This is a genomic window from uncultured Aquimarina sp., assembly GCF_947500065.1.
Taxonomy (GTDB): domain Bacteria; phylum Bacteroidota; class Bacteroidia; order Flavobacteriales; family Flavobacteriaceae; genus Aquimarina.
Map to the genome: position 1 here is coordinate 1 of NZ_CANMQT010000021.1, position 42,253 is coordinate 42,253.

32 protein-coding genes and 5 tRNA genes are annotated in these 42,253 nt (G+C 34.0%); 32 read left to right on the forward strand and 5 right to left on the reverse strand.

The genetic code is table 11. From position 1 onward, the window contains the following. Both Q0975_RS27430 and Q0975_RS27435 read left to right on the forward strand, forming a co-directional pair. Positions 1-1,292: gliding motility-associated C-terminal domain-containing protein (locus Q0975_RS27430; RefSeq protein WP_299443873.1), on the forward strand; the 1,292-nt coding region annotated here is incomplete at its 5' end. A gap of 3 nt (positions 1,293-1,295) precedes the next feature. Continuing rightward, the gene (locus tag Q0975_RS27435) at positions 1,296-2,225 is read left to right on the forward strand and encodes a PorP/SprF family type IX secretion system membrane protein (RefSeq protein ID WP_299443876.1); all 930 of its coding nucleotides are present in this window, start codon (positions 1,296-1,298) and stop codon (positions 2,223-2,225) included. A gap of 55 nt (positions 2,226-2,280) precedes the next feature. On the opposite strand, the gene Q0975_RS27440 is transcribed toward Q0975_RS27435, so the two are convergent. The 3 genes from Q0975_RS27440 to Q0975_RS27450 form a co-directional block, all read right to left on the reverse strand. Continuing rightward, on the reverse strand, positions 2,281-2,925 hold the full coding sequence (locus Q0975_RS27440; RefSeq protein ID WP_299443879.1) for a response regulator transcription factor: 645 nt from the start codon (positions 2,923-2,925) through the stop codon (positions 2,281-2,283). Further along, positions 2,900-5,113, reverse strand: coding sequence for a tetratricopeptide repeat protein (locus Q0975_RS27445; RefSeq protein WP_299443882.1), 2,214 nt, complete (start codon positions 5,111-5,113; stop codon positions 2,900-2,902). The genes Q0975_RS27440 and Q0975_RS27445 overlap by 26 nt, the downstream gene beginning before the upstream one ends. 124 nt (positions 5,114-5,237) lie before the next feature. After that, positions 5,238-6,593: a DUF1343 domain-containing protein gene (locus Q0975_RS27450; protein ID WP_299443885.1), complete on the reverse strand. Its 1,356-nt coding sequence runs from the start codon at positions 6,591-6,593 to the stop codon at positions 5,238-5,240. An 8-nt stretch (positions 6,594-6,601) separates the two neighbouring features. Between Q0975_RS27450 and Q0975_RS27455 the strand changes: the two genes are divergently transcribed. From Q0975_RS27455 to Q0975_RS27465, 3 genes are all read left to right on the forward strand, one after another. Next, positions 6,602-7,843 (forward strand): FtsX-like permease family protein, encoded by a 1,242-nt coding sequence (locus Q0975_RS27455; protein ID WP_299443888.1) that lies wholly within the window; start codon positions 6,602-6,604, stop codon positions 7,841-7,843. 101 nt (positions 7,844-7,944) lie between these two features. Then, positions 7,945-9,306 (forward strand): pyridoxal-phosphate dependent enzyme, encoded by a 1,362-nt coding sequence (locus Q0975_RS27460; protein WP_299443891.1) that lies wholly within the window; start codon positions 7,945-7,947, stop codon positions 9,304-9,306. Positions 9,307-9,471: 165 nt separating this feature from the next. After that, positions 9,472-10,452: an AraC family transcriptional regulator gene (locus Q0975_RS27465; RefSeq protein ID WP_299443894.1), complete on the forward strand. Its 981-nt coding sequence runs from the start codon at positions 9,472-9,474 to the stop codon at positions 10,450-10,452. Positions 10,453-10,862: 410 nt separating this feature from the next. Here the strand turns inward: Q0975_RS27465 and Q0975_RS27470 are convergent, their stop codons facing one another. Beyond that, a complete protein-coding gene (locus Q0975_RS27470; RefSeq protein ID WP_299443897.1) occupies positions 10,863-11,702 on the reverse strand; it encodes a M57 family metalloprotease in 840 nt (279 codons plus the stop codon). Positions 11,703-11,931: 229 nt separating this feature from the next. On the opposite strand from Q0975_RS27470, the gene Q0975_RS27475 reads away from it, so the two are divergent. From Q0975_RS27475 to Q0975_RS27600, 26 genes are all read left to right on the forward strand, one after another. Then, positions 11,932-13,224, forward strand: coding sequence for a DUF2851 family protein (locus Q0975_RS27475; RefSeq protein WP_299443900.1), 1,293 nt, complete (start codon positions 11,932-11,934; stop codon positions 13,222-13,224). Between the two features lie 17 nt (positions 13,225-13,241). Next, positions 13,242-13,463, forward strand: coding sequence for a PspC domain-containing protein (locus tag Q0975_RS27480; protein WP_299443902.1), 222 nt, complete (start codon positions 13,242-13,244; stop codon positions 13,461-13,463). Between the two features lie 2 nt (positions 13,464-13,465). Then, on the forward strand, positions 13,466-14,473 hold the full coding sequence (locus Q0975_RS27485; RefSeq protein ID WP_299443905.1) for a TrkA family potassium uptake protein: 1,008 nt from the start codon (positions 13,466-13,468) through the stop codon (positions 14,471-14,473). 98 nt (positions 14,474-14,571) lie between these two features. Then, positions 14,572-16,173 (forward strand): alanine/glycine:cation symporter family protein, encoded by a 1,602-nt coding sequence (locus tag Q0975_RS27490; protein WP_299443908.1) that lies wholly within the window; start codon positions 14,572-14,574, stop codon positions 16,171-16,173. Positions 16,174-16,191: 18 nt separating this feature from the next. Continuing rightward, the gene (locus tag Q0975_RS27495) at positions 16,192-17,064 is read left to right on the forward strand and encodes a helix-hairpin-helix domain-containing protein (protein WP_299443911.1); all 873 of its coding nucleotides are present in this window, start codon (positions 16,192-16,194) and stop codon (positions 17,062-17,064) included. Positions 17,065-17,180: 116 nt separating this feature from the next. Then, complete coding sequence (locus Q0975_RS27500) at positions 17,181-18,338, forward strand: acyl-CoA dehydrogenase family protein (protein ID WP_299443914.1); 1,158 nt, start codon at positions 17,181-17,183, stop codon at positions 18,336-18,338. Positions 18,339-18,589: 251 nt separating this feature from the next. Beyond that, positions 18,590-19,972, forward strand: a complete 1,383-nt coding sequence (locus Q0975_RS27505) for an alpha-amylase (RefSeq protein ID WP_299443917.1) — start codon at positions 18,590-18,592, stop codon at positions 19,970-19,972. 230 nt (positions 19,973-20,202) lie between these two features. Then, a complete protein-coding gene (gene rpsU, locus Q0975_RS27510) occupies positions 20,203-20,397 on the forward strand; it encodes a 30S ribosomal protein S21 (protein WP_025743950.1) in 195 nt (64 codons plus the stop codon). 126 nt (positions 20,398-20,523) lie between these two features. Next, positions 20,524-21,414 carry a tyrosine-type recombinase/integrase gene (locus tag Q0975_RS27515; RefSeq protein WP_299443920.1) on the forward strand — a complete coding sequence of 297 codons (891 nt, stop codon included), beginning with the start codon at positions 20,524-20,526 and terminating at the stop codon, positions 21,412-21,414. A gap of 66 nt (positions 21,415-21,480) precedes the next feature. Then, entirely contained in the window at positions 21,481-21,783 is a 303-nt protein-coding gene (raiA, locus tag Q0975_RS27520; protein ID WP_299443923.1) for a ribosome-associated translation inhibitor RaiA, read from the forward strand. Between the two features lie 102 nt (positions 21,784-21,885). Then, a tRNA-Thr gene (locus tag Q0975_RS27525) sits at positions 21,886-21,959 on the forward strand. A 123-nt stretch (positions 21,960-22,082) separates the two neighbouring features. Beyond that, a tRNA-Tyr gene (locus tag Q0975_RS27530) sits at positions 22,083-22,164 on the forward strand. A gap of 32 nt (positions 22,165-22,196) precedes the next feature. After that, positions 22,197-22,269, forward strand: a tRNA-Gly gene (locus Q0975_RS27535). Positions 22,270-22,395: 126 nt separating this feature from the next. After that, positions 22,396-22,467 (forward strand) — tRNA-Thr (locus tag Q0975_RS27540). Between the two features lie 58 nt (positions 22,468-22,525). Further along, complete coding sequence (gene tuf, locus Q0975_RS27545) at positions 22,526-23,713, forward strand: elongation factor Tu (RefSeq protein ID WP_299443926.1); 1,188 nt, start codon at positions 22,526-22,528, stop codon at positions 23,711-23,713. A gap of 60 nt (positions 23,714-23,773) precedes the next feature. Continuing rightward, positions 23,774-23,846: transfer RNA gene (locus Q0975_RS27550), tRNA-Trp, on the forward strand. A gap of 98 nt (positions 23,847-23,944) precedes the next feature. After that, positions 23,945-24,142: a preprotein translocase subunit SecE gene (gene secE / locus Q0975_RS27555; protein WP_299443929.1), complete on the forward strand. Its 198-nt coding sequence runs from the start codon at positions 23,945-23,947 to the stop codon at positions 24,140-24,142. Positions 24,143-24,147: 5 nt separating this feature from the next. Next, the gene (gene nusG, locus Q0975_RS27560) at positions 24,148-24,702 is read left to right on the forward strand and encodes a transcription termination/antitermination protein NusG (RefSeq protein WP_299443932.1); all 555 of its coding nucleotides are present in this window, start codon (positions 24,148-24,150) and stop codon (positions 24,700-24,702) included. A gap of 77 nt (positions 24,703-24,779) precedes the next feature. Then, complete coding sequence (gene rplK / locus Q0975_RS27565) at positions 24,780-25,217, forward strand: 50S ribosomal protein L11 (protein ID WP_299443935.1); 438 nt, start codon at positions 24,780-24,782, stop codon at positions 25,215-25,217. A gap of 18 nt (positions 25,218-25,235) precedes the next feature. After that, entirely contained in the window at positions 25,236-25,934 is a 699-nt protein-coding gene (gene rplA, locus Q0975_RS27570) for a 50S ribosomal protein L1 (protein WP_299443938.1), read from the forward strand. Positions 25,935-25,945: 11 nt separating this feature from the next. Further along, entirely contained in the window at positions 25,946-26,467 is a 522-nt protein-coding gene (gene rplJ, locus Q0975_RS27575; protein WP_299443941.1) for a 50S ribosomal protein L10, read from the forward strand. Between the two features lie 67 nt (positions 26,468-26,534). Continuing rightward, on the forward strand, positions 26,535-26,909 hold the full coding sequence (rplL, locus tag Q0975_RS27580) for a 50S ribosomal protein L7/L12 (protein ID WP_027393800.1): 375 nt from the start codon (positions 26,535-26,537) through the stop codon (positions 26,907-26,909). 129 nt (positions 26,910-27,038) lie between these two features. After that, a complete protein-coding gene (rpoB, locus tag Q0975_RS27585; protein WP_299443945.1) occupies positions 27,039-30,848 on the forward strand; it encodes a DNA-directed RNA polymerase subunit beta in 3,810 nt (1,269 codons plus the stop codon). Positions 30,849-30,940: 92 nt separating this feature from the next. Continuing rightward, positions 30,941-35,239: a DNA-directed RNA polymerase subunit beta' gene (gene rpoC / locus Q0975_RS27590; protein ID WP_299443948.1), complete on the forward strand. Its 4,299-nt coding sequence runs from the start codon at positions 30,941-30,943 to the stop codon at positions 35,237-35,239. A 72-nt stretch (positions 35,240-35,311) separates the two neighbouring features. Beyond that, positions 35,312-35,626 (forward strand): DUF3467 domain-containing protein, encoded by a 315-nt coding sequence (locus Q0975_RS27595; RefSeq protein WP_299443951.1) that lies wholly within the window; start codon positions 35,312-35,314, stop codon positions 35,624-35,626. Between the two features lie 134 nt (positions 35,627-35,760). Next, positions 35,761-36,081: a DUF962 domain-containing protein gene (locus tag Q0975_RS27600; RefSeq protein ID WP_299443954.1), complete on the forward strand. Its 321-nt coding sequence runs from the start codon at positions 35,761-35,763 to the stop codon at positions 36,079-36,081. A gap of 158 nt (positions 36,082-36,239) precedes the next feature. Here the strand turns inward: Q0975_RS27600 and Q0975_RS27605 are convergent, their stop codons facing one another. Continuing rightward, positions 36,240-37,826 (reverse strand): peptide chain release factor 3, encoded by a 1,587-nt coding sequence (locus Q0975_RS27605; protein WP_299443957.1) that lies wholly within the window; start codon positions 37,824-37,826, stop codon positions 36,240-36,242. Positions 37,827-38,175: 349 nt separating this feature from the next. On the opposite strand from Q0975_RS27605, the gene Q0975_RS27610 reads away from it, so the two are divergent. Continuing rightward, positions 38,176-42,253, forward strand: a 4,078-nt coding sequence (locus Q0975_RS27610) for a thrombospondin type 3 repeat-containing protein (protein WP_299443960.1), incomplete at its 3' end; no start/stop codon positions are given.

Sequence of the window (42,253 nt, forward strand, 5' to 3'; positions counted from 1 at the left end):
TAACCGATGAAGCTGGTAATAGCATCAATGTTACTCAGATAATTACTATAGAGGATACAACTAATCCAACGGCTAGTAATCCGGCGTCAATTTCGGTGGAATGTGTGGGTGATGTACCCGCTGCGGATCCATCTGTTGTAATGAATGCATCGGATAACTGTACTGTAATACCTGTAGTTACTTTTGTAAATGATGATAGCTCTGTTTCCGGTATCATAACCAGAACGTACAGTGTTACTGATGAGGTTGGTAATAGTATTTTAGTTACTCAAACTATAACAATAAACGACACAGAAGCGCCAATTATAACATGTCCTGGGAATCAAATATTAACAGGAGGTTCTTTAATTCCTGATTATACTACTTTAATTACCATTACAGATAATTGCGATGCTTCTCCAAATATTACCCAGAGCCCTGCCGCAGGAACAGCTTTTGTGGATGGAATGATAATACAGTTTATTGCTTCGGATTCTAGTGGTAATTTAGATGATTGCTCATTCGTAATAACCGCTTCATCAGATACAGAATCTCCAGTAATTGTTTGTACATCCGATCAAATTGTTCCTTGTAATGAGCAAACAGTTTTTGATTATTCATCTATCGTTATTGTTACAGATGATATGGATCCGAACCCAATAATAACACAAGTTCCAACTCCTGGAACTGAACTTATAGATGGAATGGTTGTGACGTTAACAGCTACTGATGTTAGTGGTAATAGTTCTGAATGTAGTTTTAGATTAGCTATTGATACAGTATCATTAGAAGCAGGAGACGATGAAGAAATTACAGAAGGAGAAGAAGTACAATTAAATGCAGAAACTTCAGAATTGGGTAGTGTTATTTGGTCTCCTCAAACCGGTCTTACTGATACAACTATTTTCAATCCAATAGCAAGTCCGGCAGAGACTACAACATACACAGTTATATTTACCAGTGATGATGGCTGTATTGCGGAAGATATGGTTACCGTATTTGTGGAACAACTACCTGAAGATGAAACCAAATATGGCTTTTCTCCTGATGGAGATGGAATTAATGAGTTTTGGGAAATTGATGGTATCGAAAATTACCCTAACAATAAAGTCTCAATATTTAATCGTTGGGGGGATTTGGTTTTTGAGACTGAAGGTTATAATAATACTTCCCGAGTCTTTAATGGAATTGCTAACAGAAAGAGAAGTCTAGGGGCTGATAAACTTCCAGAAGGAACCTATTTCTTCGATATTAAAACTGAAGGCTCTAACGACTTAAAGAAATCAACCGGTTTCCTTGTTTTAAAACGCTAATTCATGAAAAACATCTATATACCATTGATGGCTATTTTACTGTCGAATGGATTTTTATTACACAAAACCTATGGTCAGCAAACACCAGTTTTTGCAAATTATGATTATAATGCGATATTAATTAATCCTGCTCATGCCGGTTTTTATCCAGATACGGATGTAACACTTACAAATAGAGGATATCTGAATCAAATTGATGGAAGCCCCAGAAATATAGGATTAACTTTTAATACACCATTGAATTCTCGAAAAGTTGGCTTAGGTGCTGGGTTTTCTAGTGATAAAATAGGAGTCACAACCGCTACAAGTTTATTTGCATCATATGCCTATAAAATTGTTTTCGATCGTTATTACAATCGTGCTAGGTGGTGGTCGCATAATCCTAATGTGTTGTCTTTTGGAATAACAGGAGGAGTTTTATTTTATAATGAAAATTTACAGGAATTAGGGATACAGAATGATCCTAATTTTGAGAATAATATTAATACTACTATCCCTACTATTGGAATTGGAATTTTATATAATAGAGAACGTATTTATGTTGGATTTTCTGCATCTAATATTTTAGGAAACTCTTTGGCTTCTGATGATAATGTAAACCTTGATAATCCATTGTATGCATATATGGGATATAGATTTTTCGCCACCCGTTTTCAGGAAGTAATGATTAAACCGAATGTTCTGATAAAATACGTTTCTGGAGCACCAATTCAGACAGATCTTAATCTTACGGTAAACTATAAAAATAGAATTGAGGGAGGTGTAGGATATAGAACAAGTTCGTCAATAAACTTTCTGGCTGGTTTTTATTTCTTTGATCACTGGAGGTTACTTTATAATTATAACCAAACATTACGGGGTACCCCTATTAATAATACACACGGAATTATTCTTAGTTACCGTTTTGGAGAAGGTTTTAATGATAAAGGATAGCTAAAAACAAAAACATTTTATAAGATGTTCTTTATTGTATGTTGGGAAAACGAAATCATTCTTGTATATAATTCATTTTCATCGCATACTTCGTTAGTCCGGCAAGATTTCTTACGCTAAGTTTGGCGATTAAATTCTTTCGGTAACTCTCAATTGTATGTTTGCTTAAGAATAGTTTGTCTGCAATTTCCTGAGTTGTGAATTCTTGTGCAATCAGTGTGATAACATCTATTTCTCTTTGAGTAAGTTTTACTTCTTCATTTTTCTTTTTAGAAAACTTATTTTCCATGTAGATATCCTTTATCTCACGAGAAAAGTATTTTTCTCCACCTAGTATGGTTTGTATTGCTTTAAGAAGTTCTTCTTTTTCAGCATTTTTTGGTACATAACCGTCTACATCATGTTCGATAAGGTTATCGATCATATCGGGATTATTATGCATGCTAACTACTAGTGTTTTAATATTTGATTTTCTTTCTTTAACAATCTTATTTAGAGCAATACCATCCATTTCTGGCATGGTAATGTCTGTAATAATTAGATCGATTTTTTCATCTGGATTGATTTCTAGGTACTTAGCAATGTGCTTCCCATTTTTGGCTGTTAATAGGATGTTATAATCATTCTCAGAATTGAGAATGCTTAGTAATCCATCCAAAAACATTTTGTGGTCATCAACTATAATTAGGTTGTATTTCATTTGTGGTTGTTGTTAAGTTGGTTATTTCTATATTGATAATAGTTCCTCTTTTTATTCTAGAATCAATATCTATAGTTCCTGAAATTTTGCTTAATCTACTTCTTATATTTCTAAATCCAATACCTTCTGCATTTTTATCTGCGTCAAAACCAATACCATCATCTTCGAATAAAATACCTAACTCATTGTCTACTAAATTAAGCTGAAGTTCGATAGAAGATGCTTTTGCGTGTTTAATGCTATTCGTAACAAGTTCCTGAATGATTTTAAAAGTTTCAATTTGTATGTTTTCTTCTAAAAGGTCGATTTCTTTTCTTGGAAAAGCGATAAAAGAAGTATTCAGGCTACTGACTCCACCAATATTGCTAAAATATTCTTCGAGCACATCACAAAAATTATTTTTGATGAATTTTTTAGGAATTAAGTTATGAGAGATATTACGAACTAATTCATACGTATCGTCTATTTGACTATTGATCCCTTTTAAAGCATCTTTATTTTTATTGTCAGAATCATTTAACTGAAGTTTTATAGCTGCTAAATTACCTCCAATACTGTCATGTAATTCCTGTGCAATACGTTTTCTTTCTTTGTCTTGCCCTTCTACAGAAGCTTTGATAACCTTTAATTCCTGGTCTTTTAGCAAAGATGAAATTTTCTCTTCGTTTATTTCTTCTTGTTTTATGGTTAGTTCGCTTTGCGCCTTGATTTTTTGGTAATAGGTGATTAGCAAACCAATTACTGGAACTAAAAGTATTAAAAAGGAATATAAAATTATATTCTTGAATCCCTTTTGTTTGGTTATTTCGTCTTGTCTAATTTTTAATTCTGCATCCTTTAGTTCTTGGTTTTTCTTTAAAATAATATTATCGTTTAATGTTTTTTCTGTTTGATTCTGAAAAGATAAAAGTTTATTTTCATTCTCCTTTTTTACAATTTCATTCTCCTTATGTTCAATTTCCTGTTCGAGCATTAGATTTCTGATGGCTTCTTCACGATTTGCTAATTCTAATCTTCTGTTGGTGTTTTCTACTTGTAAAAACTGTATTTCTTTCTCTTTTTGTAACGTTTTGTATTCAACTTCTAGTTTGTTAATTTCTTTGTCTTTATCTAATGACCTTGTTGAGTCGATGATTTTATGATACTTTTCATAGTAACTTAATGCTTTTTTAAAATTGTTTTGAGAAACCGCAATGTCTTTTAATCTATAGTGAATTTTTTCTTGTTCGTTTAGGAAACCTATCTTTTCGGCCTTATCTAAAGCTAAAAGCATTATATCTTCGGCTTCGCTATACTTTTTTAAGTCATTTAACACTCGTCCTTTTTCTACACTACCTATAATTTCCATTCGATGGTACTTATTGGTTTTAGCTATTTCTATTGCTTTATCAAAAGATAAAAGAGCTTTTTCTGGGTTGCCTAGTTTTTTATAAGTGATTGCTAAATTGATTGAAATAGTACCAATACAACTAGTTCTATTTGATTTTTTACATATTTCTTGGGCTTTTAGCAAATACTCAATTGTTTTATCGTAGTCCTCTCTATAGCCATATATATTGGCCATATTGACGTAGCACCCATAAACCATTTCTTGATTGTCTTTGTATTCCTGGCATTTTTCTAAAAGATCTAATGCTTGCTCATATTCTCCTGTGGCTATATAGATATTTGCCAGACTAAAAGAATTGACATAATAAATGCGTTTGTCATTGTACTTTAATGAAATATCAATTCCTTTTAAATGCCATTTTTTTGATTTCTCGTTGAGTCCAATTTTCCCATTGACTTGCCCTAAAGTATGATAGGCCAAACCATAAATGTTGTTTCTGATAGTATCATCTTCAAAATTACTCAGATCCAATATTTTTTTTGCATAATATTTCGCCGAGTCAATCTGAGAGGTGTTCTTAAAGTATGAGCTTAGAATTAAACTTAGGTCAGCCTTAAATCTATCACTTTTACGCCCCTTTTTCTTAAACTGTTCATGAACTTTTTTATAAGCTTCTTCCCGCTTGCTGGGAGTATTAACTAAAGTTTGGATGTTTTTTATAATTTTTCTTTCACCTGTAGGGAAATTTGAAGTCGATTTGTTATCTATTTGTGCGTTCATACCCAAAGAAGTAAATAACAATAAAAACACTACTGTGATTCTTAGAAGAGAAAGTGATATGTAATTACTTGCTTTCATTGATTTTGGGATTCTCCTTGAGAGGTCACTATTAGATATAATAATTTTTTGAATAGTCAAAGGTATTAATTTCAATAATCATCAATATCCCTGAAAACAGGGGTCTTTGTGTATCGATTTTGGGTTATTTATAGAGAAGGTATTGAGTTCTTATTTTTTTGAATTTTTGAAGATCTTTTATCCAAGTTTTTTTGATTTCACGAGCTGTGTATCCTTGTACTATCTGTTGTTGTAATTTTTTGGTTCCCGCATGTATTGTAAATGATTTAGTGTTAAAAAAACCTTCTTTGTTTGTAGAGTTATTATATGCATCAAGCAGCCATTGTAAGTTTATACTACTAAGCCTTTCACTTTTCCTTAGATCTTTTCCATAACACACCTCTCCTTTATGTTTAGGGTATTTAGATCCGAAATTGGGTTGCGGTGTATACGCAAAATCATATTGGTCGATTGGAAAATCTGGAGATCCAAAAATTTGAAATTGTTTTTCCGTACCACGACCAGCATTAATGGTTGTTCCTTCAAAAAAACCAAGACTTGGATAGAGATTTATGGATCTGTCATTTGGTAGATTGGGAGAAGGTCTTATGGATAAACTATAATACGTTTGATGAGTGTAATTTTGAATAGGTATGATCTTAATCTCACATTTTAGATCATTTCCTAACCAACCTTCGCCATTTACCATTTTAGCATATTCTCCAATAGTCATTCCATGAACTAGCGGAATCGGATGCATTCCTACAAAACTTGAATGTTCTGGTTCTAATGTTGGTCCGTCGATATAGTGACCATTAGGATTAGGACGATCTAATATTAGTAAAGGAATATCGTTTTCAGCACAAGCTTGCATTACATAATGAAGTGTAGAGATATAGGTGTAGAATCGTGCTCCGACATCTTGAATGTCAAAAACCATTATTTCTATATCGGCAAGAGCTTCTGCAGAAGGTTTTTTATTTTTACCATGTAAAGAAACTATAGGTAATCCTGTTTTAATATCTTTTCCATCAGCGATTAATTCTCCAGCATCAGCTTTGCCTCTAAAACCGTGTTCCGGTGCAAAAACTTTTTGAATCTTTATATTTCGGGATGATAGTGAATCTACTAGATGTGTATATTGTTCTAGATTAGTAGCAGAAATTCCTTCGGTTTGTAAAAGGGGTTTTATGTTAGGATACTTAAAAATGACGGAAGTCTGGTTTCCAACAATTCCAACTTTCTTATCTTTTAGAATAGGTAGGTATAGTTCTGTTTGATTGGCTCCTACAATAATGGGTGCTAAAACATCCAAAGAATCCTGTTTTTGATTTTCGGCGATGACACTTTTTTCGTTAATAATGGTGTTTTTATCATCAGAAACCGTCTGAGAAGATATTTCTGTTCCGCTTCCACAAGAAATACACAGTGTGAAAAAGAATAAAAACGTATTTTTGAACTTGCCTGCCAAATAGGTAGATGCATTTCTGATAAAAACCATAAATAACTTTGAATTTCGAATATTTTATTGCCAAACGCCTTATCAAAGGTAAGGAACATAAAAGTAGCATATCATCTGCAATTATAAAAATTGCCATTTTCGCCATTGCCATAGGAATGGTTATGATGCTGATAACGGTTGCTACCGGTATAGGACTACAACGTAAAATCAGAGAAAAAGTTGCCGCGTTTAATGGGCACGTTATAATTACCAGTTACGATAATAATAACAGTGTAGAATCTTTGATCCCTATTAAGAAGGAGCAGCATTTTTATCCAAATTTCACAGATGTAGAAGGAATTAAACATGTTCAAGGTTTTGCTACTAAAGGTGGTCTTATTAGGACAGAAAATGATTTTGAAGGGGTTGTAGTTAAGGGAATTGGGGATGACTATAATTGGTCTTATTTTGAAGAATATTTAGTAGAAGGTAGGTTGCCGGATTTTACAGATCCAAGGAATAATCAGATATTAATATCAGCATATACTTCATCCAGATTAGGCTTAGGGATAGGAGATAAAGCGAATACTGTTTTTTTAAAGAAAAACTCTAGCTCTAAAATTCCTGCTAATATTCGAGCATTCGAAATAGTCGGGATCTATGATTCCGGTTTTCTCGAATTTGATGAGAAGTTTATTTTTGCAGATATACGGCATATTCAGAAAATGAATAAATGGAAAGAAGGCGAAGTAGGAGGTTTTGAGGTGTTTATTGATGATTTTGATAAAATAGATAAAAAAGGACAAGAGATTTATGAAAGTATTCCTTCTGATTTGGAATCTGTTACGATTGCTTTAAAATACGGTAGTATTTTTGAGTGGTTAAAACTCTTTGATCTTAATATAATAGGGATTATTAGTATTATCATATTAGTAGCTGGAATTAATATGATTACAGCATTACTTGTTCTGATTTTAGAAAGAACACCAATGATTGGAATTCTGAAATCATTAGGAACCAATGATTGGAGTATCAGAAAAATATTTTTGTACAATGCAGGTTATTTAATTCTTATTGGTTTGTTTTGGGGGAATCTTATAGGTGTAGGTTTGTTATTTATTCAGAAACATTATGGTATTATTGGCCTCAACCCTGCTACTTATTATGTAAGTACAGCTCCAATTTATATAGACATAGGGTATATTATTCTGCTTAATATCGGAACCATGATTTTATGTGTGGTTATGTTGTTAATACCTTCTTATGTGATAGCCAAAATTTCACCTTCAAAAGCTATTAGATTTCAATAATATGAATTAGCGCATCTTCCTCTTACTTAATGAGTTTGTATTTGTATCTTTGCACCGCATAAAAAACAAATAATAAGAGACTGTAATAAATTAGTAAACTAGTGAAGTACGCAAACAATATATTAGAAACCATAGGGGATACACCTATGGTTAAAATGAATACTCTGGTAAAAGATGTTGATGCTCTTGTATTAGCAAAGTATGAGACATTTAATCCTGGAAACTCTGTAAAAGATCGAATGGCCCTAAAAATGGTTGAAGATGCTGAGGCAGATGGAAGATTAAAACCAGGAGGAACTATTATAGAAGGAACATCTGGAAATACCGGAATGGGACTTGCACTTGTTGCCATTGTAAAAGGATATAAGTTAATCTGTGTAATGGCTGACAAGCAATCCAAAGAAAAAATGGATATTCTACGCGCTGTTGGAGCCAAAGTAATGGTATGTCCAACTAATGTGGAGCCTGATGACCCTAGATCTTATTATTCAGTTTCTAAAAGACTATCAGAAGAAACACCTAATTCTTGGTATGTCAATCAATATGATAATCCATCTAATGCAAAGGCACATTATGAGAGCACTGGTCCGGAAATATGGGAGCAGACAGATGGAAAAGTTACTCATTTCATTGTAGGAGTAGGAACTGGAGGGACGATCTCTGGAGTAGGAAAATACCTAAAAGAAAAAAATCCTAATGTTAAGATATGGGGCATAGATACCTACGGTTCTGTATTTAAAAAATATCATGAAACCGGTGTGTTTGATGAAAATGAAGTGTATTCCTATATAACGGAAGGTATCGGAGAAGATATTTTACCAGAGAATGTGGATTTTTCTATTATTGATGGATTTACAAAAGTGACGGACAAAGATGCTGCAGTATATACTCAGAGACTTGCTAAAGAAGAAGGAATGTTTCTTGGGAATAGTGCAGGAGCTGCTCTTAAAGGGTTGTTGCAATTAAAAGAACATTTCAAGAAAGACGATGTAGTTGTAGTATTATTTCATGATCATGGAAGTCGTTATGTAGGTAAAATGTTTAATGATGATTGGATGCGAGAACGAGGTTTTCTGGAAGAAGAAGTATCTACCGCAGTAGATTTAGTTAAAAATCACATAGAAAAACCTTTGGTAACCGTAAAAACAGAAGAACTGGTTTCTCATGCAATAGAGCGTATGCGTAAGTTTCAGATTTCTCAAATACCTGTTTTAGATAGTGAAGGTTTTGTAGGATCAGTAGATGAGAGTGCTTTATTTACTGCATTTCTTGAAGATAAAAACACTGGTGATACTCCTATTAGAGAGATCATGAATGATCCTTTTCCTATTGTAAATGCCAATACATCTCTTGATGAAATATCAGGATTGATAAAAAATGGTAATCCAGCAGTTCTTGTGGCTTTAGAAAATGGAAAACATCATATTATCACAAAATACGATGTTATAAGCCATATAAAATAAATTATCTATATTTATAACATATAGGGTGCCCCCTTTATTGGTTTTATACGCCAATATAGGGGTTGTTTTTATACTCCAATCTGAATATATAGGTTGTTTTTACGCAACTTTATGATAAATTATCAATCTATATAAAGAGAAAGATTCATATAAAATCGTGGGGCTATGCAAAAATATTCATTTGACTTTTCTGATATAGATAAAATAAGGAGCTATTTTAGGTCCCAATTGGATCCAGAAGGGACTACCGATAGAATCTATTTTCCTCCTGAGATAGGAGAGGGGTATCTTAGTTATTATAAAATTTCTCCAGAGGTTTTTCTTTTTATAAATAACTATAAATCACATGTTGATATAGAATATGTAAGAGAACCAATAGAAGAAAAAGACATTATTCTACATTTTAGAAAGTATGCTTTAGATCATCAAATAAAGAAAAGTGAAATAGTTAGCTCATATTCTGATAGTTATACACCTGGAAACATGAGATGCATGGATGCGCGTCAGGGAGAGAGAGTATATATTACAAAAGGAGCTGAGGTAAAATCGATTATGATAGTACTTAAAAGTGAGTATATAAAACCCTATTTTCTTAAAAACAGTGATATGGCAGAGCGAGTAGATAGTTATATCAGATATTCTCATCAGCATATTAATAAATTTTATCTTTCCTATAAACAATCTGTACTTTTCGATCAGATTGTTTCTCCTCGTATTAATAAGGTGGAAAACTACTTGTTTTTTATAGCTAGAGGAATTCGTTTGTTAGAAACCTTTTGGAAGGATGTCTTGATGTGGGAAACGGAGAGTAATCCTTTTAATATTAATAGCTCACAAGTTGGTAATATATACAAGGTAAGTAATTATTTAAAACATAATTTGCACGAACCATTTGTTGGTGTAGATCAATTAGCATCTATGGCGCATATGAGTCGTACCAATTTCTTTAATATGTTTAAAGAAATTCACAACCAAACACCTTTAGAGTTTTTTAATAACAAAAAACTAGAAAGCTCTTATAATATGATATTTACGGAAGGATTGTCCATTAAAGAGGTGATGAATAATCTGAATTATTCAAATTCTTCAAAATTTAAAAAAGCCTTTTTTAATAAGTTTGATGTGTATCCAGATGTACATATTTAGGAATACAATAAAATAGCTATAAAATAAAGATGGTCGTCAAAAAATGACAACCATCTATAACCTAACACAAACTCAACTAAGCTTAGGATTTTGAAATCTTTATATATATTTTTTGAAATTATTTTCCCTATTTCATTAACAAAGTAAAGAAATGATATTATTGTAACAATTTCCATTAATACATAAAATCTTACCAATAGTACATTTTTGGCGTATTTAAGCATTTTTTAAGAATTATTAGCTGTAAATGATACTATTTAAGGTGTAATAGTATGATTCTTAAGGGAGATTACGCCTTTTAAGGACATAAGTTATGGGGCTGGTGACTGATTTATTCTGTATAATAATAAAGGGCTATTGTCTCAATAGCCCTTTAAGAATAAATAATTCAACATTTTTACCGAGTATTATTAATAAATTCTTCTAAGTCCAACTCTATCTTGTCTAAAGAAGTTTCCAGATTCATTGACTCTAAAACAAGCTCTCATTACGGAAGCTTGTGAATCGGTACTACCGTCGGTTCCTGGAATGAAAACAGCTCCAATACTTCCTGCACCTTCATTACCCTGTAAAAATGGAGGACAGGAACTGCGAGTTCCAAAATCTGAATGTCTAAGGCCAACGCAATGACCTAATTCATGAGTCATTAAATGCTCTATTGCACCTATAGGCAATGAAGAAGAACCGCCATCAATTTCTACTCGATTAAAAGGATTGCCGTTTCTAGGAAAACCAGCTACTCCTCCTTGACTATTAGATGAATTGCTGAATACAACAATATTTTTGCCTCCATTATTGTTTCCAAAAGATAATTCTAATCTAAATTTAAGATTAAGATTGTTGTAGTTAGCAACAGCTCTTCTAAGTCCTCTTCTTAAATTTCTATTAAGACTGCGCCCTCTAACAGTAATTACTCTTTGTCCATTATTAGGAACATTAACAAGATTGTTTGTTCGATATAACTTTTGTGTAATTTCATCTTCTGAAGAAGGAAGATCAGGCATGTTTTTTATATCATCATGAGATAAAAAAATGTCGTGAGATAGCCATCCAAGTTCTTTGGTTCCGTCAGGTAATTCTTGAGTATAAGAGATAACACCGGTTGTATTAACACCTAATTTTTGAAGTTTAAGTAAAACTTCTGTTGGAACTTCCTGTGTGTTTTCTGATTCGATATCCTCGTTAGTTTGACAAGAATATAAGAATGTGGTTAATATCACTACGAGAGTGAAGGTTTTAAATGTTTTCATAAAAAATGATTTTGAATAAATAAATTGAGTTATAAGTTGAGTTGAATTATCTTTCTAAAATACGATTAATATTTTGATTATCAATATGTTGTGGCAGTAGTGTTTTTACGGTTTAAAAAGGATAATAGTTCCCAGTATTTTAATAATATGCAAAAGAGGGTAACATTTTAATTATTGATAACACATAACTATGGCGATCAAGAAGGGTTTCCTAAAATTAATAATTAATATGAGTGAAGAGTTTTTGCATTACTTGTGGAAATATAAAAAAATCAATTTTTCAAACTTAAAAACGACAAGCCAACAATCCGTAGTTCTCCAGCGTATTGGAGATCATAATGAAATGAATTCTGGGCCAGATTTTTTTAATGCGCACCTAATGATTGATAATCAGAAATGGGCAGGAAACGTTGAGATACATATAAAATCAAGTGATTGGTATGCGCATCACCACGAGAGTGATCCTGCTTATGATAATGTTATATTACATGTAGTATGGGAGGATGATATGGATGTTTTTAGAAAAGATAATTCCCAGATTCCTTCTTTACAACTTAAAGATTACATTGATAATACGTTACTTTTTCGGTATCAAAAGATTTTTGAGAATAAAGAGGCTAGTTGGATTCAGTGTGAAAAACAACTTTCAGAAGTATCGGATTTTACAATTTCTAATTGGCAAGAAAGATTATATGTAGAAAGGTTAGAGGATAAATCTAAATTGATTGATGAATTATTAATAAATTCTTCTAATGACTGGGAAGCGGTATTGTTTAAGTTGTTATCAAAGAGTTTTGGTCTAAAAGTGAACAGCGATGCTTTTTTGAGCATGGCTAATTCTTTTGATTTCTCAATCCTTAGGAAAAGCAATACAAGTTTAGAGCAACTTGAAGCTTTGTTATATGGGCAAGCGGGTTTATTGTACTCTGATTCTAATATTGTATATGTTGAACAGCTTTTGAAGAAGTATGATTTTTTAAAAAATAAGTTTAAACTAGAAAATGACGGAGTATTCCCTTTTCAGTTTTTTAGATTACGTCCTCCTAATTTTCCAACAATTCGGATATCTCAGTTGGCAAACCTTTATTTTAAAAACAAACAACTCTTTAATAAAATAATTCAGTATAATGATCTCTTGAAATTTTATGAACTATTTAATGTAAGTGCTAGTAATTTTTGGAAGACTCATTATACATTCAATAAAGGATCTTCTTTTGGAAAGAAAAATCTAACTAAGCCATTTATTCATTTGATTTTGATTAATGCTGTTATTCCTTTAAAATTTTTATATGCTAAAAGTCAAGGGAAAAATATTGAAGAAGAAATTTTTGGGTTAATATCACAATTACCAGCAGAAAAGAATACTATTATAGATCGATTTACCAGTTTAGGGGTACATATAGAAGATGCGTTACACTCTCAATCTATGATCCAGCTTAAGAATAATTATTGTGATCAAAAAGGATGTCTAAAATGTTCGATTGGCAATTATTTATTGAATCAAGAGTGTAGTTTGGGATAATATAATTATTTTGCATTATGCTTTATAATCTAAGACAATTTTTAGAACGAAACGGATTTTATGTTTCCAGTAGGCTTGCAGATAGATTAGGAATGCGTGCTAAAAACGTGCGTTTGTTCTTTATTTATTTGACTTTTGCCACGGCAGGATTAGGTTTTGTTATGTATCTTAATCTGGCATTTTGGTTAAAACTAAAAGACTTAGTGTACACTAAAAGAACTTCAGTATTTGATTTGTAAGTATGTTAAAATGGTTTAGATCTAAAATATATATAGCATTAACCTTACTGATGACTGTGGTTGCGGTAGGAGTATTGGGTTTTCGTTTTTTTTCGGATTATTCTTGGATTGACGCCTTGTATATGACCGTTATCACCATGTCTACAGTAGGTTTTGGAGAAGTGGAACCGTTAGATGATACTGCTAAATTGTTTACAGTTTTTTTGATTACAACTAGTGCGGTAATATTAGCATATTCCTTATCCGTAATTACTGAATATATTGTTGGGAAAAGTGATCCTCACCGAGTACAATATCGAAAATTGCAAAAAATGATACATAAATTAGAAAATCATATAATCATTGTAGGCTACGGCCGTAATGGTAAACAGGCGGCAGATAAATTGTTGGCATATAATAAACCTTTTGTAATCGTAGAGAAAGACAAGAGTGTAATCGAAAAATATCAAAGCGATGAACTGTTCTTTTTAGAAGGCAATGCTACAGAAGATGAAGTGTTGATTCAAGCCGAAATCAGAAATGCATCTTGTTTGATTTGTACATTACCAGAAGATGCCGATAATCTGTTTATAGTGTTATCTGCCAGACAGATTAATAGAGATCTTAAGATTATTAGTAGAGCATCACAAGATACATCCTACAAGAAAATAAGACTTGCAGGTGCTGATAATGTAATTATGCCGGATAGAATAGGAGGTGATCATATGGCCTCCTTAGTAGTAGTACCTGATTTAATTGAATTTTTGGATAACCTTTCTATTGTTGGAAAAAAATCCATTAATATAGAAGAAGTATCTTTTGAAGATATGTTTGAGGATCAAAAGGAAAGAACTATACGGACTATAGATATGAGATCAAGAACAGGATGTACAATAATCGGCTATAAATCTTCAGATGGTGAATATATTGTAAACCCAGAAGCCGATACAGTTTTAAAACCTGGTTCTAAAGTGGTTGTTTTAGGTCGTCCAGAACAAGTCAACCAACTTAATAGAGAATTTAATATTTAAGCTATTAAAAAAGATTTAATCGTTAAATTATTGTAAACAACTGTTTTTTTTAGCATCTTGCTCACTTCTAAAAACTAAATTCAATTAACTCACACATTATGAAGAGAATTCTTCTTTCAGTTTTAGCTCTCACAATTCCATTTATAACATTCGCACAAGAGACCACAGAAAAAGGTCTGGATCAAAAAATAGATGAAGCTTTTCAACCGGTTTCCGATTTTTTCTCGAATGTTATCTTTTTTGAGGTTTTCAGTGGGGCGCCATTTGTAATTATTTTATTGGTGCTAAGTGCCCTTTTCTTTACCATATATTTTGGTTTTCCTAATATTCGATATTTTGCAAAAGCTATCAATGTGGTGCGAGGTAAGTATGATGATGTAGAAGAGCATAGTTTAGGAGATCCAGCTGCAGCTGTGGATGGAGATATACCTGATACTATAAGAGATGAAAGTAAAGATGGTGAGGTTTCTCACTTTCAGGCATTAGCAACAGCGGTTTCTGGAACTGTAGGTAATGGAAATATAGCAGGTGTTGCCTTAGCAATAGCATTAGGTGGTCCAGGAGCAACTTTTTGGATGATTATCTGTGGATTATTAGGAATGTCTACAAAGTTTGTTGAGTGTACCCTAGGTGTTCAATATAGAGATGTTGGAGAAGATGGGACTGTATATGGAGGTCCAATGTATTATCTAAGTAAAGGACTTAAAGAAAAAGGGTTTGCAGTATTAGGTAAAATTGCTGCAGTCATATTTGCTATATTCTGTATTGGTGGATCTTTTGGTGGTGGTAATGCAGCACAGTCTAATCAAGCAACCATTGTATTAAAAGAAATGCTTGGTTTGGAAAGCGCAGGAGCTGGAACAATCATAGGTGTTGTATTGGCAATTCTTGTAGGAATCATAATTATTGGAGGGATTAAGCGTATTGCTTCGGTTACTGAAAAAGTAGTCCCATTAATGGCAGTAATGTATATTATTGCTTGTTTGTATATTATTTTTAGTAATTTTTCATTTATAGATGATGCTATAGGTATGATTGTTACAGAAGCTTTTAATCCTAAAGCAATAGGTGTTGGAGGTCTTATAGGAGTGCTCTTAGTAGGTTTTAAAAGAGCAGCTTTTTCTAATGAAGCAGGAGCAGGATCTGCATCCATTGCGCATTCAGCTGTAAAAACAAAATATTCAGCTTCTGAAGGTTTGGTGGCATTGTTAGAACCATTTATAGACACCGTGGTAATTTGTACAATGACCGCTTTGGTAATTATTATTTTTAATTCTGGAGGTGCTTTTCAGTATGGAGGAGATGGTAGTGGAGCTGTTTTAATAGATGGAGTTTCTTATGAAGGAGCAGGTATTACTGCTCAAGCTTTCGGGAAGTTTATTCCTTATTCTGATATTTTCTTGACAATCGCAGTAGTATTATTTGCGGTATCTACTATGATATCTTGGTCGTATTATGGCTTGCAATCATGGAAATTCTTGTTCGGTAGAGGTAAAGCAGCTGATTTAACATACAAATTTTTATTTTTAACTTTTGTTGTGATTGGTGCAGCCGCAAGTATGAACTCTATTTGGGCATTCTCTGATGCGATGATATTTGCAATGGTTTTTCCGAATATGGTTGGATTGTTCTTTTTGTTTCCTGTAGTTAAAAAACAACTTGAAAGATATTTTGATGCAATAAAAGCTTCTAAAAATTAAGATTATTTGTTACCTTATATGAAAATTATAAAATCCCATTTCGAGATTCATAGTCGTTTCCGAAATGGGATTATTTTTTTGGTAATATTAATCTTTCTGTTGCTTATAACTTTATATTTCTATCCTAGTTCTGTAAATAGTTCGAATAACTTTGAAGAACTGGCAACATTTCAAACTCAGATTGATTCTCTTAAAAAGGAAGCAATCAAGAAAAAAAAATCATATAAACTAAAGCCCTTTAATCCTAATTTTATAACTGATTATAAAGGATATGTTATAGGAATGTCTACAGAGGAGTTAGATAGGCTTTATGCATATAGAAAAGAGAATAAATGGATAAATTCTATTTCAGATTTTAAGAAAGTAACTGGAGTTTCTGATTCATTATTAACAGTGATTTCACCTTTGTTTAAATTCCCGGATTGGGTTAACAACTCTAAAAAATCAAAATCATATAAAGAACAAAAATATCCAGTAAAATCATTTGCTCAGAAAGAAGATCTTAATCATGTGACATCCGTGACTCTTCAGAAGGAAATAGGAGTTCCTGATTTTATAGCAGAAAGAATTATAAAACATAGAAAAAATATAAATGGATTCATAAGTGACCTACAGCTTAAGGATATAGTTGGGCTCTATGATAATCAACGTAAAAAAATTCTATCTCTATATACAGTTAAAACAAATAAGGAATTTGAGAAGATTAATATTAATAAGGCTTCGGTAAAAGAATTAATGGAAGTTCCTTATTTTGATTTTGAAACTGCTTTGGAAATAAAGGATTTCATAGACGAGAACAAAGGGATATTAGATTTTGAAGAATTAGGAAAAATTGAAGGTTTTTCCATAGAAAATATAGATAGAATAGCATTATATTTGACTATAAATTAAGAATCGGAAAAAATCGCTGTAATTATTGATAATATGTAAATTCTGATTAGGATTTGCAACATCTTTTTTTACGGTGATATGTTAGCTATATAAATCAAAGTTATCATTTAAACAGCATGTATTTTACAGAAGAGCACGAATTATTTAGGGAAAGTCTGAAAGATTTTTTACAGAAAGAAGTAGTCCCACATATAGAAAAGTGGGAAAAAACGGGAGATATAGAACGTTTCATTTGGGAGAAATTCGGTGAGATGGGTTATTTCGGAATTGCGTACCCAGAAGAATATGGTGGGTTAGGATTAGATCTTTTTTATACTGTGATATTTTTAGAAGAATTACAAAAAATTAATTCTGGAGGTTTTGCAGCTGCTATGTGGGCACACGTCTATCTAGCAATGACCCATGTAAATAAAGAAGGAGATCATAGGGTCAAAGAAAAATATTTAAAAACAAGTATTACAGGTGAAAAGATTGGATGTCTGTGTATTTCTGAACCTTTTGGTGGTTCGGATGTCGCAGGTATGAGAACCACAGCTGTGAAAGATGGAGATTCTTATGTTCTTAATGGTTCTAAAACATTTATAACCAATGGAGTTTATAGCGATTATTTAGTGGTTGCTGCTAAGACTTCTCCAGAGCTTGGTAATAAAGGGATTAGTATTTTTATTATGGATAGAGATACACCGGGTATTTCTGCTACTAAATTAGATAAGCTGGGCTGGAAAGCTTCTGATACCGGTGAAATAGCTTTTGATAATGTGAAAATTCCTTTGGAGAATTTAATGGGAGAAGAGGATAAAGGGTTTTCGTATATCATGCAACATTTCGCACTGGAAAGATTAATAATGGGTATTAATGCTCATGCCAGAACGGAATATGCTCTTGAGTATGTTATAAAATATATGGGTGAGCGTGAGGCTTTTGGAAGAACTATAGATAAGTTTCAGGCGCTTAGACATACTGTAGCAGATATGGCTAGTGAGTTAGAAATGTGTAAAGAGTTTAATTACTCAATAGCAAAAAGACTAAATGATGGACAATATGTAGTGAAAGAAGCTAGTATGTCTAAATTACTTTCTACCAAAATTGCCGATGAAGCAATATATAAATGCCTTCAGTTGTTAGGAGGGTATGGTTATATGGAAGAATATCCTTTAGCACGATTATTCAGAGATAGTAGGCTAGGACCTATAGGAGGAGGGACTTCTGAGATCTTGAGAGAGGTTATAGCAAAAATGATTATTGATAAAAAAGAATACAAGCCAGCAACTTAGGATTTCTTAATCTTATTAGTTTTTTCTTATTTACTTTATAAAATCCGCAGCTTATAGTTGAGAAACTAATAAGACTTGCGGATTTCTTTTATTCTGTCATAAAAAAGTAAGGATTCAATAGATTTCAATCAGCGTTTTTGAATAAATGCTAAAATTTTATCAACACGAAAACGTTTGAGTAACCTTTCAAACGTTTTCGTTGTATGTAAAAATATTACATTGTAAGAAGTTTAACACACAAACACTTTTTTATGAAAACCTTTAAGTTTATTTATTTTTTGTTTGCGGTATCCTTTATAATGATATCGTGTGGTAAAGATGAAGTTTTGGATTCTGTAGAGCCAGAGTCAGTCAAGCCCGAAGAATTAATTTCTACTAGAGCAGGTCTTAAGTCTATTGGATCAGGAGTAATGATGCAAGCATTTTATTGGGATGTTCCCGCCGGTGGTACGTGGTGGAATGTTGTAAAAGGTAAGGTTAATTCCTGGAGCAATGCAGGTGTTGATGCAATCTGGTTACCGCCAGTAAGTAAAGCACAAAATGGTGAGTTTTCAATGGGGTATGATCCTTTTGATTATTATGATTTTGGACAGTATAATCAAATGGGTAGTACAGAGACCAGATTTGGATCTAAATCAGAACTGGAATCATTAATCTCTAGTGCTCATAACAAAGGACTGAATGTAATAGCGGATATAGTTATTAATCATAACAGTGGAGGGGATTTAGAGCCAAATGAATTTGCTGGAAAAAGTACATATACTAAGTTTAATCCTTTATCAGGGAAGTTTAATAGGACAAAATATGATTTCCACCCTAATGAATCATATAATTCTGATAGTGGTTTCTTTGGAGGATTCCCTGATTTAAGCCATAACAAAACGTATGTTCAGGATTGGTTATGGAATAGAAGTAATTCTGTTGCTAAGTACTATAAAAATACTATGGGATTCGATGGATATAGATTTGATTATGTGAAAGGCTTTGCTCCATGGGTAGCAAAAGAATTTCGTAATTCTACAGGTGCATTTGGTGTTGGGGAATACTGGGATGGAAATGTGAATACGTTAAAATGGTGGACAGATCAAGCGCAGATGTCAGCGTTTGATTTTGCTTGTTATTATAAAATGAGAGACGCATTTGTGGGTAATAATCTTAATGCGCTTAGCGGAGATATGTTATGGAAAAGAAATGCAAGCAGAGCGGTTACTTTTGTGGCAAATCACGACACTGATGAGATATACACAAATAAACTATTGGCATATGCCTATATTTTAACTCATGAAGGATATCCTGCACTCTTTTATAGAGATTATGAAGATTGGTTGGATAAAGGTAAATTGAATAACCTGATTTGGATCCATAATAATCTTGCTGGAGGAAATACTTCAAATCTTTGGACGGACAATGATGAGTATATTGCCAGAAGAAATGGTGGCGGAGGGAAGAATGGTTTGATTGTGTATATCAATAATTCTAATTCCTGGAAAGAAAGATGGATTCAGACGAACTGGTCTAATAGGAAAATAAAAGATTATACAGGTAGCTCAAGTTGGGAGCCTACTACGCAAGGAGGGAAGTGGGTTAAGATCCAAGCACCGCCAAAAGGATATAGTGTATGGTCTTTAAAATAAGTAAAGAATAAGTTTTTTAATTTTTCTACAAAGAATTAAATTTAAATTTAAACGGTTTTTTATTTGCTATATGTCCTCTTATAGTATATAGAAAGCCGTTTGCTTATTGATATTTATTGGTGTTTAGAATAAAAAACAAATAAATAATTAACTTCATGTAGAAAAAGCTTTGTAGATAATACTATTGTGTTATCTTTGCACCCTAATTTTTAAAGAAAGGAGGTAACACTATGTTAATTATACCAGTTAAAGACGGAGAAAATATAGATAGAGCGTTAAAACGTTTTAAGCGTAAATTCGATAGAACAGGAACAATGCGTCAGCTGCGTAAGCGTCAGGCGTTCACAAAGCCTTCTGTTGAGCGTAGAGCTCAGGTTCAAAAAGCGCAATATATTCAGCACTTAAGAGACCAAGAGGAAATTTAAAACAACATGTTGAGACGTTATATGTGTTGATTCTTTTTTAGGATCAGACTTCGTTTTTCAGTATATATAAATTATAGCCATTGGATGTCAAAAGTTTTATACTTTTGTCTTCTAATGGCTTTTTTTATGTTTATTAATGAATTTTTAGATTATTTACTTTTAGAAAGAAAGTATTCTGTTCATACAGTTACTGCTTATAATTCGGATTTATCGTCTTTTTCTGAGTTTTATGAAAAAGAATATGGAGAACAAGATATATCTAAATCAAATTATGCTCAGATCCGTTCTTGGATAATAAATTTGGTAGATAATGGGGTTTCTAATAGAACAATAAATAGAAAAATATCTTCACTTAAGGCTTACTATAAGTTTTTGCTTAAAACGGAGCAGATAGATAAAACTCCATTAGCCAAGCATCAGGCTTTAAAGATCTCGAAAAAATTGCAAATTCCGTTCTCAAGCGTTGAGGTGGACGATGTATTGAGTGGGTTGGTAGATGGTGCAGATTTTAAAAGTGTTAGGGATAGGTTAATTGTAGAGCTTTTTTATGCAACTGGGATGCGTAGAATAGAATTGGTTAATCTTAAAATAACCAGCATAGATGTTGTTGGCAAGCAAATTAAGGTGTTAGGTAAGCGCAATAAAGAAAGATATATTCCTTTAATACCTTCTGTTCTTGTAACTCTAGGGCGGTATTTAGAATTGCGATCAGGAGTTTTGGAGGATCCTGAGGATCCTTTTTTATTGCTAACAGAAAAAGGAGTTAAAATCTACGAAACACTTGTGTATCGAATCATAAATGGTTATTTTAGTAAGGCGTCTTCTAAAGTTAAAAAAAGTCCGCATATATTGAGACATTCTTTTGCGACACATCTGCTTAATGAAGGAGCGAACCTAAATGCTGTAAAAGAATTGCTTGGTCATTCTAGTTTAGCAGCTACTCAGGTGTATACGCATCAAAGTGTGGCTCAGTTAGCAAAAGTGTATAAACAATCTCATCCGAGGAATAAAAAGTAAGATGTAAATTATTGTACACATTTCTTTTAGGCTTTAAATATTGTTCAACCAATTAAAATAACACCTATGAAAGTGAACTTGCAATCCGTAAATTTTAATGTAGATCAGAAGTTGATAGATTTTACACAAGCGAAATTGGATAAGTTAGAAAATCATTTTAGTCGTATTATTCATGCTGATGTTTTTTTGAAAGTTATGAATACAAGTGGTAAAGAAAATAAAATAACGGAAATTTTATTAAGTGTTCCTGGAGATGAGTTTATAATTAAAAAGATAAACAAGAGCTTTGAAGGAGGTGTGGATGAGTGTGTTAGTTCATTGGAGAGGCAATTGCGAAAACGAAAAGAGAAATTAAATACACATGTTTGATAATTTTTTTTTAAAAATTGTTTTGTGTAAGAAATAAATTCTATACATTTGCAGTCCGTTAGAAATAGCGGACTTTTTTATGCTTAAAAAAGTAACCAAAAAGCCGATGTAGCTCAGCTGGCTAGAGCAGCTGATTTGTAATCAGCAGGTCGTGGGTTCGAGTCCCTCCATCGGCTCTTAAAAGGAGAGAATTTCAAAAAAATTTGAACCTTTTTTTATAAAATTTTGAATTGTAAAATATTTGATTACTTTTGCGCTTTCAAAATTTAGAAGTTCATTCTGAAATAATGATTTCAATTGGGGAGATACTCAAGCGGCCAACGAGGGCAGACTGTAAATCTGCTGACTACGTCTTCGCAGGTTCGAATCCTGCTCTCCCCACAACCTTCAATTTTGATTTCAAAATTGTAAAAGCGGGAGTAGCTCAGTTGGTAGAGCGTCAGCCTTCCAAGCTGAATGTCGCCAGTTCGAACCTGGTCTCCCGCTCTTAAAAAATACAGAGCTAATCTTGATGCATTTTAGCATTGGATTTTTAAAACAAAAATAGTGATGAATCGGTTTTCTTTCGATATATAATGAAGGACTCTGGTTTATCATTGTGTACTTTAAAAAGCCGGTGTAGCTCAGGGGTAGAGCGTTTCCTTGGTAAGGAAGAGGTCACGAGTTCAAATCTCGTCATTGGCTCTTGGTTCAGAAGCATTAATTGAACACTAATATATAACTAAGATTAAATAAATTCATTATGGCAAAGGAAACTTTTGATCGTTCCAAACCGCACTTAAATATTGGTACTATTGGACACGTTGATCACGGTAAAACAACTTTAACGGCTGCGATTACTAAGGTATTGTCGGATGCTGGTCTTTCTGAGGCTAGAGATTTCGATACTATCGATAACGCTCCAGAAGAAAAAGAAAGAGGTATTACTATTAATACGTCTCACGTAGAATACCAGACTGAGAATCGTCACTACGCACACGTTGACTGTCCAGGTCACGCCGATTATGTAAAGAACATGGTTACTGGTGCTGCTCAAATGGATGGTGCAATTTTAGTAGTTGCTGCTACAGATGGTCCAATGCCACAAACTCGTGAGCATATCTTATTAGGACGTCAGGTAGGTATTCCAAGAATCGTTGTATTCCTTAACAAAGTGGATATGGTTGATGATGAGGAATTACTAGAATTAGTAGAGATGGAAGTTAGAGATCTTCTTTCTTTCTATGAGTATGATGGTGATAATGGACCTGTAGTTTCTGGTTCTGCTCTTGGAGCTCTAAATGGAGAGCAGAAATGGGTGGATACTGTTATGGAATTAATGAAAGAAGTTGATGCTTGGATTGAAGAGCCATTACGTGAGATCGATAAAGATTTCTTGATGCCTATCGAAGATGTATTCTCTATTACTGGTCGTGGTACTGTTGCTACAGGACGTATCGAAACAGGTATTGCTAACACTGGAGATCCTGTAGAGATCATCGGTATGGGTGCAGAGAAATTAACTTCAACTATTACTGGTATCGAGATGTTCCGTCAGATATTAGATAGAGGAGAAGCTGGTGATAATGCTGGTATCTTATTAAGAGGAATTGAGAAAACTCAAATCTCTAGAGGTATGGTTATTACTAAGCCAGGATCTGTAACTCCACACGCTAAATTCAAAGCTGAGGTTTATATCCTTAAGAAAGAAGAAGGTGGACGTCACACTCCATTCCATAATAATTACCGTCCACAGTTTTACGTTCGTACAACTGACGTTACTGGAAACATTGCGCTTCCTGACGGAGTTGAAATGGTAATGCCTGGAGATAACTTAACTATTACTGTTGAGCTTATTCAGACAATTGCAATGAATGTAGGTCTTCGTTTTGCTATCCGTGAAGGTGGTAGAACAGTAGGTGCTGGTCAGGTTACTGAAATTTTAGACTAATACAATATATTAATATATGAGGTGAGGTATTCGTTAAGGCGAATACCTTGACTTATGTATACGGGTTTAGCTCAGTTGGTAGAGCACTGGTCTCCAAAACCAGGTGTCGGGAGTTCGAGTCTCTCAACCCGTGCATAGAAGATTTAAGTGGCATATGTTGATTTGCATATAGCTTGTAGAATGAATTTCAAGTGACAAGAAATTATCTTTGTCATTAAAAAGAATAACGAGATGGCTGGACTAATAAATTACATTACTGAATCATATAGCGAGTTAAAGAATCATGTAACTTGGACTCCTTGGGCAGAAGCACAAAGACTTACGTTGGTTACTATAGTTTTTTCTGTTATTTTTTCTTTGGCTATCTGGGGAGTAGATACTGTATTTAGTAATTTGATAGAGTATTATTTCACTTTAGTTAAATCATAATTATAATGGCTGAGGTTAGTAATACAAAAAAATGGTACGTTGTTCGTGCTGTAAGTGGTCAAGAGAATAAGATCAAGGACTATATTGAGCGAGAGATTGCTCATTTAGGTATGGAAGATTATGTTTCTCAAATTTTGGTTCCTACTGAAAAAGTGGTTCAAATCAGAAACGGTAAAAAAATAAATAAAGAAAGAGTTTATTTTCCAGGGTATGTTATGATAGAAGCAAACCTTTCTGGAGAAATTCCTCATATTATAAAATCTATTAATGGCGTAATTGGTTTTCTTGGAGAAGTAAAAGGAGGAGATCCTGTTCCTTTAAGAAAGGCAGAAATTAATAGAATGCTAGGTAAGGTAGATGAGCTTGCTGTAAAAACTGATAATGTTGCTATTCCTTATACTGTTGGAGAAACTGTAAAAGTAATAGATGGTCCATTTAATGGTTTTAATGGTACAGTTGAAAAGGTAAATGAAGAGAAGCGTAAGCTAGAAGTAATGGTTAAGATTTTTGGAAGAAAAACACCGTTAGAGTTAAGCTATATGCAAGTAGAAAAAGTATAATAATTGTTACATTATATATCCTGAATTGTTCTTATTGCTTCCACTTTGTAGAACAATTCTAATTTAAAATTAGAAAAATGGCTAAAGAGATAAGTAAGGTTGTAAAACTTCAAGTACGTGGAGGAGCGGCTAACCCATCCCCACCAGTTGGACCTGCTTTAGGTGCTGCCGGAGTGAATATCATGGAATTCTGTAAGCAATTCAATGGTAGAACACAAGATAAGGCTGGTAAAGTATTGCCAGTTGTAATTAATGTTTACAAAGACAAATCTTTTGATTTTGTAATCAAAACTCCACCTGCAGCAGTTCAAATACTGGAAGCAGCAAAAACGAAAAAAGGTTCTGGAGAGCCAAATCGTAAAAAAGTGGCTAGTGTTACTTGGGATCAAGTTCGTGCAATAGCAGAAGATAAAATGCAAGATTTAAACGCATTTACTATAGAATCTGCTATGAAAATGATTGCCGGTACCGCTCGTTCAATGGGTGTAACTGTAAAAGGACAAGCTCCTTTTTAATCCAAAAACGTGTAGAAAATGGCAAAAGTAACTAAAAAGCAAAAAGAAGTTAGAGCTAAAGTTGAAAAGAATAGAGCATATTCGGTAGACGAAGCTTCTGCTTTAGTAAAAGAAATAACAAACGTAAATTTTGATGCCTCTGTAGATCTTGCTGTTCGTTTGAACGTAGATCCTCGTAAAGCAAATCAAATGGTACGTGGTGTGGTAACATTACCGCATGGAACAGGAAAGGATGTTAAAGTTCTTGCATTAGTAACACCGGATAAAGAAGCTGAAGCTAAAGAAGCTGGAGCTGATTTTGTTGGTCTTGATGAATATTTAGACAAGATTAAAGGCGGATGGACTGATGTAGATGTGATCATTACAATGCCTAGTGTTATGGGTAAATTAGGTCCATTAGGTCGAGTATTAGGACCACGTGGTTTAATGCCTAACCCAAAGACAGGTACAGTAACAATGGATATAGCAAAGGCTGTTTCTGATGTTAAAGCTGGTAAAATCGATTTTAAAGTTGATAAAACTGGTATTGTTCACGCTGCAATTGGAAAGTCATCTTTTTCTGCTGATAAAATAGCAGGAAATGCAAAAGAATTATTAACAACGTTGGTGAAGTTAAAACCTGTGGCAGCTAAAGGTATTTATATCAAGTCGATATATATGTCTTCTACAATGAGCCCTAGTTTGGAGATTGATTTAAAGAACTACGCTGGTAATTAAGATAAACGATTATGACAAGAGAAGAAAAATCACAAGTAATTGAAGACTTAACTGCTCAGTTAGCTGAAAACTCTAACATCTATTTAGCTGATATTTCAGGTTTAGATGCAGGAACAACTTCAAATTTACGTAGAGCTTGTTTTAAAGCTAACGTATCATTAAAAGTAATTAAGAATACGCTCCTTGCAAAAGCAATGGAGAAATCAGATAAGGAGTTTGGAGAATTGCCTGACGTATTAAAAGGTAATACTTCTATTATGTTTTCCGAAATAGGAAATGCACCAGCAAAAGTTATTAAAGAATTTCGTAAGAAATCTGAGAAGCCTTTATTAAAAGGAGCTTTTGTAGAGACAGCAATTTATGTAGGTGATGAAAACTTAGATGCACTTGTAAATATCAAGTCTAAGGAAGAAGTTATCGGAGATATTATTGGCTTATTACAGTCACCTGCTAAGAATGTTATTTCAGCATTAAAATCTGGTGGTGGTACTATAGCTGGTATCCTTAAAACGTTATCCGAAAAAGAAGGATAACCTAAACGTGTACGCACTTTTTAACAAATTATATTTCAATTAAAAAAAATTATTAAAACGATAGAAAATGGCAGATTTAAAAGATTTCGCAGAACAATTAGTTAACTTAACAGTAAAAGAAGTTAATGAATTAGCAGATATATTAAAAGAAGAGTATGGTATTGAGCCTGCTGCTGCTGCAGTAGCTGTTGCTGCTGGTGGTGCTGGTGGTGGTGAAGCTGCAGAAGAAAAATCAGAATTTGATGTAATTCTTAAAGCTCCAGGAGGTGCTAAACTTGCAGTTGTAAAACTAGTAAAAGAATTAACTGGTCTAGGTCTTAAGGATGCTAAAGGATTAGTTGATGGTGCTCCAAGTGCAATCAAAGAAGGAGTAGCAAAAGATGAAGCAGAAGCTCTTAAAGCTCAATTAGAAGAGGCTGGAGCTGAGGTTGAGCTTAAGTAAGCTTACCAAATATTGACATAGAGGTTTAGACCTGGAGAATTTTCTCTAAGGTCTAAACCATTTTGCGTATATAAATATGATGTATTAAAATACGCTGTTTTTTAAATTTTAATTTAATTCCGTCCATTGATGTTAGCAACGCAAACTGAAAGATTGAATTTTTCTTCCGTAAAGAATAGACCTGATTATCCTGATTTCTTGGATATCCAGATCAAATCCTTTCAAGACTTCTTTCAATTAGAAACAAAGTCTGAAGAAAGAGGAAATGAAGGTCTTTATAATACCTTCATGGAAAATTTCCCGATTACGGATACACGTAATCAATTTGTACTAGAATTTTTAGACTACTTTGTAGACCCACCAAGATATGATTTACAAGAGTGTATTGAGAGAGGTCTTACATATAGTGTTCCTCTTAAGGCACGTCTGAAACTTTTCTGTACCGATCCTGAGCACGAAGATTTTGAGACGATCGTACAGGACGTATATTTAGGTACGATTCCTTATATGACTCCAAGTGGTACATTCTGTATTAATGGAGCAGAACGTGTTGTTGTGTCTCAATTACACCGTTCACCAGGTGTTTTCTTTGGACAATCATTCCATGCAAATGGAACTAAGCTATATTCTGCCAGAGTAATTCCTTTTAAAGGTTCTTGGATAGAATTTGCAACAGATATCAATAGCGTTATGTACGCTTATATTGATAGAAAGAAAAAATTACCAGTTACAACTCTTTTCCGTGCAATCGGATTTGAAAGAGATAAAGATATATTAGAAATTTTTGACCTTGCAGAAGAAGTTAAAGTTTCTAAATCTGGATTAAAGAAAGTATTAGGACGTAAGTTAGCTGCACGTGTATTAAATACATGGCATGAGGATTTCGTAGATGAAGATACAGGAGAAGTAGTTTCTATCGAGCGTAACGAGATTGTTTTAGATCGTGATACTGTTTTAGATAAAGATCACTTAGATGAGATCGTTGATTCTGGAGCTAAAACCATTTTACTTCATAAAGAAGATAATGATAAGGGTGACTACGCTATTATCCACAATACATTACAAAAAGATCCTACAAACTCTGAAAAAGAAGCTGTAGAACATATATACCGTCAATTACGTAATGCAGAACCGCCTGATGAGGAAACTGCAAGAGGTATTATTGATAAATTATTCTTTTCTGATCAACGTTACAATCTTGGTGAAGTAGGTCGTTATAGAATGAATAAAAAATTAGGTCTTAATATCGAAATGGATAAGCAAGTGCTTACCAAAGAAGATATTATTACCATTATAAAATATTTAATTGAGTTAATTAACTCTAAAGCTGAAATTGATGATATTGATCACCTTTCTAACCGTCGTGTAAGAACTGTAGGTGAACAATTGTCACAACAGTTTGGAGTTGGTCTAGCGCGTATGGCTCGTACGATTCGTGAGCGTATGAATGTTAGAGATAATGAGGTGTTTACACCGATTGATTTGATTAATGCAAAGACTTTGTCTTCTGTAATTAATTCATTCTTTGGAACGAATCAGTTATCTCAATTTATGGATCAAACAAATCCATTAGCCGAGATTACTCATAAGCGTAGACTTTCTGCTCTAGGACCAGGTGGTCTTTCAAGAGAAAGAGCTGGTTTTGAGGTTCGAGATGTACATTATACACATTACGGTCGTTTATGTCCTATTGAAACTCCAGAGGGTCCGAATATTGGATTAATTTCTTCACTTGCAGTATTTGCTAAAGTGAATTCAATGGGATTCCTTGAAACTCCTTATCGTAAAGTTGAGGATGGTAAAGTAGATTTAAGTGAGTTTAGATATCTAAGTGCAGAAGAAGAAGAAGAGAAGCTTATCATGCAAGCTAACTTACCGTTAAAAGAAGATGGTACTATAGAAAGTGAAAAGGTGATTGCACGTATGGAAGGTGATTTCCCTGTGATTGATCCATCAGCGGTTAATTATGCGGATGTTGCACCTAATCAAATAGCTTCTATTTCGGCATCTTTGATTCCTTTCTTAGAACATGATGATGCTAACCGTGCCTTGATGGGATCGAATATGATGCGTCAGGCAGTTCCATTATTAAGAGTAGATGCTCCAATAGTAGGTACAGGATTAGAACGTCAGGTAGCTTCGGATTCTAGAGTATTGATTAATGCAGAAGGAGCAGGAGTTGTTGAATATGTAGATGCTCAAAAGATAACTATCAAATATGATAGAACGGAAGAGCAAAGAATGGTAAGTTTTGATAGTGATTCTAAAACTTATAATCTGATCAAATTCCGTAAAACAAATCAAGGTACTTCTATAAACCTTAAACCAATTGTAAGAGTTGGAGATAGAGTTAATAGAGGACAAGTTTTATGCCAGGGTTATGCAACCGAAAACGGAGAGCTTGCTCTAGGTAGAAATATGAAGGTTGCCTTCATGCCTTGGAAAGGATATAACTTTGAGGATGCGATTGTAATTTCTGAGAAGGTAGTTAGAGATGATATCTTTACTTCTATTCATATAGATGAGTATTCTTTAGAAGTAAGAGACACAAAATTAGGTAATGAAGAATTAACTAATGATATCCCTAATGTTTCTGAAGAAGCTACAAAAGATCTTGATGAAAACGGAATGATCCGTGTAGGTGCTGAAATCAAACCAGGAGATATTCTTATTGGTAAGATTACACCAAAAGGAGAAAGTGATCCTACTCCGGAAGAAAAGCTGTTAAGAGCTATCTTTGGAGATAAAGCAGGAGATGTTAAAGATGCTTCTTTAAAAGCTTCACCATCGTTACACGGTGTGGTTATAGATAAGAAATTGTTTGCTCGTGCTATTAAGGATAAGCGAAAACGTTCTCAAGATAAAGAAGATATTTCTATATTAGAAAGATCATATGATGCAAAATTTGCATTGTTAAAGGCGGAATTAGTAGATAAATTATTTATAATAGTAGGAGGTAAAACTTCTCAGGGTGTTATTAATGATTTAGGTGAAGAAGTACTTCCAAAAGGTAAGAAGTTTACTCAGAAAATGCTTAATAGTGTTGATGATTATGCACACCTTACTAAAGGTACTTGGACTACTGATGATAACCTTAATAAGATGGTTGCGGATCTAATCCACAACTTTAAGATTAAAGAAAATGATTTACAAGGTAACTTACGTAGAGAGAAATTTACAATCTCTGTAGGAGATGAATTACCTTCTGGAATTATAAAGCTTGCTAAAGTTTATATTGCTAAAAAACGTAAACTAAAAGTAGGTGATAAGATGGCAGGTCGTCACGGTAACAAAGGTATTGTTGCACGTATCGTAAGAGAAGAAGATATGCCATTCTTAGAAGACGGAACACCAGTAGATATCGTGTTGAATCCATTAGGGGTACCTTCTCGTATGAATATTGGTCAAATCTATGAAACTGTATTAGGTTGGGCAGGTCAGAAATTAGGTAGAAAATATGCTACTCCAATTTTTGATGGTGCTTCTTTAGATCAGATCAATGAATTTACAGATGAAGCTGGTATTCCAAGATTTGGGCATACATATTTATATGATGGTGGTACAGGAGATCGTTTTGATCAACCAGCAACTGTAGGTGTAATCTATATGCTTAAGTTAGGTCATATGGTTGATGATAAAATGCACGCACGTTCTATTGGTCCATATTCATTGATTACACAGCAACCACTTGGTGGTAAGGCACAGTTTGGTGGTCAGCGTTTTGGAGAGATGGAAGTTTGGGCGCTAGAAGCATATGGTGCTTCAGCTACCCTTCGTGAGATATTGACTGTTAAATCTGATGATGTAATAGGAAGAGCTAAAACGTACGAAAGTATCGTAAAAGGTGAGCCTATGCCAGAACCGGGATTACCTGAATCATTCAATGTATTGATGCATGAATTGAAAGGTCTAGGTCTGGATATCAGATTAGAAGAATAATATGTAGAAATTCGTACCCTGAGCGAAATCGAAGGGTACGAACATATATTATTCAAATTTAAATTACAATAATTCTTAAGTAACCATATATTATGGCAAGAAATAATGATAAGAATGCAGTAAAGAGATTTAATAAAATCTCGATAGGTTTGGCATCTCCTGAGTCTGTTTTGGCAGCATCAAAAGGAGAGGTTCTTAAGCCTGAAACTATAAATTATCGTACTCACAAACCAGAACGTGATGGTTTGTTCTGTGAGCGTATTTTTGGTCCTGTTAAGGACTTTGAATGTGCTTGTGGTAAATATAAAAGAATTCGTTACAAAGGGATCGTATGTGATCGATGTGGAGTAGAAGTAACGGAGAAGAAAGTTCGAAGAGATCGTGTAGGACACATTAATCTTGTAGTTCCAGTAGCACATATTTGGTACTTCCGTTCTTTACCAAACAAAATTGGATATTTATTAGGTCTTCCTTCTAAGAAGTTAGATATGATCATTTACTACGAACGTTACGTAGTAATCCAACCAGGTATTGCTAAGAATGAAGAAGGGGAACCAGTTCAGAAAATGGATTTCCTTACGGAAGAAGAGTATTTAAATATTCTAGATAGTCTTCCTCAGGAGAATTTATATTTAGATGATACTGATCCTAATAAATTCATTGCTAAGATGGGTGCTGAGTGTCTTATCGAAATCTTAAAAAGAATCGATCTTGACGAGCTATCATACCAATTAAGGCATAAAGCAAATAACGAAACTTCTAAGCAACGTAAAACTGAGGCATTAAAACGTCTTCAAGTTGTAGAGTCATTACGTGATGCTAATAAGAATAGAGAAAATCGTCCAGAATGGATGATTCTTAAGGTGGTTCCTGTAATTCCACCAGAGTTAAGACCATTAGTACCGTTAGATGGAGGTCGTTTTGCAACCTCTGATTTAAATGATTTATACCGCCGTGTAATTATTCGTAATAATCGTTTGAAGCGTTTGATGGAAATCAAAGCTCCAGAAGTAATTTTACGTAATGAAAAACGTATGTTGCAGGAATCTGTAGATTCTTTATTTGATAATACTCGTAAAGCTTCTGCAGTTAAAACAGATTCTAATAGACCATTAAAATCATTATCTGATTCATTAAAAGGTAAGCAAGGACGTTTCCGTCAGAACTTACTTGGTAAACGTGTGGATTATTCAGCTCGTTCCGTAATTGTTGTAGGGCCAGAATTGAAATTATTCGAATGCGGTCTTCCAAAGAATATGGCAGCTGAATTGTACAAGCCATTCGTAATCAGAAAATTGATAGAACGTGGTATTGTTAAAACTGTAAAATCTGCAAAGAAAATTATAGATAGAAAAGAGCCTGTAGTTTGGGATATCTTAGAGAATGTTCTAAAAGGACATCCGGTATTACTAAACCGTGCTCCAACGCTTCACCGTTTAGGTATTCAGGCTTTCCAGCCGAAACTTATTGAAGGTAAGGCAATACAATTACACCCATTAGTGTGTACAGCATTTAATGCCGATTTTGATGGAGATCAGATGGCAGTGCATTTACCATTAGGGCCAGAAGCGATATTAGAAGCTCAATTATTGATGTTAGCTTCTCATAACATTTTGAACCCTGCTAATGGTTCACCAGTAACAGTACCTTCTCAGGATATGGTATTAGGTCTATATTATATGACCAAATCTCGTAGATCAACTGCTGATTTAGTTGTTAAAGGTGAAAATCTTACTTTTTATTCTCCAGAAGAGGTGGTTATTGCCTACAATGAGAAAAGATTAGATATTAATGCTAATATAAAGGTTAGAACGAAAGATATCGAAGAAGGTGAATTAGTAACTAAAATAATAGAAACTACAACTGGTAGAGTATTATTTAATGAGAAAGTTCCTGAAAAAGCTGGTTATATTAATGAAGTATTGACTAAAAAATCTCTTAGAGATATTATTGGTGATATTTTAAAAGTTACCAGTGTTCCTGAAACTGCAGTTTTCTTAGATGAAATCAAAACGTTAGGGTATAACTTTGCATTTAGAGGTGGATTGTCATTTAGTTTAGGAGATATTATTATTCCTAAAGAGAAGCATACTATGATTGCTGATGCTAATGGCCAAGTAGATAATATTGTAGCAAACTATAATATGGGTCTTATCACTAATAATGAACGTTATAATCAGGTAATTGATATATGGACGTCTACCAATGCTGCATTGACTGAATTGTCTATGAAGCGTATTAGAGAAGATCAACAAGGGTTTAACTCGGTATATATGATGCTTGATTCTGGAGCAAGGGGATCTAAAGAACAGATTCGTCAGCTTACAGGAATGCGTGGATTGATGGCAAAACCGAAGAAATCGAATTCTGCAGGTGGAGAAATTATTGAGAATCCGATTCTTTCTAACTTTAAGGAAGGACTTTCGATTCTAGAATACTTTATCTCTACTCACGGAGCTCGTAAAGGTCTTGCAGATACAGCACTTAAAACTGCAGATGCAGGATACCTTACTCGTCGTTTAGTAGATGTTGCACAAGATGTAATTGTTAATGTTGAGGATTGTGAAACATTAAGAGGAGTAGAAGTTAGTCCATTAAAGAAAAATGAAGAGATTATAGAAGGTCTTGCAGCTAGAATTCAAGGTAGAACTTCATTAGTTGATGTTATAAACCCTTTAACTCAAGAAGTATTAGTTGGGGCAGGAGTGGAAATTGACGATGTAACTGCTAAGATTATAGAGAATTCTCCAGTAGAATCTGTAGAAGTTCGTTCTGCACTTACCTGTGAAGCTAAGAAAGGTATCTGTGTTAAATGTTATGGACGTAACCTAGCTACCGGTAAAACGGTACAACGAGGTGAAGCTGTTGGTGTCGTAGCTGCTCAATCAATTGGGGAGCCAGGAACACAGCTTACTTTACGTACGTTCCACGTGGGAGGTATTGCAAGTAACATTTCAGAAGAAAATCAATTAAAATCTAAATTTGCTGGTAAAGCTGAGATAGATGAATTGAAAACGGTAAAAGGAGAAGATGCAGATGGAAAAGAAATAGATGTAGTTATCTCTCGTACTTCAGAAGTTAAAATTACAGATCCAAAGACTAAGATTGTGCTTAGTACAAACTTAATACCTTATGGTTCTCAATTATTTATTAAGAGTGGTGATACACTGAAAAAGGATCAAAGTATCTGTCAGTGGGATCCATATAATGGTGTGATTATTTCAGAATTTGCTGGTAAAGTAAGCTATGAAAATGTAGAGCAAGGTATAACTTATCAGGTAGAGATAGATGAGCAAACTGGATTCCAAGAAAAGGTAATCTCAGAATCTCGTGATAAGAAAAAAATACCTACTTTATTGATTATGGGTAATGGAGACGAAGTACTTCGTTCTTATAACCTACCTGTTGGAGCTCACTTAATGGTGGATGATAACGAAAAGATCAAAGTTGGTAAGGTATTAGTTAAGATTCCACGTAAATCGGCAAAAGCCGGTGATATTACGGGAGGTCTTCCTCGTGTTACCGAATTATTCGAAGCACGTAACCCATCCAATCCTGCTGTTGTAAGTGAGATAGATGGTGTAGTGTCATTTGGTAAAATCAAGCGTGGTAATCGTGAGATTATCGTAGAGTCTAGAATTGGTGAGATCAAGAAATATCTTGTTAAATTATCGAATCAGATTCTTGTTCAGGAGAATGATTTTGTACGTGCAGGTATGCCGTTATCAGATGGTTCTGTTACTCCAGAAGATATTCTTAAAATTAAAGGACCTTCTGCAGTTCAGCAGTATTTGGTTAATGAAGTACAAGAAGTATATCGACTACAAGGTGTGAAGATTAATGATAAACATTTTGAAGTAGTAGTACGTCAAATGATGCGTAAAGTAAGAATCCAAGATCCAGGAGATACGATATTCTTAGAGAATCAATTAGTGCATAAAGCTGATTTCATTCAGGAAAACGATGCTATATTCGGAATGAAGGTAGTAGAGGAAGCTGGAGATAGTGAAAACCTTAAAGCTGGTCAGATTATATCACCACGCGATTTAAGAGATGAAAACTCTATCTTAAGAAGAGAAGATAAAAATTTAGTCGAGGCAAGAGATGTTACTCCTGCTACAGCAACTCCAATACTTCAAGGTATTACAAGAGCTTCGCTACAAACTAAATCATTCATCTCTGCAGCATCATTCCAGGAAACAACAAAAGTATTAAACGAAGCTGCGGTAAGCGGTAAAGTTGATGATCTGGAAGGGTTGAAAGAGAATGTAATCGTTGGACATAGAATTCCTGCCGGAACTGGTATGAGAGATTATGAAAGTATCATAGTTGGTTCTAAGGAAGAATTCGAAGACCGAATGGAACAACGACAAGAAGTAAATTATAATTAATCAGTTAAGCCTGCCAATTGGCAGGCTTTCTGTTTTATGAACGGAGTGTGTGTTCATATAAAATATTTTAAAATGGCAGAAGATAAGAAACAAAAACAAAATCAAATAAATATAGAGTTAGATGATGCTATTGCCGATGGGATATATAGTAACCTAGCAATTATTAATCATTCTGTATCCGAATTTGTGGTTGACTTTGTAAATATTATGCCTGGAAGACCTAAAAGCAAAGTGAAAAGTAGAATTATTTTAACTCCTCAACATGCTAAAAGATTATTAAAGGCATTAGGAGATAATGTATCAAGATTCGAAGCTGCTCACGGTGAAATAAAGGATTATGAACAACCACCAATTCCTTTGAATTTTGGTCCTACTGGACAAGCATAATAAGGCATTGTCATAAAAAAAATATAGATCCGCTTGTTTTCAAAACCAAGCGGATTTTTTTGTCAAAAATTTGAACTTGATCAGGAAGCATATTTTTATTATCTTAAACATTCTTATAATAAGTGTATTAAATTATGTCTGATCGAATTAAAACCTATCCTGAATTCTATAAGTTCTATTTAACGGAACATCAAAACAGAACTAGCAGGACTTTACATTTTATAGGTACTTTTTTAGTTTTTATTATTATAGCAATTGCTATATATTATGGTTGGAGTTGGAAATGGTTTTTGGTTCCTGTAGTTGGGTATGGTTTCGCATGGGTTGGTCATGCTTTTTTTGAGAAAAATAAACCAGCAACATTTAAATATCCTTTTTGGAGTCTGATTTCTGATTTCAAGCTGTTTTTCGAAATTCTTTTGGGAAAACGTTCTTTTGACAGTACGAAGGATTGATATAGTTTTTTGTTATAAATGTTAAATTATTGATAGATTTTTATAATAAAAAATACAGAGACCGATTAAATAGATGTTGTTTAATGAGTTTTTGTATTTAGGACAAATAGTTTTACCGCATTCTTTTTTAAAAATGCTTAAAACGCTTTAAATCGTGTTTAGAATTCAGAAGTAAAGTGAAAAACTATAGATGGATATTTTTGTTGCGTCATTTGCAAACTAAAAGAGGAGTCAGCTAAAAACACTAATTGACCTTGTTTATCTTTTGCTAAAAATTTACTTTTTACACGTTTAAAATCTTTATACTCATCACTGTCTATATCTTTCGTTTCAATCCAACAAGCTTTATGAACATTTAGATTTTCATAGGTGCATTTCGCTCCGTATTCATGTTCTAATCGATATTGTATTACTTCATATTGTAACGCACCAACAGTCCCAATTACTTTTCTTCCATTCAGTTCTAATGTAAATAATTGCGCAACTCCTTCATCCATTAATTGGTCAATTCCTTTAGCCAATTGTTTGGATTTCATGGGATCTGCATTATTGATGTATCTAAAATGCTCAGGAGAGAAACTAGGGATTCCTTTATAATTTAATTGTTCTCCCGTGGTTAATGTATCTCCAATTTTGAAATTACCAGTATCGTGTAAGCCAACAATATCTCCTGGATATGAAATGTCTACAATTTGTTTTTTTTCTGCAAAAAATGCATTAGGGCTAGAGAATTTAAGTTTTTTATTATGTCTTGTATGTAGGTAAGGAACATTCCTTTCGAAAGTACCAGAAACTATCTTGATAAAGGCTAATCGATCTCGATGTTTAGGATCCATGTTTGCATGAATCTTAAATACGAAGCCGGTGAAATCTTTTTCATCTGGTTTTACTATCCTAATGTCACTTTCTTTTGGTCTGGGCGTTGGAGCAATAGAAACGAAACAATCTAATAATTCTCGTACTCCAAAATTGTTTAAAGCCGATCCAAAAAATACTGGTTGTAAGTTTCCATTTTGATAAGCTTCTTTATTAAATGAAGGATAAATACCATCTACTAATTCTATTTCTTCACGTAACGTTTCAGCTTCGGTTTCACCAATTAAAGTTTTAAGCTTTGGAGAAGATAAATCAGATATTTCAATCGTTTCTTCTATATTTTTTCTGCTGTCTCCACTAAATAAATTGATATTTTTTTCCCATATATTATAAATACCCTTAAAATCATAACCCATTCCAATAGGGAAACTTAAAGGAGTCACCTTTAATCCAAGTTTTTGCTCTACTTCGTCCAGAAGTTCAAAAGCATCTTTTCCTTCACGATCCAGTTTGTTTATAAAAACAATCATAGGGATATTACGCATTCTACATACCGAAACTAATTTTTCGGTTTGTTCCTCCACACCTTTTGCAACATCTATTACTACAATAACACTATCAACTGCAGTTAAGGTTCTAAAAGTGTCTTCTGCAAAATCTTTATGCCCAGGAGTGTCTAATATGTTAATTTTAATACCTTGATATTCAAAAGCTAATACAGACGTTGCCACAGAAATACCTCTTTGACGTTCAATTTCCATAAAATCACTGGTAGCACCTTTTTTTATTTTATTAGATTTAACTGCACCAGCTTCTTGAATAGCACCTCCAAATAATAGTAGTTTTTCTGTCAAAGTAGTTTTACCAGCATCTGGATGAGAAATGATTCCAAAAGTTCTTCGCCTATTTATTTCGTCTGAAAATTTCATGTAATTTTTGATAATAAAGCGCAAATATAATGCTAATAAGCTCAAAAAAGCCTACTTATTAGCCAATAATAGAGTAAAGAATAGCGTAGGATTACTTCTTATTGTATGAGGGAGTGTCTTTTTATCGCTACAAAAGTGTATTTCGTCGAATATAAATTGCCTTTTAAAGTGAAATATTGTTAAAACGTAAAAATTCCCTCATATTTGTGTTAAAATAAAAAATTACGGTATTGCCGTAATTTTATCATGTTTTAACAATGTTAATTATTGTTGTTTTTATAGTATATTTATAATAATTATAAAGAAGAACGCCCAATTTTTCTTTTAATTATTTGTAAACCATCGTCATATGAAAAAAATTACCCAAATCTTGTTGGGTCATAGTAGGCTGTTGTCTAATATGATTCTATTACTTCTTTGTTTTTTATTTTCTCATAGTTTGTCTTATGGGCAAACTTTTGACGCCCATTGGTGGAACGGAAACGGATATTTGTTAGATTTTAGAACGGATCCACCTACAGTTACATGTGGGTTAACGTCAGATGGAGCTTTTGAGGCTACTGGTACTTGGAGTGATCAAAGTACGGGTGATCTCATTTTTTATGTCGATGATGGAACGGTAAGAGATGATGCGGGTGTTTTATATACAAATGGTTCTGGTTTAAATTCTAATGGAACAAGAACACAGATGGCTACTGTTTTACCAGTCCCGGGTACAAATGCTCAACGGATGTATGTATTGCATAGTGATGGGCGAGATGAAGATAGAGATGGAACGGTTTATTATTCTATTGTTGATATTCCTTCAAAAACTGTTCTTAGTAAAAATAATTTATTAAAGAGTGATAATTCTGAAGCGATATTTGGTACAAATAACTCAGGCTTGTGTGGAGCATGGATAGGTTCTATTGCAAAGAATAGTGCAGGTTGTGTAACAGATTGCCCTGGATCTCTTAATATTTGGAAAATTGATGGAGATAATCCTCTTTCAGCATTGAGAGCAGATACCCCAGACTTAGTTGTTCCTTTGCCAGCTAATTTGGCTAGGTCAGGAGAAAGAGGTAGTATAAGATTTTCTCAACAAAATGATAGAATTGCACTTGCATTAGAAGGTGGAAGTAGTACAATAGATGGAGGAGTATGGTATGCGGATTTTGATGATAGTGATGCCAGTATAGGAGCATGGACTAAAGTTCCAATTTCATCAACTTTAGATACTCAGACAGGATATAGCGTAGAGTTTTCTCCAGATGGTTCTAGATTGTTTTTTGGACATCAAATAAATACTGTTTTTGATGGTCAATTTACTGGTTGGAATGGGGATCTTTATGTTCATGATATTGGAGATAATTTTTCTACCAGTTTGGTAGGAGCTGATATTATTTCTGGCGTACAATTGGGTCCAGATGGTAATTTATATGTATCAGTTGTGGGTAATACTACATTGTTTTACATGACGAACCCTGATTTGGTTAGTTCGACTGTTGCAGCTACTTTTCTTTCGGTTGCCATTCCTGGTGGTTGTTCTCAAGGATTTAATTTTTCACAACAAATAGTGTTCTTTGATGTTTGTCTTGGTGATACTGATGGAGATGGTATAATAGATGAATCAGATAATTGCCCTTTTATAGCTAACGCAGGTCAAGAAGATGATGATTTAGACGGAATAGGTAATGTGTGTGATGATGATGATGATAATGATGGGGTGCCAGATACAACAGATGTATGTCCTGGTTTTGATGATACTGTAGATAATGATGGAGATAATGTTCCAGATGAATGCGATCAAGATGACGATAATGATGGTATTTCGGATGCTGTTGAATGTGCCGGAACTGGTGGTCTTAATGGCGCTTTTGGGCCCAATTTGGTCCTCAATGCGGATTTCGAAGATGGGTATGCTTATTGGACTTCTGATTTTAACAGAGGAAGTAATAATAATACTGGGGGTGGCGGTGTTCCAGACACTAGTGGAGGTTGTGGTTCTCAGGGTTGGGTAGCTGTATCGCCTTTCGCATCGGTTAATGGTATATGTGATAACAATTATGATTATAACGGAGCAACTGCTGATGGTCGTATTTTAATTATCGATGCTAATCAAACAGGAAGTAATATTTATAACAATACAATTACATCTAGTGCTCAAAGTTGTTTGCCAAGATTAGAGCCTGACCATACTACAGGAACTGGTAATTCGTTGTATGTAGATCCAAGTGATATTGTTGGGGAAAGCTATTGGAAACAAGTTATACCGAATATAACTCCTAACACAGATTATCTATTCTCATGTTGGATAATGGTTATTGAAGAAGATCCTAGACTTGTTTTTAAAATAGATGGAGTAGATGTTTTTGGACCAGTTGATTTAGATAGATTAACTGGAGGAGTTAATGGATCTGATGAGTGGCAAGAGGTGTTTTTTCTTTGGAATTCTGGAACTGTTAGTGGTGCTACATCAATAGAAATAGCAAATACTCAAGCTGGATGTGGAGGAAATGACATAAGAATTGATGATATTACTTTTGCATTATCCTTACCAGATTCAGATGGAGATGGAATTGCAGATTGTTACGACTTGGATAGTGATGATGATGGTTGTAGTGATGCTAATGAGGCATATGATAATATTAATGCTGATGGGGGTGATGGACAGGCGTATGGAACAGGAACACCACCTACGACTGATCCTGCAACAGGGTTGGTTATTTTAGAAACGGGAATTGATTATAGCACGGGAACTAATGCTTCGGTTACAGACTCAGGAATAAATGTTTGTATAGAACCTATGGTTGATAGTGTGAGCAGTCCAACGGTTACTGAAGGTACGGACTTAGTGCATACAGTTACTTTAAGTGGCGCTACAGTAAATCCAACAGATTATCCATTTACCCTAGCAGATGGTACGGCTACAGCAGGAGCAGATTATACAAATAGCCCTACATTTAGTAATAGTGTTACTTTGTCTGGAAGTATTTTAACGGTACCGGCAGGAGTTACAGACTTTACGGTTACGTATCCAACCAGTACAGATGCTTTGTCAGATAGTGGAGAAACGACTACATTAACAGTAGGAGGCGTTAGTGGTACAGGAACAATCAATGACCCTGCTCCTACAACTGTGGTAGGAAGAATTCATTATGACCCTAACGGCAATGGAATTTGGGATAATATAGAAAATGGTATTAATGGTATTGATGTTATAGTTACTGATTCTGGTGGATTAATACAAACAGTAACTACCAATTCCAACGGAATATGGAGTGCTACGCTTGTTAACGCTGGTACAGTAACTGTGGATATTGTCGATGCTGATATTATTGCTATTGATCCAGGATTTATTCAAACGGGAGGTACAGATAGTAGTACTCATAATGCTGTGGCAGCAACAAATACATTTACAGAAAGTGATAGCTTTTTATTTCCAGTGCCACCAGCACTTCACTCTTCTCCAGATTGTACAGGTACTGTGTATAACTTAAGTTGGGACACGGCTCCTAATGCAGCGAATGATAATGAATTTGATTGGACACCAGACGGAAGTCTTTCAAGAACATTTAATGATGTGAATGGATCAGGTGTTAACATTACATCTGCTTTTGCTGGGGCAGGAACCGGGACTCTTGATATTTGGAGTTCTGGATTTACCGGAACTGGTTCGGGAACTACTCCAAGTGTAGGATCGGAATCTGCTTCTGGATTTCAGGAAGTACTTCAAGTATTTACTTCTGGCTTTACAGCTGGTAATAGTATTACTCAGACGATTACATTTTCTGGATCTGCAACAACAATTTTTTCGGCAGGGTTTGACTTATTTGATATTGATACAGATATTCCTACAAGTGTAGGAGATAAATTAACCATTACAGCTATTGATGGTTTAGGGAATACAATTTTTCCGACATTTACTAATGCTGCTACTCCAGCTTATACTTCTGATAATTCTACTGGAGTTATTAATGCAAATAGTAGAATGACTAGCTTTTTGAACAGGATGATAGGAGTCAATTTCTCGGATTCTGACGGTATCGCTAGTATTACAGTTGTATGGGAAGATTGTGATACCTGTAATCCTTTGGAAAACCATGGATATGGTTTTGGTAATTTTGATTTTTGTACAGAGATACCTCCAACGGTCAGCATTGCAGATGTTACGGTTGCAGAAGGAGATGATGCTGTATTTGCAGTAAGTCTAAGCAATCCAAGCAGTGAAGCGATCACAGTTACCTTTACGATCGATGATGCTACGGCAGTAGAGACGGGAGATTATACAGAACCCGCTACCTTAACAGTTACGATTCCAGCAGGAAGCACTACGGTAAATGTTACAGTTCCTACTGTTGAAGATACGACCAACGAACCTACGGAGACTTTTGAAGTTAATATCACAGGCGCAGAAACAGATACGACCAATACGACACTAACAGTTA

What these genes read in the sequence shown, in the direction of transcription:
- secE (WP_299443929.1), top strand. Translation starts at nt 23,945, where the DNA reads ATGGCTGGACTAATAAATTACATTACTGAATCATATAGCGAGTTAAAG.
- rpsU (WP_025743950.1), top strand. Translation starts at nt 20,203, where the DNA reads ATGTTAATTATACCAGTTAAAGACGGAGAAAATATAGATAGAGCGTTA.
- Q0975_RS27515 (WP_299443920.1), top strand. Translation starts at nt 20,524, where the DNA reads ATGTTTATTAATGAATTTTTAGATTATTTACTTTTAGAAAGAAAGTAT.
- Q0975_RS27505 (WP_299443917.1), top strand. Translation starts at nt 18,590, where the DNA reads ATGAAAACCTTTAAGTTTATTTATTTTTTGTTTGCGGTATCCTTTATA.
- rplL (WP_027393800.1), top strand. Translation starts at nt 26,535, where the DNA reads ATGGCAGATTTAAAAGATTTCGCAGAACAATTAGTTAACTTAACAGTA.
- Q0975_RS27595 (WP_299443951.1), top strand. Translation starts at nt 35,312, where the DNA reads ATGGCAGAAGATAAGAAACAAAAACAAAATCAAATAAATATAGAGTTA.
- Q0975_RS27495 (WP_299443911.1), top strand. Translation starts at nt 16,192, where the DNA reads ATGAAAATTATAAAATCCCATTTCGAGATTCATAGTCGTTTCCGAAAT.
- Q0975_RS27465 (WP_299443894.1), top strand. Translation starts at nt 9,472, where the DNA reads ATGCAAAAATATTCATTTGACTTTTCTGATATAGATAAAATAAGGAGC.
- Q0975_RS27485 (WP_299443905.1), top strand. Translation starts at nt 13,466, where the DNA reads ATGTTAAAATGGTTTAGATCTAAAATATATATAGCATTAACCTTACTG.
- Q0975_RS27600 (WP_299443954.1), top strand. Translation starts at nt 35,761, where the DNA reads ATGTCTGATCGAATTAAAACCTATCCTGAATTCTATAAGTTCTATTTA.
- rplK (WP_299443935.1), top strand. Translation starts at nt 24,780, where the DNA reads ATGGCTAAAGAGATAAGTAAGGTTGTAAAACTTCAAGTACGTGGAGGA.
- Q0975_RS27450 (WP_299443885.1), bottom strand. Translation starts at nt 6,593, where the DNA reads ATGGTTTTTATCAGAAATGCATCTACCTATTTGGCAGGCAAGTTCAAA.
- Q0975_RS27435 (WP_299443876.1), top strand. Translation starts at nt 1,296, where the DNA reads ATGAAAAACATCTATATACCATTGATGGCTATTTTACTGTCGAATGGA.
- Q0975_RS27605 (WP_299443957.1), bottom strand. Translation starts at nt 37,826, where the DNA reads ATGAAATTTTCAGACGAAATAAATAGGCGAAGAACTTTTGGAATCATT.
- rplJ (WP_299443941.1), top strand. Translation starts at nt 25,946, where the DNA reads ATGACAAGAGAAGAAAAATCACAAGTAATTGAAGACTTAACTGCTCAG.
- tuf (WP_299443926.1), top strand. Translation starts at nt 22,526, where the DNA reads ATGGCAAAGGAAACTTTTGATCGTTCCAAACCGCACTTAAATATTGGT.
- Q0975_RS27470 (WP_299443897.1), bottom strand. Translation starts at nt 11,702, where the DNA reads ATGAAAACATTTAAAACCTTCACTCTCGTAGTGATATTAACCACATTC.
- rpoC (WP_299443948.1), top strand. Translation starts at nt 30,941, where the DNA reads ATGGCAAGAAATAATGATAAGAATGCAGTAAAGAGATTTAATAAAATC.
- nusG (WP_299443932.1), top strand. Translation starts at nt 24,148, where the DNA reads ATGGCTGAGGTTAGTAATACAAAAAAATGGTACGTTGTTCGTGCTGTA.
- Q0975_RS27490 (WP_299443908.1), top strand. Translation starts at nt 14,572, where the DNA reads ATGAAGAGAATTCTTCTTTCAGTTTTAGCTCTCACAATTCCATTTATA.
- Q0975_RS27475 (WP_299443900.1), top strand. Translation starts at nt 11,932, where the DNA reads ATGAGTGAAGAGTTTTTGCATTACTTGTGGAAATATAAAAAAATCAAT.
- Q0975_RS27500 (WP_299443914.1), top strand. Translation starts at nt 17,181, where the DNA reads ATGTATTTTACAGAAGAGCACGAATTATTTAGGGAAAGTCTGAAAGAT.
- rpoB (WP_299443945.1), top strand. Translation starts at nt 27,039, where the DNA reads ATGTTAGCAACGCAAACTGAAAGATTGAATTTTTCTTCCGTAAAGAAT.
- Q0975_RS27445 (WP_299443882.1), bottom strand. Translation starts at nt 5,113, where the DNA reads ATGAAAGCAAGTAATTACATATCACTTTCTCTTCTAAGAATCACAGTA.
- raiA (WP_299443923.1), top strand. Translation starts at nt 21,481, where the DNA reads ATGAAAGTGAACTTGCAATCCGTAAATTTTAATGTAGATCAGAAGTTG.
- Q0975_RS27480 (WP_299443902.1), top strand. Translation starts at nt 13,242, where the DNA reads ATGCTTTATAATCTAAGACAATTTTTAGAACGAAACGGATTTTATGTT.
- rplA (WP_299443938.1), top strand. Translation starts at nt 25,236, where the DNA reads ATGGCAAAAGTAACTAAAAAGCAAAAAGAAGTTAGAGCTAAAGTTGAA.
- Q0975_RS27440 (WP_299443879.1), bottom strand. Translation starts at nt 2,925, where the DNA reads ATGAAATACAACCTAATTATAGTTGATGACCACAAAATGTTTTTGGAT.